General features: G+C 65.5%; 47 protein-coding genes. 29 read left to right on the forward strand and 18 right to left on the reverse strand.

Going from position 1 to position 57671, the window contains the following annotated elements; all coding sequences use genetic code 11:
* Positions 1-1269: Tn3 family transposase (locus tag EQ874_RS21390; RefSeq protein ID WP_165369309.1), on the forward strand; the 1269-nt coding region annotated here is incomplete at its 5' end.
* 23 nt (positions 1270-1292) lie between these two features.
* Here the strand turns inward: EQ874_RS21390 and EQ874_RS21395 are convergent.
* Positions 1293-1961, reverse strand: a complete 669-nt coding sequence (locus EQ874_RS21395) for a TetR/AcrR family transcriptional regulator (protein ID WP_006554624.1) — start codon at positions 1959-1961, stop codon at positions 1293-1295.
* Between the two features lie 128 nt (positions 1962-2089).
* On the opposite strand from EQ874_RS21395, the gene EQ874_RS21400 reads away from it, so the two are divergent.
* From EQ874_RS21400 to EQ874_RS21415, 4 genes are all read left to right on the forward strand, one after another.
* Complete coding sequence (locus EQ874_RS21400) at positions 2090-3661, forward strand: MFS transporter (RefSeq protein WP_039583601.1); 1572 nt, start codon at positions 2090-2092, stop codon at positions 3659-3661.
* Between the two features lie 12 nt (positions 3662-3673).
* Complete coding sequence (locus EQ874_RS21405; RefSeq protein ID WP_129978100.1) at positions 3674-4123, forward strand: universal stress protein; 450 nt, start codon at positions 3674-3676, stop codon at positions 4121-4123.
* Between the two features lie 22 nt (positions 4124-4145).
* Positions 4146-4682 carry a PaaI family thioesterase gene (locus tag EQ874_RS21410; RefSeq protein WP_129978101.1) on the forward strand — a complete coding sequence of 179 codons (537 nt, stop codon included), beginning with the start codon at positions 4146-4148 and terminating at the stop codon, positions 4680-4682.
* Positions 4683-4810: 128 nt separating this feature from the next.
* Positions 4811-5428, forward strand: coding sequence for a recombinase family protein (locus EQ874_RS21415; protein WP_006553200.1), 618 nt, complete (start codon positions 4811-4813; stop codon positions 5426-5428).
* A 302-nt stretch (positions 5429-5730) separates the two neighbouring features.
* On the opposite strand, the gene EQ874_RS23005 is transcribed toward EQ874_RS21415, so the two are convergent.
* The 5 genes from EQ874_RS23005 to EQ874_RS21440 all read right to left on the reverse strand — a co-directional run bounded on the left by EQ874_RS23005 (position 5731) and on the right by EQ874_RS21440 (position 8462).
* Positions 5731-6003 carry a hypothetical protein gene (locus EQ874_RS23005; RefSeq protein ID WP_165369310.1) on the reverse strand — a complete coding sequence of 91 codons (273 nt, stop codon included), beginning with the start codon at positions 6001-6003 and terminating at the stop codon, positions 5731-5733.
* A gap of 380 nt (positions 6004-6383) precedes the next feature.
* A complete protein-coding gene (locus tag EQ874_RS21425; protein ID WP_102799410.1) occupies positions 6384-6641 on the reverse strand; it encodes a hypothetical protein in 258 nt (85 codons plus the stop codon).
* Entirely contained in the window at positions 6638-6910 is a 273-nt protein-coding gene (locus tag EQ874_RS21430) for a hypothetical protein (RefSeq protein WP_129978103.1), read from the reverse strand. The genes EQ874_RS21425 and EQ874_RS21430 overlap by 4 nt, the downstream gene beginning before the upstream one ends.
* A 63-nt stretch (positions 6911-6973) precedes the next feature.
* Positions 6974-7939: a replication protein gene (locus EQ874_RS21435; protein WP_242496875.1), complete on the reverse strand. Its 966-nt coding sequence runs from the start codon at positions 7937-7939 to the stop codon at positions 6974-6976.
* Between the two features lie 370 nt (positions 7940-8309).
* Positions 8310-8462 (reverse strand): toxin-antitoxin system HicB family antitoxin, encoded by a 153-nt coding sequence (locus EQ874_RS21440; RefSeq protein ID WP_165369311.1) that lies wholly within the window; start codon positions 8460-8462, stop codon positions 8310-8312.
* Between the two features lie 219 nt (positions 8463-8681).
* Here EQ874_RS21440 and EQ874_RS21445 point away from each other — a divergent pair, with 219 nt between their 5' ends.
* Complete coding sequence (locus EQ874_RS21445) at positions 8682-10094, forward strand: cytochrome P450 (RefSeq protein WP_129978104.1); 1413 nt, start codon at positions 8682-8684, stop codon at positions 10092-10094.
* A 72-nt stretch (positions 10095-10166) separates the two neighbouring features.
* The gene (locus EQ874_RS21450; RefSeq protein WP_129978105.1) at positions 10167-11222 is read left to right on the forward strand and encodes a GAF domain-containing protein; all 1056 of its coding nucleotides are present in this window, start codon (positions 10167-10169) and stop codon (positions 11220-11222) included.
* A gap of 216 nt (positions 11223-11438) precedes the next feature.
* Here the strand turns inward: EQ874_RS21450 and EQ874_RS21455 are convergent, their stop codons facing one another.
* A complete protein-coding gene (locus EQ874_RS21455; RefSeq protein ID WP_029547308.1) occupies positions 11439-11885 on the reverse strand; it encodes a helix-turn-helix transcriptional regulator in 447 nt (148 codons plus the stop codon).
* Positions 11886-12420: 535 nt separating this feature from the next.
* Between EQ874_RS21455 and EQ874_RS21460 the strand changes: the two genes are divergently transcribed.
* From EQ874_RS21460 to EQ874_RS23400, 7 genes are all read left to right on the forward strand, one after another.
* The gene (locus tag EQ874_RS21460; protein ID WP_129978106.1) at positions 12421-13695 is read left to right on the forward strand and encodes an insoluble domain protein; all 1275 of its coding nucleotides are present in this window, start codon (positions 12421-12423) and stop codon (positions 13693-13695) included.
* A gap of 233 nt (positions 13696-13928) precedes the next feature.
* The gene (locus tag EQ874_RS21465) at positions 13929-14456 is read left to right on the forward strand and encodes a hypothetical protein (protein WP_242496876.1); all 528 of its coding nucleotides are present in this window, start codon (positions 13929-13931) and stop codon (positions 14454-14456) included.
* Between the two features lie 113 nt (positions 14457-14569).
* Positions 14570-16432: a cutinase family protein gene (locus EQ874_RS21470; RefSeq protein WP_242496877.1), complete on the forward strand. Its 1863-nt coding sequence runs from the start codon at positions 14570-14572 to the stop codon at positions 16430-16432.
* Between the two features lie 154 nt (positions 16433-16586).
* The gene (locus tag EQ874_RS21475; RefSeq protein ID WP_242496878.1) at positions 16587-18191 is read left to right on the forward strand and encodes a peptidoglycan DD-metalloendopeptidase family protein; all 1605 of its coding nucleotides are present in this window, start codon (positions 16587-16589) and stop codon (positions 18189-18191) included.
* 66 nt (positions 18192-18257) lie between these two features.
* Positions 18258-18902, forward strand: coding sequence for a hypothetical protein (locus EQ874_RS21480; protein WP_129978109.1), 645 nt, complete (start codon positions 18258-18260; stop codon positions 18900-18902).
* Positions 18899-19498 (forward strand): hypothetical protein, encoded by a 600-nt coding sequence (locus tag EQ874_RS21485; RefSeq protein WP_129978110.1) that lies wholly within the window; start codon positions 18899-18901, stop codon positions 19496-19498. Before EQ874_RS21480 ends, EQ874_RS21485 begins: the two co-directional genes overlap by 4 nt.
* A gap of 10 nt (positions 19499-19508) precedes the next feature.
* Complete coding sequence (locus EQ874_RS23400; RefSeq protein WP_129978111.1) at positions 19509-21023, forward strand: AAA family ATPase; 1515 nt, start codon at positions 19509-19511, stop codon at positions 21021-21023.
* Positions 21024-21055: 32 nt separating this feature from the next.
* Here EQ874_RS23400 and EQ874_RS21495 read toward each other — a convergent pair whose 3' ends face one another.
* Entirely contained in the window at positions 21056-22258 is a 1203-nt protein-coding gene (locus EQ874_RS21495; protein ID WP_059383537.1) for an IS110 family transposase, read from the reverse strand.
* A gap of 251 nt (positions 22259-22509) precedes the next feature.
* Between EQ874_RS21495 and EQ874_RS21500 the strand changes: the two genes are divergently transcribed.
* From EQ874_RS21500 to EQ874_RS21535, 8 genes are all read left to right on the forward strand, one after another.
* Complete coding sequence (locus tag EQ874_RS21500) at positions 22510-22908, forward strand: hypothetical protein (RefSeq protein WP_226949904.1); 399 nt, start codon at positions 22510-22512, stop codon at positions 22906-22908.
* 33 nt (positions 22909-22941) lie between these two features.
* Positions 22942-23694: a hypothetical protein gene (locus EQ874_RS21505; RefSeq protein ID WP_029547315.1), complete on the forward strand. Its 753-nt coding sequence runs from the start codon at positions 22942-22944 to the stop codon at positions 23692-23694.
* Positions 23695-23696: 2 nt separating this feature from the next.
* A complete protein-coding gene (locus EQ874_RS21510; RefSeq protein ID WP_129978112.1) occupies positions 23697-25826 on the forward strand; it encodes a hypothetical protein in 2130 nt (709 codons plus the stop codon).
* Positions 25826-27418: a hypothetical protein gene (locus EQ874_RS21515; protein WP_129978113.1), complete on the forward strand. Its 1593-nt coding sequence runs from the start codon at positions 25826-25828 to the stop codon at positions 27416-27418. The genes EQ874_RS21510 and EQ874_RS21515 overlap by 1 nt, the downstream gene beginning before the upstream one ends.
* Positions 27418-28917, forward strand: a complete 1500-nt coding sequence (locus EQ874_RS21520) for an ATP/GTP-binding protein (RefSeq protein ID WP_242496879.1) — start codon at positions 27418-27420, stop codon at positions 28915-28917. The genes EQ874_RS21515 and EQ874_RS21520 overlap by 1 nt, the downstream gene beginning before the upstream one ends.
* 32 nt (positions 28918-28949) lie before the next feature.
* Positions 28950-30725: a TraM recognition domain-containing protein gene (locus EQ874_RS21525; protein WP_242496880.1), complete on the forward strand. Its 1776-nt coding sequence runs from the start codon at positions 28950-28952 to the stop codon at positions 30723-30725.
* A complete protein-coding gene (locus EQ874_RS21530; RefSeq protein WP_129978115.1) occupies positions 30722-31342 on the forward strand; it encodes a hypothetical protein in 621 nt (206 codons plus the stop codon). The genes EQ874_RS21525 and EQ874_RS21530 overlap by 4 nt, the downstream gene beginning before the upstream one ends.
* 235 nt (positions 31343-31577) lie before the next feature.
* The gene (locus EQ874_RS21535) at positions 31578-32318 is read left to right on the forward strand and encodes a GAF domain-containing protein (RefSeq protein ID WP_129978116.1); all 741 of its coding nucleotides are present in this window, start codon (positions 31578-31580) and stop codon (positions 32316-32318) included.
* A 248-nt stretch (positions 32319-32566) separates the two neighbouring features.
* Here the strand turns inward: EQ874_RS21535 and mobF are convergent, their stop codons facing one another.
* A complete protein-coding gene (mobF, locus tag EQ874_RS21540; RefSeq protein ID WP_129978144.1) occupies positions 32567-36994 on the reverse strand; it encodes a MobF family relaxase in 4428 nt (1475 codons plus the stop codon).
* A 227-nt stretch (positions 36995-37221) separates the two neighbouring features.
* Here mobF and EQ874_RS21545 point away from each other — a divergent pair, with 227 nt between their 5' ends.
* Positions 37222-37677 (forward strand): hypothetical protein, encoded by a 456-nt coding sequence (locus tag EQ874_RS21545; RefSeq protein WP_242496881.1) that lies wholly within the window; start codon positions 37222-37224, stop codon positions 37675-37677.
* A gap of 113 nt (positions 37678-37790) precedes the next feature.
* Here the strand turns inward: EQ874_RS21545 and EQ874_RS23010 are convergent, their stop codons facing one another.
* Entirely contained in the window at positions 37791-38051 is a 261-nt protein-coding gene (locus EQ874_RS23010; RefSeq protein WP_165369312.1) for a hypothetical protein, read from the reverse strand.
* A gap of 212 nt (positions 38052-38263) precedes the next feature.
* On the opposite strand from EQ874_RS23010, the gene EQ874_RS23015 reads away from it, so the two are divergent.
* Positions 38264-38428 carry a hypothetical protein gene (locus EQ874_RS23015; RefSeq protein WP_157127009.1) on the forward strand — a complete coding sequence of 55 codons (165 nt, stop codon included), beginning with the start codon at positions 38264-38266 and terminating at the stop codon, positions 38426-38428.
* Positions 38429-38653: 225 nt separating this feature from the next.
* On the opposite strand, the gene EQ874_RS21555 is transcribed toward EQ874_RS23015, so the two are convergent.
* The gene (locus tag EQ874_RS21555) at positions 38654-39658 is read right to left on the reverse strand and encodes a DUF4192 family protein (RefSeq protein WP_129978117.1); all 1005 of its coding nucleotides are present in this window, start codon (positions 39656-39658) and stop codon (positions 38654-38656) included.
* 690 nt (positions 39659-40348) lie between these two features.
* On the opposite strand from EQ874_RS21555, the gene EQ874_RS21560 reads away from it, so the two are divergent.
* The gene (locus EQ874_RS21560) at positions 40349-41503 is read left to right on the forward strand and encodes a hypothetical protein (protein ID WP_129978118.1); all 1155 of its coding nucleotides are present in this window, start codon (positions 40349-40351) and stop codon (positions 41501-41503) included.
* 281 nt (positions 41504-41784) lie between these two features.
* On the opposite strand, the gene EQ874_RS21565 is transcribed toward EQ874_RS21560, so the two are convergent.
* A complete protein-coding gene (locus EQ874_RS21565) occupies positions 41785-42381 on the reverse strand; it encodes a recombinase family protein (RefSeq protein WP_129978119.1) in 597 nt (198 codons plus the stop codon).
* Between the two features lie 221 nt (positions 42382-42602).
* Between EQ874_RS21565 and EQ874_RS21570 the strand changes: the two genes are divergently transcribed.
* Positions 42603-42962, forward strand: a complete 360-nt coding sequence (locus tag EQ874_RS21570; RefSeq protein ID WP_129978120.1) for a hypothetical protein — start codon at positions 42603-42605, stop codon at positions 42960-42962.
* Positions 42963-43048: 86 nt separating this feature from the next.
* The gene (locus tag EQ874_RS21575; RefSeq protein ID WP_242496882.1) at positions 43049-43501 is read left to right on the forward strand and encodes a hypothetical protein; all 453 of its coding nucleotides are present in this window, start codon (positions 43049-43051) and stop codon (positions 43499-43501) included.
* Between the two features lie 238 nt (positions 43502-43739).
* Here the strand turns inward: EQ874_RS21575 and EQ874_RS21580 are convergent, their stop codons facing one another.
* The 3 genes from EQ874_RS21580 to EQ874_RS21590 all read right to left on the reverse strand — a co-directional run bounded on the left by EQ874_RS21580 (position 43740) and on the right by EQ874_RS21590 (position 53560).
* Positions 43740-47156, reverse strand: a complete 3417-nt coding sequence (locus EQ874_RS21580) for a Swt1 family HEPN domain-containing protein (protein WP_129978122.1) — start codon at positions 47154-47156, stop codon at positions 43740-43742.
* 13 nt (positions 47157-47169) lie between these two features.
* Positions 47170-49962, reverse strand: a complete 2793-nt coding sequence (locus EQ874_RS21585) for a DUF1156 domain-containing protein (RefSeq protein ID WP_129978123.1) — start codon at positions 49960-49962, stop codon at positions 47170-47172.
* A gap of 118 nt (positions 49963-50080) precedes the next feature.
* The gene (locus EQ874_RS21590) at positions 50081-53560 is read right to left on the reverse strand and encodes a helicase-related protein (RefSeq protein ID WP_242496884.1); all 3480 of its coding nucleotides are present in this window, start codon (positions 53558-53560) and stop codon (positions 50081-50083) included.
* 195 nt (positions 53561-53755) lie between these two features.
* Between EQ874_RS21590 and EQ874_RS21595 the strand changes: the two genes are divergently transcribed.
* A complete protein-coding gene (locus EQ874_RS21595; RefSeq protein ID WP_129978124.1) occupies positions 53756-54646 on the forward strand; it encodes a nucleotide-binding protein in 891 nt (296 codons plus the stop codon).
* Entirely contained in the window at positions 54643-55056 is a 414-nt protein-coding gene (locus EQ874_RS21600) for a hypothetical protein (RefSeq protein WP_129978125.1), read from the forward strand. The genes EQ874_RS21595 and EQ874_RS21600 overlap by 4 nt, the downstream gene beginning before the upstream one ends.
* Before the next feature lie 147 nt (positions 55057-55203).
* Here the strand turns inward: EQ874_RS21600 and EQ874_RS21605 are convergent, their stop codons facing one another.
* From EQ874_RS21605 to EQ874_RS21615, 3 genes are all read right to left on the reverse strand, one after another.
* Positions 55204-55872 carry a DUF6308 family protein gene (locus tag EQ874_RS21605; protein ID WP_129978126.1) on the reverse strand — a complete coding sequence of 223 codons (669 nt, stop codon included), beginning with the start codon at positions 55870-55872 and terminating at the stop codon, positions 55204-55206.
* A gap of 85 nt (positions 55873-55957) precedes the next feature.
* Positions 55958-56200 (reverse strand): hypothetical protein, encoded by a 243-nt coding sequence (locus EQ874_RS21610; RefSeq protein WP_129978127.1) that lies wholly within the window; start codon positions 56198-56200, stop codon positions 55958-55960.
* 446 nt (positions 56201-56646) lie between these two features.
* Positions 56647-57468: a hypothetical protein gene (locus EQ874_RS21615; RefSeq protein ID WP_129978128.1), complete on the reverse strand. Its 822-nt coding sequence runs from the start codon at positions 57466-57468 to the stop codon at positions 56647-56649.
* Positions 57469-57671: the final 203 nt, after the last annotated feature.

Genomic DNA, 57671 nt, shown 5'->3' on the forward strand with positions numbered 1-57671 from the left:
TTCGCGCCGATCGTGTCGCTGCTGATCGAGCTGGACAAACGCACCGGCTACCTGGACTGCTTCACCCACGCCGGCGGTCAGGCCACCCGGACGCCGGAGCTCAAACGCAACCTGATCGCGGTACTGCTGGCGCACTCGACGAACCTGGGGTTGACCCGGATGGCCGAGGCGTGCGGAATCACCTACGACATCCTGGCCTGGACCGACGAGTGGTATGTGCGCGAGGAGACCCTGCGCGCGGCCAACCTGGTACTGGTCGGCTACCACCAGCGGCTGCCGCTGACCGCGGTGTTCGGCGCCGGAACACTGTCGTCGAGCGACGGGCAGCGTTTCCCGACGCGCGGTAAGTCGACCACGGCGCGGCCGTTGAGCCGCTATTTCGCCAGCGAGGGCCTGTCGACCTACACCCATGTCAGCGACACCCACGCCACCTACGGCACCAAGGTCATCGTGGCGACCAAACGCGAAGCCCACTACGTGCTCGATGAGATCCTGGGCAACGCCACCGATCTGCCGATCACCGAGCACGCCACCGACACCCACGGGGTCACCCTGGTCAACTTCGGGTTGTTCGACCTGCTCGGGATGCAGCTCTCGCCACGGATCCGGGATCTGGGGCGGATCACCCTGTACCGGCCGGGCCCGCGCGCCGAGGCCGAGGCCCGGTTCCCGCACGCGGGCCCGCTGATGACCCGCAAGGCCAACCTGGGTTTGATCGCCGAGCACTGGGACGATCTGCTGCGGTTGGCCGGATCGCTGAAGTTCGGGCACGCCACCGCGTCGCTGTTGGTCGGCAAGCTGTCGGCGTCGGGGCGGCAGAACACCCTGGCCGCGGCGCTCAAGGAGTACGGGGCGCTGCGGCGCACCATTTACGCCGCGAGATACCTCTCCGATCCGGACTACCGGCGCAAGATCTCGCGGCAGCTCAACAAGGGCGAGTCGCTGCACGCGCTGCGCCGCGACCTGCTCTATGCCCATGAGGGGATGATCCGGGCGCGCCACCTCGAGGACCAGACCGAGCAGGCCTGGTGCCTGACCTTGACGACCAACGCTGTGATCGCCTGGACCACAGAGTATTACGGGTTCGCTGTCGAGCAGATGCGCCGGACCGGGCAGCGTATCGATGACGAGGTCCTGGCCCACATCAGCCCGGCCCACAGTGCCAACATCAACTTCTTCGGCGCGATCGAGGTCGACATCGACGCCGAGCTGGCCCAGCTGGGCCCGACCGGGTACCGGCCGCTGCGGGTGCGCGACACCTTGTTCTGACCGCGCGGAACCGGGGCCCGTGGTTACGGCGTGGCGATGTCGATAGCGGTGTCTGCTGGCGTGGGTGTTCGGTGGGCGGTGAGGAAGTTGTCGACGAGCCGGGTGCAGTCGTCGTGGTCGATGCTGCGTAATCCGGTGAGACGGGCGAACACGATCGGGCCGAGGAGTTCGATGATGGCGAAGGTGGTGTCGAGCTCGCCGAGCATCGCGCGGGCCTCGGGACTGGTGAGGATCTGGTCGAACGGGTGGCGGTACTGCTCGATGACGCGCGCGCGCAGCGAGGTGACCGCGGCCGGGTCGGGGTGGTCCTCGCCGATGGAACCCATCGCCAGCCAGGCCAGGGTGGTCATCTGCACCGGAGCCTGTTCGATGAGGTCGGCCTGGCTGGCGAGCAGCGCCAGGAGCCGCTCACGCACGGGCCCGGTGCCGGTCGGTGTGTCGACCTGGGGAAGTAGTCGTTCGAAAGTCGCCGCGAGCAGCTGGGTGGTGCTGCCGAAGTGCCGGTAGAGGGTGGCGCGGGCGACCTTCGACACGCGGGTGACCGCCTCGACGGTGACCGCCTCGACACCGCCGGTGGACAGCAGATGGGTGGCCGCGTCGAGCAACCGGTTGCGTGAGCGCGCCAGTCGCGGATCGGCCTGCTCGTCGTCCGCGGCGAGCGGGTCGGTCGCCGCCGGGCCTGGGTCGGTCATGGACGCGCCTTCCTCCGAATTCGTGTCGTTGAACTCTTGATATGGGTGAACTCTATCCCACCCCCAACCACTATGATACGAATGGTCTCGTACAGATACCGTTGGTCTTCAAAGTCGGGGAGGTGCCGGTGGCCACACCCGGAACGGACACCGTCGAGATCGCCCGCTGGACCAGGGCCCAGTGGTGGATGCTGGCGGTGTCGTGCCTGGCGGTGGCGCTGGTGGTCGCGGCGATGGCGGCGTTGTATTCGGCGTTGCCGCAGATCGCGCTTGCGACCGGGGCCACCCAAGCCCAGCTGACCTGGATCGTCGACGGCTACACGCTGGTGCTGGCGTGTCTGGTGCTGCCCGCCGGCGCCGTCGGTGACCGTTACGGGCGCCGCGTGGTGCTGGTGGTGGGGTTGGTGGTGTTCGCCGCCGCCTCGGCGCTGCCGCTGCTGCTGTCCGACCCGGCCTGGTTGATCGCGACGCGCGCGCTGGCCGGGGCAGGCGCCGCGCTGGTGATGCCCTCGACGCTGTCGATCCTCACTGCAGGGTTCGCCCCCGCTCATCGCGGCCGGGCGGTGGGGATATGGGCCGGGGTCGCCGGATCCGGGGCGATACTGGGGATTCTCGGTGCCGGGGTGCTGCTCGAACGATGGTCGTGGCTATCGGTGTTCGTAGGGTTGACCGTGGCCGGGGCGGTGCTGGCGGGGTTGGCGTGCACCATCGCCGAGTCCCGCCAGCGCGAGCATCCGCAGGTGGACTGGGTGGGCGCGGTGGCGGTGGCGGTCGCTGTCGCGGCGATCGTGTTCGCCGTGATCGAGTTCCCCGCGCGCGGCTGGGCCGACCCGCTCGTCGCCGCCGCCGCCGGGGTCGGCGTGGCCGCGACGGCGGCCTTCGTGGTCGTCGAGCTGCGCTCGGCGGCGCCGCTGCTGGATGTGCGGTTGTTCGCCCGCCGTGGTTTCGGTGCCGGGTCGCTGTCGGTGACCATCCAGTTCCTGGTCACCTTCGGGGTATTCCTGCTGCTTGTGCAGTACCTGCAGCTGGTCTTCGGTTACGGGCCGCTGGCCTCGGCGCTGGCGTTGGCGCCGATGGTGGTGCCGCTGGTCGTGATCTCGGTGATCGCGCCGTGGCTGTCGAGCCTGGTCGGGTTACGGGTGATGACCGTGGCCGGCCTGCTCACCATCGCCGCCGGGCTGGTGCTGGTGAGCCGGCTGACACTCGCCGCGCACTACCTCGACCTGCTGTGGCCGCTGCTGATCATGAGCGCGGGCCTGGGATTGTGCACCGCGCCGGCGACCTATGCCATCGTCGCCGACACCCCCGAGGCCAAACACGGGGTCGCCGCCGCGGTCAACGACGCCGCCCGCGAGATCGGCGCCGCGATCGGGATCGCCGTGGCCGGCAGCGTGCTGGCCGCCGGCTACACCCACCGCATCCAGCCCGCCCTGCCCCAGTTGCCCGAGCCCGCCCGCGGCCCGGTCGCCGATTCCCTGGCCGCGGCGCTGCAGGTCGCCGACCAGGCCGGACCGGTGGCCGCACCGCTGGCCGAGTTCGCCAAGGCCGCGTTCGTGCACGGCAGCGGCCAGGCCGCGCTCGCCCTGGCCGCCCTCACCACCGTCGGGGCGATCGTGCTGGCAGTACTGGCCCCCGGCCGCGCACCACGCCGCCGATACATCTCGACCATTTCCCCCGCAAAACACGCTCCCTTCTCGTGAAAGACGCCCGTCATGACGGCCTATCGCACGATCATCGTCGACACCGACGGATCCGACCGCTCCTACCGTGTGGTCGACCACGCCGCCGAACTCGCCCACGCCACCCACGCCCGGCTCCTGATCATCTGCGCCCGCCACCACATCGACGCACGTGAGCTCGGGGCGGACCTCGACCGGCTCGGACCCGACGCCTACCAGCTACGCGGCACCACTCCCACCGAGGCCATCCTGCGGACCGCCCACCAGCACGCCCTCGCCCACGGCGCCACCGACATCGAAACCCACATCCTGTCCGAACCCGCCCCGCACGCGCTGCTGCACCTGGCCGCCGCCACCGGCGCCGACCTCATTGTCACCGCCGATCCCCACCGGCCACCGCTGCTGGCCCGGCTGCTGACTGCCCCACCGATCGAGCTCGCCCGCAAAGCCCACTGCGACATCCTCTTCACCACCGCACGGTAGACACACCCCACAGAAAGCGCCCATGACCGAGAACACACCCAGCACCTATACACCCGAGCCCCGACAGGTCCCGGACTGGATTCCCGCCTTCCCTGTGCTCGCACCCGACTCCGCCGACCTGCCACCCCACCACGACCACTGCCTCGGCTGCGGACCGGCCAACCCCCACGGCCACCAGCTACGCGCCCGCCGCGACGCACACGGCGTCCACGCCCACCACCGCTTCGACTCTCGCCACGTCGGCGCCCCCGCGATCGCCCACGGCGGCGCGGTCGCCACCGTCCTCGACGAACTGTTCGGACTCTTGCTCTACACCGTCGGGGAACCCGCGGTCACCCGCCACCTTGCCATCGACTACCTCGCCCCGATCCTGCTCGACACCCCTTACACCCTCCGCGCCCACATCCACGCCCGCGACGGCCGCAAACTCCACCTGCAAGCCACCATCGAAAACGACCACGCCCACGTGATCACCACCGCCACCGCCCTGTTCCTCACCGTCGACGTCAACCACTTCCTCACCCACAACACACCCCCACACACCGATAACACCCCCTGACCTGTTCCGTAACCGGATCGGCCACCGGAACACCACGCAGAGCCAACGTCGGCCCAGCTCACCGGTGTTCCGTAGAGGTGTTCCGCTGACTGTGCCGGTCAACCCCCGCTATCTGGAACACTTTCGGCATGGGTGAGCCGTTCCGCGTCGGATACTGCCGCTGCTCCACCGACGAACAAGACGTCGAGATCCAAACCGAGCAGCTATTGGCGCTCGGAGTGCCGCGTGAGCGGATCTTCATCGACAAAGGGTTCTCCGGGACCACCCGCAAGAACCGGGCCGGGCTCGACAACGCACTCGCCGCCGTCACCTCCGCCGCGGCGGCCATCGACGGGCGACAGGTAGTGCTGACCACGCCGAAGTTCGACCGATTCGCACGCAACATGGCCGAAGCAGGCCAGACCCTGACCGAACTGCGCGAGCGCGAGGTGCTGTTCGGACTCGGGAGCTCGATCTACGACTGGAACGACCCGTTCGGCAAGCTCTTCCTGCAAACCTTGGCCATGGTCGCCGAATTCGAGGCCAACCTCAACCACCTACGCACCCGCGAGGGCATGGCCAAGGCCCGCGCGAAAGGCAGGCTCAAGGGCAAGCAGCCGAAACTTCCTCTCACGGCACGGAAAACAATCCACCGCCGCTACCACGACCCCGCCGACGACGCGAGCCTGGCGGACCTGGCCGAGGAATACAGCGTCGGCCGCTCCACCATCCACCGCATCGTCAGCAGTGCTGCACCACGAGCCTGAGAATTCACCAGCCTGTCGTCAGGATCCCGCTACTTTGCACTTCCTGACAACCTTGGGTTGCGGGCCCTTACGTCCCACACGAGTTCTGGCCCGAATCGGATCGTCGGCGAGCTGGGCGGATACGCCGCGCCCGCCAGGAGCCGGTGGCGAGACAGACGATCGTTTCGACCCAACAGGCCGAGCGGATCACCGACCGGGCACTACGCCATATCCGCCCGATTTTCGGCAAATGCTACGGCTACCCCGCCCCGTCCCAGTGGATCGACCCGCGACAGCTGCCAATACGGGTAGTTCAGGAAGGGTCAGTTCGCGGCGATCAGGCCGAAGACGCCGACGACGAATCCCATGAGGCCGCAGTAAAGGAAGAAGGCCGCTCCGAGCCTGTTCTTCTCTTGCCGTTCCCTCCTGCTCACGCTTTTTCTCCGCATGTACTCGCATGCTCCGAAGCAGATGAGCGCCGCGATGATCAGTAGCCACCACAGACCCGTGAGACCTCCGGCGAGGTTGCGGACGGGTTCGGGTGGGCCGTCGAAGCCGAGGTAGGTGGTTTGGGCGTAGAGGTGGGGTTCGTTCACGTCGGTGGCGGTCCTTGTCTCAGGCTCGGTCAGTCGGTGGTCGGCACTGTGTCACGCGGCACCGACTGATCTTGGTGCGTCGTGGTGCGCCCCGCCATCGGCTCGACGGTGAGAACGGCGACCGCTACGACGAGAACGACGACGGCAACTGTCATTCGGCTGGCTACCGGATGGGCGTTGTTTGTGCTGGTGGGAGCGTTATCGTCGCGGATTCTCGCGCACACTCGCATTGGTGCTCGAGGGTGCTCTGTACTGCTGCCTCATGGCAGGGATTCCATAGTAATAATGGGTTATATGAGGCGTGAGAATCCCACTGGGGAGTGAGAAGGGGTGGTTCTCATCGTGTCCTCAACGCATGAGGATGTGCGACTGAGAACCGGTCAGGTGCGATTCCAGCGGCCGACGCCGGTCTGGGCGGTGGACTTGACTTCCCCGGTGGCCGGGGCGTCCCAGCTGTGGCCGTTGTTGTGTTCGGCTTCGAGTCGTTCGATTGTCTCGAGGACGGCGGTCTCGAGGAATTCGCTGAAGGTGCTCGGCGGGAGGACTGCGCGGGTGCCGAGGTAGGCAGCGCGGATGCGTTCGGCCTGGTCGGTGTGGAACCCGAGTTTGGGGCGCGGTGTGCGTGACGCCTCGGTCATTGCTGGTCCTGTTCTCCTGGGCGGCCGGAGGCGTTGCGTCCGACGCCGGTCTGGGAGAGGGATTTGAGTTCACTGCGGCTGGGGGTGCGCCAGGGCCGGCCGTCGTTGTGTTCGGCTTCGAGACGTTCGGTGGCCTCGACCAGCAGGTCGGTGATGAACTCGCTGAGGGTGGCCGGGGGCAGGATGGCGCGGGTGCCGACGTAGGCGGCGCGAATCCGGTCGGCGTCGGCTTCGCTGATGTCGAAGGCCATGCGCTTCTTCCCGGTCATGGTTCTCATCGTAACTTTGGCAACTGCCGCAAAGCAGCGGCCTTGATGCTCGGATGGTGCTTGTTATCGAGCACGGCGGTTTGCGAGGACGCGACGGATCTCGGCGCGTGCAGCGGCGCGGGTGGCTTCGCTGGCGGGAGGGTTCGCGGCGCGTTCGGCGAGTTCGATTTCACGGGCTGCGGCGCGTTCGGCCTGGATCTGAGCGCGGCGTTCGGTGGGGGTGGGTCCGGCCCATACGTCGGCGAGGGCGCGGAGCTGCCAGCGCAGGAAGGCCGCCGGGGACGCTAGATGCGGCAGGGTGCGGTCGCGGCGGAACTCGGTGATCTGGTCGGCGATGGCGTCGCCGGTCCAGCGGGTGGTGTCGATCTCCGCGTCGAGCAGTGCGTCGGTGATGCTTCCGATGTGCTGGTGATCGGTATCGGGTACGTAGTGGCCGTGGCGGTCGACGCCTCGGTAGTCGGGCATGGCAGATGCCAGCCTGTCAGCCAGGCGCGCAGCGGCGATCTGAGCGTGCAGGGGTCGCGGGCTGTGGGCGGTCTTCGTCAAGGCCCTGGCGCGGCGCGGAGCGCGCGCGTTGGTGACTACTTGAGAACGAGAGATACCTGTAGAACCCAAGGGGTTCTCCGGTAGATCCGCATGATTCGGAAACTGTGGATAAACGGAAGCATCTCCGGTGAACTTGCTGCTCAGAGCCCACACGGAAGCTGCGCGGAGTTGCTTTCCGCCGTGGGTGAGGCTGGCTTCGATGCGTTCGGCGATGGTGAGGTAGCGGCCGCGGACGAGCTCGACGGCGGCTCCGATGCGGCGAAGGATCTGACGGGCACGGTCGAGCACGTCGGTGCTGATGCCGGCGTACTCGGCGAGAGTGTCGCGGGCGGCGGTGAGGCTGCGGCCGGTAGCTTCGTCGGCGTAAGCGGCGTGAGCGTTGGCGGCGGCAATGAACTTGTCCGGGGCGATGCGGTGCTCGTGGCAGACCTTGATGCCGGTCTCGCTGCGGGCGAAGGTGATGATCTGGCGCATCCAGCCCATGCGGGAGTCCCAGACGGGGATGGGGGAGTAGGCGCCATCGGAAACGCGCAGGTTATAGCTACCGCGACGTCGACCACGGCGGGTCTTGGGAGCAGCGCGGCCAGGGCCTCGACGGTTGTCGCGGGCGGTGTGTGCGCTCCGTTGAGGGCGACACGCGGAAGTGTGATTTAAGACGGAAGTTGAACCAAACGAGCTGCGCTCGCTAATATGCATAACGAAGACTTTCTGGTGAGAAAGTTCGAGTGCCCGAGAAGTTTGGCGACTGGCTCGGTCACATATTCGGTTTGGAAGACCCCTCGCTTGGCAGGCGGGGGGTTTTCTGCATCTGAGGGCGGGCTAGTTGGCGGCTAGCGGCCCTCTCTGGTGGCGTTTACACGGTCACCGCCTTGATCTCGCGGGCAAGGTCCGGTCGACCGGCTTGCAGGGCGAGCAGGTCGGCGACGTACTGGGACAGCGCGACCTTGGCGTCCTTGGCATCGTTGCGGAGCTGTTCGTGCAGCTCAGCTGGGATACGTAGAGTCATCGCAGCGCGGTCGCCTTTATGCGGCTGTGCCATGCGTAAACCCCCGTTCTTCAAGATCGGCCGTTGAATCTGACTCAGATTAGCGGCTGAGAGGGCGGATGTCAGTTACCCCCGTACATCGGCGTGGCGCGTGTCGACTAGTGGGACGACAGTCGGAGCCTCGGAGCGGGTGGGAGGCGGCGGTGTGTGTCTCACGGGCGGTGGGGCACACTCTCACGAATGGCGTCACCGCAGCTTTCGACGAGCAGCCCTGCGACCACCACCGATTCCCAGCCGATCCCGCAACCTCGATGGAGACTGCCTCTGTTGGGTGATCTGCTCAGCATCGATGTGGCCAAACCGGTTCAGCGTGAGATGCAGATGGCGCAGGAACTCGGTGGGATCTTCGAGCGCAAGATCCTCCAGCACCGGCTGATCGTGGTCTCCGGCGCCGATCTGGTGCGCGAGGTCAACGATGAGGAGAAGTGGGCGAAGTTCCTCGGCAAGCCGCTGCGCAAGCTTCGTGTCATCGCCGGCGACGGGCTGTTCACCGCGTTCAACTCCGAACCGAACTGGAGCAAAGCCCACAACATTCTCGGCCCGGGCTTCAGCCAGGCCGCGATGCGCGGCTATCACGACTCGATGCTCACGGTCGTCGACCGGCTGGTCGACAGCTGGGACACCGCCGCGACCGACGGCGAGTATGTGGACGTGCCGAAGAGCATGACGTCGCTGACCTTCGACGTCATCGGACGTTGCGGTTTCAGCTACGACTTCGACTCGTTCGGCCGCACCGAACCTGATCCGTTCATCGCGGCGATGAGCAGGGCACTCGAGTACATCAACCGCTCGTCGAACGACATCCCGATCCTGCGTGCTCTGTTCGGCCGCAATGCCCGTGAGCAGCACGAACGCGACATCGCGCTGATGCAGCAGACGGTCGATCGCATCGTCGAGGAGCGGATGCGCTCCGGTGAGCAGCACGGCGATCTGCTGGACTTGATGATGCACACCGTCGATCCCGACACCGGCGAGCAGCTCGACCGTGAATCGATCCGTAACCAGGTGCTGACCTTCCTGGTCGCGGGCAACGAGACCACCGCGGCTACCCTGGGGTTCGCGGTCCATTTCCTGAGCCGACATCCCGAGGTGGTGGCGAAGGCGCGGGCGGAGATCGCCGAGGTCGTCGGTGCCGACGGTCGGATCGGGTACGAGCAGGTCGCCAAGCTGCGGTATGTGCGGCGGGTGGTGGACGAGACGCTGCGGTTGTGGCCGGCCGCCCCGGGTTATTTCCGCAAGGTGCGTGGTGAGACCACCCTCGGCGGACGGACGCTGCCGAAGGGTTCGTGGGTGTTCGTGCTGCTGCCGCAGCTGCACCGCGACCCCCTGTGGGGCGACGATCCCGAGCGGTTCGACCCGGATCGGTTCGCGCCCGAGGCCGTACGGAAGCGTCCGGCGCACATCTTCAAACCGTGGGGGACCGGCATCCGGGCGTGTATCGGTCGGCAGTTCGCGTTGCACGAAGCGGTGCTCACGCTCGCATCGCTGATCCGGCGGTACGACTTCGCTCCGGAACCGGGCTACGAACTCGACGTGCACGAGGCGATCACTCTCAAGCCGCGGGGGTTGAAGGTCAAGCTCTCGCGTCGGTGACGAGGCGGCCGACAGGTAAGTTCCCCCTGGGCAGCCATACTGTGCCCACGGTTCGGGGGAGGTTATAAGTTAATGGTGATTCTCAACGAGTGGCATCTGGTCGAAACGTTGGTCGACGGCGAGATGTCCGTTGTCAGCTGCGGCGGCGTAGTCAAGGATTGGGCGTCGGTGACCCGGCATGTTCAGCCGGCCCCGGACCTTCCGGTCACGCCGATCATCGACGAGGTGATCCGCACTCGACGGCCGGTGACGCTCGATCTGCGCTCGCGTAAGGGGGCGCAGAAGGCGTTCCACATCGAGGCGCTGCCCGTTCTCGGCCCGAGCGCGGAGGCGCACGGCGTCCAGGTGTGGGTGGGTGAGCCCTGCCGGGTTCCTGCCCCGCCTCGGATCGCCGCTGGGATTGCGTGGAGTCTCGAGCGGATGGTGATCGGCCAGACGGTCGAAGCATCGATGATGTCCGGGGTGCTGCCCGCGGATCACGTGCCGGAGCGAACTCCTGCGGAGTACATCGCTAAGGCAGTGAAGTTCGACGATTCGGCGTCGTTGTTCGAGTTGGGCATCGATCCGGTGCACGGTCGCCGATGGGAGGCCCCCATGTCGGTGCTGCACGCCGACGGTCGGGTGATGCGCTGGTACTGCTGGGGCAAGGGTCGCACTGATCCGGGCAACGTGGGATTGCGGCTGCTGTGGCACGACGTCTCCGATACGACGTCACCGGAGTTGCCGACGTTGAGCGAGCTGGGAATGCAGGAGATGCTGCGGTCAGCGGGGGTCTACACCGGCGTCTTCGTCGCCGACCTCGCCGTTCTGACGATGTGGCTGCCGGATGCTCCACCGTGGGTGTCCTGGCGAAACGTCAAGGGCGGAAACGAGATCGTGCATCCCGACGACCGGCATGTGCTGGCCGATGCACTGGCAACGTTCCGTTCGGGGGATACCGCACCTCGGTGCGTCGATGCTCGTCTGCGTTCGGAATCAGGCTGGCGGGCAGCGAAATTGTCGATCAGCCCGTATCCCGGCCCTCTCAGCGACCGTCTCGTGCTCGTTCAGGTTTCAACGATTCCGGATGAATCCGATGCGGCCACAGAGGATTTGCAGGGATCCGATCGGGGGGTGCGAGGCGGGTAGGTTGGTCCCGGACTATCAGCTGTGATCTGGTAGTTTGTCTTCCGCGTCCCCGCCCGTGGGGATTTCCCGGGGCCTGTCCACTCGGCCCCGGATGTAGCACAGCCGGTTTCGGCCGCTTCCGCATGTCCGCGTGAGGCGGGCTGCTATCTCCGCGGGGGGAGCTCAGACGTGGTTATCCGTACTTGTCGTGCGTCGACACACAGCGTGTCGCGCGCGTCAGACGGGTGCGCCCGGCGGTCGGGTTCGAGCCCGTTCGTAGGCGGCGCGGACCTCGGCCGTATCCACCCCCAGGGCTCGGGCCAGCCGTTCGGCTACCGGCTCTCGCAGAGAGGTTTCCCCCAGCTCGAGGCTGCTGAGCGAGGCCGTGGAAATGCCTGCTTGCAGCGCCAGCTGGGGCTGGGTCAGGCCGGCCTGGACGCGCAGATCGCCCAGATACCGGTCGTGCGGGGATATCCGCACCAGCTCGGACATCGGAACGTCGAGGGCGGCAGCGACACGGGCCAGACGGTCCACCTGCGGGGTCGCCTGCCCGGATTCCCAGGCACGCACGGCCGCCACGCTCACTTCGGCGAACCTCGCCAGGTCACCACGGGTGTAACCCTTCTCCGTCCGCAGATCGATCAGCCTCTCCCGGTCGAATCCCCGAAGAGGCCGTCTCGTCATGCCCGAAACCTTTCCACGAGCCATAACACTGCCCTACAGGAATGGCTTGCGTCATCTTCCACTGGAATAGAATTTGCTGTAATGTTCCGGAATAGAGTTTCAATGAAGGGTTTTGTGGCGAAGGAGGTAACGATCGGCTGAGCCGAGGGAAGCGTCTGGCCCGGCAACCAGCGCGAGCCACGGTGAGGCCACCAGCAAAGGGAAAACCCCGGACACGTGTCAGTGATTGGCGTCGGTGTCACGTATCCGGGGTTGAACCACCTACGTACCAACCCGTCCGGGCTGACTACGCAAGCTCGGGCACCAGGTCACTGCGGACGAGAGCCCACTTCCTTGTCGGGCGCTGCTGTTCTGGCGTTACTCGACTGTGCGCGCCAGCGGCAGCGTTCCCGCACCTAGTCGGCGCTGCCGACACGTGCACAAGCGGACTACCTCCCTGTGGTGACCACCCGATCTTCTCGGCCCTGACGGATCTCCTTCTCGCTCAGGTCCTTCAGCATTCGGGACTCGATTCATTCGCAGAAAGGCGATGTACATGTCCGTATCCAACGAAGATCAGCTGGTTTCCGGTACCGGCAGACACCGGCGCCGCCGAACGACCAGTGCGGTGCTCAGCACCGCGACTCTGGCACCGGCGGCAGCCGGGTTGCTCATTGCCTTTGCGCCGACGGCAGCAGCCGCGCCCACCGGCGACTCCGGCGGTGGGCAGGCAGGGATCACCTCCCCGCCACAGTCCGGTGGTGGCCAGGCGGGCATCACCTCCACGCCCCCCTCAACTTCTGCTCCTGCACCCTCGACTCCTGATCCGCAGCCCGCCGAGAACTTCTGGGTAGCGCCTCCGGCCGAGTACAACCGCGGCACCCGCGCCTACAACCCGCAGACCGGCGGCGGTGTGTCGATGGCGCAGTACAACGGCTATTCGGGCGGCGACAACTCCGGCTACTCCGGCTACAGCGTTCCTGCTCCGCAGGCGCCGGTCGTGGTGGAAGGCCCGACCCTGCCGATCGAGGCTCCGGTCAACAAGATGCGTTTCGGCCGGGTGATCTTCGACCAGCCGAACTGGGTCTCGGACGTCGATGCCGACAAGACCAACCGCACGACCGCAGTGGTCGAGGCGATGGTCACCGACTACCACCGATCGACCGGTATGGAGACCGAAGAGGCCGAGAAGATCGCGTCTGCTCAGGTCGCGGGCACGGCAGTCGGCGCTGGTGCCGGGTTCGTCACCGGCTGCACCGCCGTCGGTATCCCGACGGCTTTGGTCGCGTCCACGGCTGCGGGTATCGCTGGAGCTGCTGCCGGCACGATGGTGCCCATCCCGATTCCGGGCGTGGCCCCGATTACCTCCGGTGTTGCCGCCACGGCCGCTGGTGCAGTGGGTGGCTTTGCAGCCGGATGCGCGGTCGGCGGCACGGTCGGCGCAGTCGGTGGTGGCCTGGCCGGGTACGGGGTCGGCACAGCTTACGGCGCGGGCGAGGATGCCACGCCGATCGAAACCGAGGTGCCCGACATCGAGGCCGAACAGGTCACCGAACAGGTCGACACCACGCTCGCGCAGTGGTCGGAGGATCCCATCGGTGCGGCTGCGGTCGACGCTGTGCAGACCTTCGCCACCGAGACCGCACCTGCGATCGATGAGCAGGTCCGCGACTTCGTTCAGACACAGCCCGGTGGCGAGCAGGTCATCGAGCAGGTCGACCAGGCACTCGACTCGTTCTTCACCGACGCGACGCCGGGACTGGCATCGCGCCTGGTCAGCGAGGCGGTCGGCCTGGGTCTCGGCGCGCCCGCTCCGGCAGTCGACGCCTGAGTCCAGTCGAAGAGGGAGACGAACCGATGAAGCGGAACGACCGAACGGGCTCACCTCGGGTGCTCGATGCGACCGCACCTCGCACCCGCATAGTTCGGGAGTCGGTGCCGGTGTCGGTACCGGCGGCCGAAGAGCGCTTTTCCTCCGGGAGAACCGCATCCGCCCGTGAGTCGGCGTCTCGAGTGGTCGCGGCGGCCGATGCCGGTCGCCGCGCCACTCACCCGACCACGCAGGTGACCACGCGCCGCCCTGTCGGGAAGGGACTGACCTACGCCGGTCTCGGCTTCGCGGTCGTGGCCGTCGTGGGACTGGCCGGCTGGGGCATCACCGCTCTCGTCGGCGGCGGTGACGACGACACGGACTTCGGTGGCCTGGTCCCGGACACCGCAACCGGTGCGCCGACCGCGGCAGCGGCAGATGATCCGTGCTCACCTGGCGAGGGTGACCAACTCTCCGGCGAAGGGGTGATCGCGGCGCTCGAACACCGCTATTACCTGCTGCGTTCGGGTGAGTCGGTGCGGGAGTTGATGGCCCCTGATGCGCCGTTGCCCGACGCGGCAATGATCCAGCAGGGCATCGACACCGTGCCGCTGGGGACCACGCACTGCCTCGAGGTCACGGCCATCGGGCCGAACACCTACAGCGCGCAGATCACCGAGGTCCGCCCGGATCGGCGCAACGAGTTCAAACAGCGCATCACAACGACCACGGCCGAGGACGGCCGAGTGATGATCCGCTCCATCGAAGAGGTCGGGTCATGAGGAAAGCAAGTCTCGCTCTGGCAGCGGCAGCAGTAACCACCGCGGCCGCGGTAAGCACACCGACAGTTGCTCATGCAGCGGAAACGAACGGGTGTGCGCGCACGATCGCGCTGATGATTCCCGGCACGACGGAAACGTCCGCTCATGCTGATCCGACCGTGCCGACGGGCATGCTCGCGGCGGTCGGTGACGCACTCGAGCAACGGTTCGGCAAGAACCTCGACGTGGTGTACGTGCCGTATCCGGGTGAGGCGTTCTTCAACGGCACGTCCTATGCCGAATCGAAGTCGCGGGGCGACAAAGCGGCAGCGGAGTTGATGGAGCGGTGCCCGTCGTCGAAGTATCTCATCGCCGGGTACAGCCAGGGCGCGCAGATCGGCAACGATCTGGCCGTCAACATCGGCCACGGTCTCGGTCCCGTCACTCCGCAGCAGGTCAAGGCGGTAATTCTGCTTGCTAATCCGAAGCGGGGCACCGAGGGCGCAACGTTGATCGGCCCGCCCCTGAGCGGTCAGGGCATCGCTGGGCCTGCCCCGGAAGGGTTCGGCAAGCTCGCGGGCAAGGTGTTCGACATCTGCCACCCGGACGATGCGTACTGCAACACCGATGGTCAGTCGACGCCGTTCCTGGCGTCTCTGGGCCGGATCATCGCCAATCCGCCGGGAGCGGTCGATGTCTCTGCCGAACTCGCCTCGACTGCATCACCCCAGACTCCGACGATCACCGGCACGTCGACAGTGGCGCAATCCTCCCTGGTCGATGAGCTGTCCTCGCCGGGGACCTGGCGCAACGCGGATCTGTCGGCGGTGTTCGGGGCAGCCTCGCAGCTGGCCGAGTCGGTGTCTTCGCTCGATGCCGCTGGTCCGACGTCGACCACCTCGGCAGCGAACATCGCCCGCATGACGCAGCAGGCGCGGCTGGTGTCGGAGACTTTGACGCCGGTCGACCAGGCGCGACAGTGGATCGACAGCAATCCGGGCGCGCGTGAGACGTTCACCTCGGCTCCCGAGGGATCGCCGGAGGCGACGACGGCGGGTGTGCTCGACATGCTCGAGCAGGTCGATGTCCCGGCAGTGTTGTCGGCCGCCGAAGCGGTGACCGGGGTGAGCACGGCCTTGCTCAAGTCACGGGCCTCGGGGGAGTCGGTCGATGTGTCGACACTGGCAGGGTCGGCAGATGCGCTGGTCACGGGTCTGTCGCCGTTGGCGGCCTCGGGTCCGGTGGAGTTGCGGACAGCAACGCAGGTGCTTTCGGTAGCCAAGCCGACGACGATCATCAATCAACTGCTGGGCGTCGTCTCCGGCGTGACCTCGGTCGACTATCCGGCGGTGGCGGCCGGGTTGCAGCAGCTTCCGATCAAGATTGCCACCGGCGATGTGCACGGGGCGCACGCGGTCGCGGGGGATCTGAACAATCAGCTCTCCCCGCTGGTGAAGATGGCTGCCGGGGTGGATTTCAAGACACTCTCACGGCTGGTGGCGATGGTTCCGGACCCGTCCGGCACGGCCGCAATCGCCGCGCTGGTGCTTGATCTGCTCGGCAACGTCGATGTGATCCGCTTGGCCCGCAATGTCGGCGAGATTCAGGAAATCGCCTGGTCGGTGGCCGAAAGCGGGAACGTGCTCGAGCTGTCTCGGCTGATGCCGGTGGCGGTGGATCTGGCGCAGGTGGCTCTCGGCGTGCTCACCCCGGGCCAGAAGATGAGTCCCGATCAACTGCACGATCCGGGCGATCCGATCGGCTCGCTGATGTCGGTGCAGGCACAGGACAGTGATCTGGCCGGCCTGGGCCAGTCGGTGATGACGCTGGCGAGCAGTGACAGTGCGGCCGAGCTGGGGCAGCTGGTGGCCGAAGGATTCACCGCGGCGAGTTTCTACGCCTCGAATTCGCACATTGCGTATCCGAGCTGGTCCCCGGATGGGAGGGACAACGCGATCGACACGATGGTGAAGGTTTTCGCCAAGGCGATCGGCTGACGCCGGTCGGTCCTGGTCAGCGGGTGGTGCCGCTGCCAGGACCGGGAGCCTTCCACTAACGCGGCATCCGACCTCGGGCGGCCGGATGCGAAGTCACTCACGTGCATGGCCTGGGCGGGCTAGCGACAAGCACTCATGCAAAGGGGGTGAGAACGTGGCTTCTTCGACGACGAAAATTACGCTGGCAGCCAGCGTCGTGGCCCTGATGGGTGCGCTGGTGATGTGCGGCAGCGACAATCCCGATCCGGACAACTGCCTGCCGACGCAGGGACCGTCCCGGTCACCGAACAGCCTGCGTGCTGCCACCGGCAAGAAGGTGCAGCCGATGGTCACCGGCACCTACACGTTCACCTCCGGTTTCGGCCCGCGCTGGGGTACCTCGCACAACGGCATCGACCTGGCGGCGCCGATCGGTACGCCCTTCTATGCACCGATCGACGGAATCGTTGTTGCAGCAGGAGATTCCGGCGCGAGCGATGAGAACGGTTTCGACAACTGGATCATCGTCGACTCGGCCACCGCGGACGGGTCGACCATCTCGACGGTCTACGGGCACATGTTCCCGGACGGTGTTCTCGTCTCCGTCGGTGACGAGGTGCGCGCCGGGGATCTGATCGGCCTGGTCGGCAACGCCGGAGGTTCGACCGGACCGCACCTGCATTTCGAGGTCTGGCCCGGCGGCCGACTAGACGGCGGATCTCCGATCGACCCGATGCCGTGGCTGGCCGATGCGTCTGAACTCGACGCCCCGCAACAGCGTCCGACCTCGCCGAATGTGCAGCTGGTCGCGGCCGAGACTCCGCTCGGTGCCGGTTGCACCGGCCTGACGCGCCCCGGCGGACGCTCCCTCGCGCCGGGATCGGTCCCCGAGGAGTTCCGGGAGTGGATCGTCAAGGCGGCTCAGACCTGCGAGGCGATCGACGCTCCTTTGCTGGCCTCCCAGCTCTACGCCGAGAACCAGTTCCGCTACGGTCCCTCCTCGCCGGTGTCTCCGGCGGGGGCACGCGGGCCGGGGCAGTTCATGCCCGCAACCTGGGCCTCGATCGGCCAGGACTACGACGGTGACGGCGTGGCCGACGTGAATTCCATCGGTGATTCGGTGATGGCGATGGCCGCCTACGACTGCCAGATGTGGGAGCAGACGCAGCAGTGGCTCCGCGAGGGAAAAGTTTCAGGTGACGGCACCGAGTTGATGCTCTCGGCCTACAACTGCGGGCCGGGCAACACACTCGCTTCCGGCGGGGTGTGCGGCAACGCGGAGACCACGAGCTACGTCCGCAATATCCTGGCCGGCCGCGCTGACTTCGCCGGTGTCGACCAGCCTCGGCTGCCGTCGGTGAGTGGTTCGCGGGTGGTCGATGCAGCACTTGGATGGCTGGGCACCGATTACGCCTGGGGCGGCGGGGATGCCACCGGCCCGACTCGCGGCATCGCCGATGGCGGTGTCGCCGATGAGCACGGCGACCATAACAAGGTCGGCTTCGACTGCTCGGGCCTGGTCGTGTACGCGGTGGCGCAGGCGACGGACGGAAGAATCGTTCTGCCACACCAGGACTCCGCTCAGGTCAACGATCCTCGGGGGACGCCTGTAACCGAGGCGGCGGACTTGCAACCCGGAGACATCGTGCAGCCCTACCCCGGCCACGTGTGGATCTGGATGGGGGACAACAAAGTTGTCGAAGCGCCCCAGTCCGGAGAGAAGGTCCGGATCACCGAATGGACGCCCCCGAAACATGTCAGAGCCATCCGATTTAATTGATGCACAACGGATTTCATACGCCAGAACATCGGAAACGATGACACACCAGGAAGGGAACATCACACCGTGAGTGAAGAGTGGGACAAGGCGGAATCGGCCGTCCGCACCCTCGGATCGACCCGGACAGTCCAGGCGATGACGGCCTCGGACCTGCGGGCTTGGGCTGCGGAGAACAACCTGATGACGCGCACTCAGTGGCCGAAGATCAAGCGTGAGCTCTACAAGCAGTTCGATGTGGACTACGACGCCCTGCGAGAACGCGAGCAGCGTGAACGGGCCGAAAAGCTGGCCGCGGCCGCCACATCGGCTCCGGTGGTGTCTTTGGCCTCGGCCGGCGACGAACGTGGCTCGTTCGCCGTCGTCGGCGATGCCGACACCAGCGATGTCGCCTGGTACGGATCGTTCCACAAGGACGATCGGATCTTCCGGCCCGGCGATCAGGACTCGGCGGATGAGGCCAGCGCCGGTAAAGCCGTGTTCCTCGCTGCGAAAGTCCGCGACCACCTCAAGGTCGAGGCGGTTCGGTTGCGTCTGCGGGTGAGCAGTGAACGCATCGACGGGGTAAAACTGGCCGATCTCGCAGCAAAAAAGCAGGTCATCCTCGATCTTGAGGTGACGCCGACCGGCAATCCGGCCGAGCAGTGGTGCCTCGAACCGGGCTACGGCGAATGGCGGGCGATCCGCCTGTCGGATCTGGTGGTGGCCGAATGATCCGCCGACTGGCACTGATCGGTGTCCTCGCCGGAGCCCTAACGGTGGCCGGATGCAGCTCCGAGACCGACCAGGACCAGAGCACTACGAACTCGTCGGCACAGCCGTCGTCGACGGAGGCATGGCCTCCCACCGAACCGGCTGCACCCACCGAGCAGTCCACCCCCACTCCGGCGGCACTGAGTGTGGACACCTCCGATCCGGGCGAGCTCGGCCGCACGGTCGTCGAGACCTGGTTCTCCTATGACACCCGTACCGACACCAATCGCAACGACGCGCCGGTGCGGGCCGCCGATCTGGGCGTGCTGACCGGCGAACTCGACGCGCAGGTCCGCGCCGATGTCCAGATCCCGGTCAAGGCCAGCGGTGAGTGGGCACAGTGGGCGTCGCAGGGCGCGACGGTCACCGCCGTGGCGGTAGAGGTCCCCAACCAGGGACAGGCCAATACCGCGACGAAGTATCACGGCATGTACGAGGTGACCAGCACGGTCACCGATTCCAGCGGCACCGAGATCGGCACAGACGTGCAGTACGTCGCCGTGGTGCTGACCGACAACGGCGACGGATGGCGCGTTTCGTCCGTCACCACCCTGTGAGGTGAGCGTGATGGCTGACATCGCTGACTACAACCACGAACCGACCATCGACCCGCGTCGGCTGCGGCTACGCCCGAACCGTCCCGCTGTCGAACCCGAACCGGCCCCGGCTCCTGAGCCTGTAACCGAGGACATCGCCGATCCGTACGGGGTCGGAGTAGATGCTCTCGCGGCCGTCGACGAGCCGATCGCGCCGACAGCAATGCCGTCCACCGGGCACGGCGCACTGTTCGACGAGGCCGCCTCACCGGCACTTTCTCAGCCTGCTCAGTGGGGTTGGCGGGGTCGGATCAATGCAGCTCTGGGAACGAAACTGGCCCCGAAGGCGGCATCGGCAGAGACCGGCCACCGGGCGGCGGTCGAAGCGATCCAGCGAACGCTGCCGGGTTCGGGCACGGTCGCTGTGGTCAACACCAAGGGCGGAGCCGGCAAAACTCCGACGTCGATTGCGCTGGCAGCGATGCTCGGTAAGCATCGCGGCCGCGGGGTCGTGGCAGTGGATATGAGCGAGGCGGGCGGCACCCTCGGCATTCGCGCAGCGCGCACCGCACCCATCGAACGCACGGTGTGGGATGTCCTCGACAACGCATCGCGGCTGATGTCGGCCGACGTCGAGGCGGGGGAGCTGGCGGCGTATCTGCGGCTCCAGCCCACCCACGACGAGATCCTGGCCGGGGACACCGATTCTTCCTACGACGACATGCTCGGCGAGGACGAGTGCGCGGCGTTGGGCGCGGTGCTTCGTCGCCATCGCGACCTGCTAATTATCGACACAGCCACCACTCCGCAGGCCGGGGCATGGCAGTGGGCGGTGCGCCACGCCGACGTGCTGGTGGTGCCGCTGCCGATGCGCCGGGACATGGCGCAGCACGCCTACGCGATGCTCGACGGCCTCCGTAAGCGGGGGTTCGAGCATCTGGTGCGCTCTGCGATCGTGCTGCTGTGCGCGACGCCGGGGTCCGATCCGAACCTCGAAACTGCGATTGTCGACGAGTTCGACTCTCTCGGTGTGCAGACCTACGTTCGGGTTCCATTCGAGCCGGTCTTCGCCACCGGTGAGCGGATCACGCTCGAGGCGTTGTCGCAGAGTTCGATCATCGCGTGGACGAATGTCGCGGCGATGGTGACCGATGCGCTGGCCGAGGCCATCGTCGAGCGGCAGGCCGGACTCCGGCAGCAGGGGGTACCGGCTCCGGCGGTCGTCCCGGAACCGGCTCCGCCGACGTTCGCGGCGGACGTTCCGAGCTTCGTAGCGCCCCAGCCGGCCCCGGCTCCCGATTCGGTTCCCGCAGCTGAGCCGCCCCCGGCCCCGGTAGTGGAACCCGCTGCCGTTCCTGCTGTCCGGGTGCCTGAGACGGACCCGGCCAGGGACCTGCCCCTGGACTACCGGCCCACCGCCGAGGCGGCGGAAGCGGCCCCCGAACCGGACGCCTCGAGCGAATCCGCTGCTGAGGTGCACCAACCGCCGGCCCCGGCCCGACGGCCGCAACCACCGAAGCCGTCGAGCTTCGATCCCTACGCCTGACCTTCTGTGTGAAAGGACTCTCAATGATCCTGTCAAGCCGCCACCGCGGTAACCGGCACAGTCGGTTGCCAGGTGCGGTGGTCGCGGAGCAGCGCGTAGAGAACATCCACGCGCCGCCGAGCCAGGCAGATCGTGGCCTGGACGGGACGCTTACCTTCGGCACGTTTGCGCTGATAGTAGACGCCAGAGGCGGGATCGCAACGGACCGCGGTCAACGCCGACATGTACATCACCCGGCGCAGGCGCCTGCTGTAGCGCTGAGGGGTGTGCAGACGCCCGGTGCGTTTACCCGAATCCCTGGGTCGCGGCGCCAACCCGGTCCAGGCAGCGAGCTGATCGGCCGACCCGATCAGGGCGGGGTCACCTACTGCGGCAAGGAATTCGGCGCCGAGCCGGAATCCCATACCCGGCAAGCTCAGGATCACCTCGGCCAGAGGGTGCCGGCGAAATCGGGCCTCGATCTCCGCGTCCACGGCCCTGATACGTGCGTCGAGATCGATCACCGCCTGCGCCAATTCGGCGACCAGCTCGGCAGCGACATCCTCCCCCGGCAACCGCACGGTCTGCGCCTTCGCAGCGGTGACCGCGGCCCGGGCGATCGATTCGGCGTGGCGCACCCCGGCCCCGGTGAGCATCGCGGCCAGCCGGGCCGCACCGACGCGGCGGATCGCTTTCGGTCTCTGGTAGCGAGCCAGCAGCACCACCCAGCCCCGGTCCGAGGAGATCTGCGCGACGCGTTCGAGCCCGGGGCAGATCGCGACGAGTTGTTGACGCAGCCGGTTGATGGTCCGGGTACGGTCGGCGACCAGATCGGTGCGGTGGCCGGTGAGCATCTGCAGCTCACGGATCAACTCGTCGTCGGGACGCAGAACGGGCAGGTCCGAACGCATCCGGGACTGATCGGCGATCACCCGGGCGTCGCGGGCATCGGTCTTGGCTTCGCCGCCGCGGTAGACCGACGATGCCTGCCACACCGAACGTCCGGACAGGTAGCGCACCGGTTTCCCGGCGTCGGCCAGCACAGTCAGCAACAAGGTGACGTAGGCGGTGGTCAGATCCACCGTCCACGACACCGTCTCGCCGAGTGCGTCGATCTCGGTGATCACCGCACGGATCGTTGCTTCGTCGTTGTCGCATCGCCGCGACAGCACCACCGTCCCGGAAGCGTCGAGCACGCATATCCAGTGGTGTTCTTTGCCGACGTCGACTCCTGCCCACAGTTGCGAACCGGTCATCGGATTTCCTCGTTTTCGCTTGTGTTCCGGCCTGGCCCCGATGGACGCCTCCGCCGGCATTTCCTTAAACAAGCGATCATTCGCAGATCTCAATCAGCGGTCCGAGGTGTCCAAGCGGGTCGGGTGGCCAGTCCTTTCAAGCCCCCCTCGAGAGTGGGCAAACCTTATGCAGCCTCGCCCGGCCCGCCCGGGTTACAGCTCAACGTAACTCTCACGAAGTAACTGCACCTACGAACTTAAGGACCCCTGTGATGTCTCGCAATACCTCGATGCGGTCGCTACCTCGTAGCGTGGCCCGTGCTGCGTCCCTGCTGTCGGCCACGATCGGCACGGTGTTGCTCACCGCCGGTACCGCCTCGGCTCAGACCGACAATCCACTCGACGGAATCTCCCCTGATCTGGGGGTGTTCGGTCCTACGTTCCAGAGCACCTGGTCGCGGATTGCGGGCGGTATCTGGGGTGCGGTCCTGGCGGTATCCGCAGTCAACCTGATCATTTCGCTCTACAAGATCCGTAAGGCTCGCGCCGGGGGCTACCAGAGCGAATTGAGCGATTCGATGGATTCGGCCAAGACCGCTGGTGTGGCGTTCGGTTGCGTGGCCGGAGCCGGGATCATCGTCGGCGCCATCTTGTTCGTCGTCAACGGCTGATAGCCGATCTACCAGCACTGTTAGGAGAATCAGATGGCACCCGATTTCAGCTCGATCAAGCCGGGCTCCCAGCAATCGCCCTCGGCAACAGCAGCACCGACGCCGACATCCTCGGCGAAGACGGCAGAGACCAAAGGATGGAAGGCAGCGTTCGACAGACTGCCCTCATGGTTCAAGTACGGCCTGGTGATCCTGCTCGTGGTGACGATCCTCGGGATCATTCTCGCGGGGCTGGACGGCGGTAGCTCGGAGTCCGACACGGTGCGGACCGGGCACGGTCCCAACTCGATCACCAACGGGATTCCGCATGGTTATGACCGCACCGAAGCCGGAGCACAGACCTCAGCAACGAACTTCGTGCAGGCCGCAAACCAGGTCTCTCTCGGTCGAATCTCTGCCGAGGAAGCTAAATCGGCCCTCGTCGGTAGCAATGCCAGCGATGCGCTGCTGGCAGTCCTTGACGAGAGCGTGACTCAGGCCGAGGGCACGGTGATGAACGTCCTTCCCGCCCTGGTCAACGTCACGGACTACTCGGATGACCGTGCGGTGGTGTCGGTGTGGGCAGTCTCGGCGAGCCAGAACGATCTGAGCGGCACGGGCAAGGTCAGCGTCCTTACTGTCTGGTCCACGACCACGGTGACCTTGGAGTGGGAGAACGGGGATTGGAAGGCCGTGGATTGGACGTTCCGGTCCGGTCCCGAGCCCGAAGAGGTCTCGTTCCCCGAAGGGGATTCCACTCTCGCCGAGTTCGGCGCGAACGGCCTCTACACCTTCTTCGTGGAGTAATCATGCGATCCCTTGTCCGTACTTTGCTTGCGGTGCTGCTGGCGGTGCTCGCGTTGGCCTCGAGTGCGACGCCTGCGTGGGCGCAGCCGCTCAGTGGCGCTGCCGAAGGGTGGCCTGCTGGGATGCCAGACGAGCTCAAGGAGTTCTTTCCCGGTCACCCGGAGTTCGAGGCGGCCGGGTGGTCGACCGATCCGGCGTGTGCGGACAAGGGTGGCGACTTCGGGCAGTACCTCGCGCAGTACCTCCGCTTCGACCAGCAAATTCTCTACTGGGCGTCCCCTGTGACGCAGCGCATCGCGCAGTACGCCGAACTGATGGGTGTTTCAGAGGATGAAGCGAAGCAAGCGGTGCTCGATGGCAAGGCTCCGACCACCTGGCCGGCATCCTTCCCCGGTGGCGACCCGGAGTTCTCGCCCTCGGCCAAGGTGTGCGCTGCGGATCTGGCGAAGTGGTCGGAGCCGAGCGGGAACCACTGGGGATTTACCTGGGCGGCAGCACCCGACGCCGGTTCGATCGCAGTGATGAAGCAACAGAAGTGGGTCGATAACCTGCCGGAGGACATTTTCGAGAATCCGTGCAGCGATCACGAGATGCTTTGCAACAGGGCTTATTTCCTCGACTGCGACAAGGGCACCAACATCAGCGAGATCAACCAGTGCCGGGGCTGGAACGCACAGGTCGGAGCGATGTTCGGCGGTATCTGGAACTGGAAAGAGCAGAACACCGACTTCGCTGACCGGTTCCTCGATCTCGCCAGAGTCGGTGGTGTGGTCCTCAAGGCCGCCACGCCGCTTCAGATCCAGCTCGGCGTCGGCCTCGGTATGGCGGCCGTCGACAAGGCCGGTGATGTGGTCGCGTTCATCGCTGATCCGGGCAGCGTGATCGACGACTGGGCCAACAGCACCAAGGAAAGCGCGGTATCGCTGACCACCTCGGTCCTTGAGGGCTTGGCGAACATCCACGAGTTCAACCCGCGGGATGAAGGTTTCCTGCGGTGGTACGCGGTCAGTTGCGGAATCGGGGTGTTCGTCATGTCGATCACCGCACTGTTCACGATCTACCGAACCTCCGCACAGAAATCGACACGAATGGAACTGGCGCACAGCCTGATCGGATACGCCCCGCTGGGTGTGCTGTCGATGATGTTCGCCCCGGCCGCCGCCGAAATGCTGGTCCAGCTCTCGCACGCGCTGACCACCTCCCTGTCCGGACTGCTCAAGCAGGACTTGGAGCAGGCGGTGGTGTCAGTATCGGCAATGCTCGGAGGCATCACGAGCGACACCGTCGTCGGTGGCTCTCTGACCGGCATCGTGTTCTTCGGGTTGTTGTTTCTCGGGTCGCTGGCGTTGTTCTTCGGCATGTTGATGCACGCCGCTGCCTTACCGATCCTCGCCGGCCTGACAGGTGTCGCGTTCGGATTGTGGGTGCATCCGAACCTGCGGAAGAAGGCGATGCGCCCGATCTTCGTATTCATCTCGATCGTGTTTTCCAAGCCGGTGATCTTCCTCGGTCTGGGGTTCTTAGCCACGGTGCTGATCGACAGCAGCGCCGGGGCTTACGTCGACGGTGACCTCGCATCGCTTGGCGCCTTGGCGATGTCGGCGGTGTGCATCGGACTGGTCGGACTCGCTCCGTGGTCGCTGCTCAAGTACGCCCCGTTCATGCCGTCCAGTGAAGATTCGGAAGGCTTCGGCGATACCGGATCGGCGACCGGACAAGGGCTGGGCGGCACTTTGCAGACCGCGCAGATGGCAATGATGGCCCGCGGCGGTGGTGGCGGGGGTGAGGTCGCTGCGGCCCGCTCCGCAGGGGCGGCACACTCCCATCCTGTCGGCGGCGGGGGCGTTGGTGGGGGAGTGGCCTCCACCTCGAACGGGTCGACGTCCCATAGTTCCGCCGGGTCGACCTCCCACCAGCACTCGGGCGTTACCGCAGGTCATAGCGGTGGCGGGCACGGTGGGGCGAGCACTCGCAAGCTCATGGGGGCAGCCAAGGGCATCTCCGGAACGGCCGCCTCTGCCGGGGTTGGTGCGGTGGTAGTAGCCGGGACGGTCGGCGGTGCAGCACTGAACAAGGCGGCGCAGGCAGCGCAGAGCGCTCCCGAGCGAGCCGACAACATGGGAGATCAGTGATGAGTGACAGTGAGCAGCGCACCTCGATCCTCGGCTCGGAAATCGCTCGCCGAGGACTGATCCCCGTTCCCGAACCGGTGCTGTTTGCCTATGCAGCGGCGCTGATGGTCTCGATGTTCCTGTTCGTCTTCTTCGGATCGACGATCTGGACACTGGCCGGTGTCCTTGTGGTGGTGGGCGGCACGCTGTGGGCGACGACCGATATCAACGGTCGCCGGTCTTGGGCGGGGGAGAAGCTGCACCGGATCCGGGATCGGCGGCGGCGAAAGCACGGTGAACACGTCTACCGGGCGCCCGGTGATGAGTTGTACGGGGTGCTCGGAGCCGATCCGGGCTGGGAGTTCCCGGTGCCGCTCGGAGATGTCGCTCCGCTGGATCTGACCGATACAGGTCTCGACGACATGTTCATCCTCGAGCACCGGACGCCTGGTGACAACAACTACTACTCGGTGGTGCTGTCGATTCAAGGGCTCGCCGAAGGACTCCGCGGCGCGGAGGAATGGGCGGTGACCTCGCAGGCGTTCTCGCGCACGCTGGCCTCGTTCGCGCGCCGATCCTCGCTGCTTCGAGGGCTGGAGATGGTGCACCGCTCGGTGCCGGCCGATCTGACTCCGCACGTGGCGTGGATGGAATCGGTGGTGCGTGCGAATCCTCATGCACACCGGGTGATGCCTGCGGTCGAGTCCTACGGCCAGCTCATCGACGGTCTGGCCCCGGAGTCGGAAGAGCATCGTTGCTACGCCACGCTGATCTTCCCGAAGTCGGTCGAGTTGCTGTCGGCGGCCGGAGCGGTCGCCAAGCGTAAGGGCGTAGAGACGAAGGCCGGTATCGGCCAGGTCATCGTCGAGGAGACCATGCGGGCGGTCGGCGCGCTGACCTCGGCCCGGCTCGGGCAGGTGCAGGTGCTCGGCCAACAGCGTGCCTGTGCGGTGTTCCGCTCGATGCTCGATCCGTCCTACGCACTCGATGCCCACCGGGGCGCGAACTGGGGCAACTGCTGGCCGTCGTATGTCGGCGGAGACCTGTCGACACGGGTGTCCGACCGATGGGATACCCGAGTCGGGTTGATCCGACCCGGTTCGATCGAACCGATCCCGCTGCACGCTGAATGGCTCTCGCCGCTGTTGACCGGCGTCGACCCGGACCCCGGCGATCCTGTTGAGGGGCTTCCGGCCCAGCCAACAATCCGCACGGTGAAGGTGCGGATGGATTTCGTCGATGCAGTCAAAGCGCGCCAGGTGGCACGCAAGGACGCGACCGAGGATGCAGCACGCCAGTACAAGGAGCGAAAGAAGGGCCAGGTCACCGACGGTGCATCGGAGGTCATGGCGTCGGCGTCGCTGCGTCGCCGCGAAGACCTCAAGCCGGGATCGGGACACCACGGGGTGATCTGGTCGATGGCAGTGTCGGTCACCGCACCGGATGAGGATGCGGTGATGCGGGCGTGTGCGCGGCTCGAGCAGGCCGCCGACCAAGCCGCCATCAAAGAGTTCACCTGGTTCGACGACAGCCACGATGTCGCGCAATTCCTCACTCTGCCGCTCGGCCGTGGACTCGCGGCCACCAAGTACACCCGGGCCAAGGGGGTCTGATGCCGTCACTACTGAACCGCAAAAAGGGCGCTGCGCCTGCGCCGACCGCTCCGGAGGTAGATCAGGCGGACACGCCGGTGGTTCCTCGTCGGCGTCCGCCGAAGCGCAACAAGTGGCTCGACCGGTGGGGATGGTACGAACCGCGCCCGGAAGGGGTGTGGTCGACGACTCGCCAGGCCGAAGCGCTGAATCTGGCGACCACCCGCAAGAACGTGCGGCACGAAGGTCTCGTGTCGGGGCGGAACCTGATGTCGAATGCGCTGGTCATTACCGATCCGTTCGCGTTGTACGGAAGTGAGATCGAGAACATCAACGTCGCGGTGGTCGGTGACATCGGCAAGGCGAAGTCCTCACTGATCAAGACCACCCTGGGACTGCGGCAGATCGCGGCCGGCCGTCAGGTCGTGGTGATCGACAAGAAGCGTCAGGGTGATCGCGGTGGTGAGTACACCGAGCTCGCCAAGTCGCTGGGGGTGCCGTCGATCAGGTTCAAGACCGGCGGTGACGGTGCGCGGTTGAACATCATGGACCCGGCGATTTCGTCGTCGGTGACCACTTCTGGTGGCATCGTGCCGGCCGGTCAAGAAGTGCTGATTGCCGCGGTACTCGAGGACACCATGCAGCGGACGTTGGGGCAGACGGAGATCGCGGCGCTGAACCTGGCGCTGAGACTGGTCAACGAACGTGCCCGCAGCGAGGGCACCGAGCCGATCCTGCGTGATGTCGCCGATCTGCTGCTATCCACGCCGGAGGAAGCGACAGTCACCTTCGGCGAGGTGTGGGAGAAGGAAGCGTGCCGGTGGGGTCGTGATCCGGGCCTGGCGCTGCGGCAGCTCTGCGAAGGAGATCTGCGAGGGTTGGTCGATCAGCCGACCTCGGCCGATGTCCGTCATGCGCTCGACCATCCGCTCGTGCACTTCGACGTGTCCGAACTGCCCAACAAGGGACCGGCGCTGCGGGTGGTGATGACGGTCATCAATACGTGGCTGTCGAATGTTCTCGCCGCTCGCGCATCCGAGCACAAGCAGACCATTCTCATCGTCGAGGAAGGCTGGCACATCGCGGAAGGCTCGACCGGGCGGGTTTTCCGCGACAATATGAAGCTCTCTCGCGGCCTGGGCCTGTCCACGGTCTCAGCGTTCCATCACATCGCCGATCTACCTGCGGATTCTCCGGCTCGAGCGTTGATGCAGGAAGCCGGGATCGTGTTCCTGTACGGACAGGATCGGGTGGACGATGCCGAGCAGACGGTTCGCATGTACCACCTGCCCGAATACTGCGTCGATCTGCTGATGTCGATGCACAAGGGGCAGTGTCTCGTGGTGATGGGCAAGTCCGATCCGGTGCTGATGAAGCACGAGCGGTCCCCGCTCGAGATCACCCTCACCGACACCGATGAGGTCATTCGGGGTGAGGCGAGCACGCTGGTCGGGCAGACCCGGCTCCCGGACACTCTCGATGCCGAGGAATTGGCCGAGCTGGTGGGGGCGGTGCAGTGAACGAGCGGGGTCAGCAGCGGCCGACACAGCCGGTGATCCCGGTCGGTACTGGCCTGGTGGTCGTGGTGATCGGCGGGGTCCTGTGGACGGTGTACGCCGGGGGCGCGGTTGCCGGCCTGGTGACCGGGGCGGGTCCGGTGTTCCCGGAAGGGCTGTACGGCACGTTGTCGGTGTTGCGGGCGTTGGTGCTCACGCCGGGTGACCCGACGGTGGGCTGGCCCGAGGACTCGCGGCCGGGTTCGGCGGTTGCGGTGTGGGTGTGCCTGATCGCAGCGATGCTGGTCTATATCGCCGTCGTGCTCGTGATCGACGGGAAGGTTTCGGCACGTCAGCGCGCTAAGCGCACGCGCCAGGAAGGGTTTGCGGACCGGGCGGAGCTGCGGCAGCGCGGCCTCGATCGCAAGAGCGCAGTGAGAGCCGCGAAGACGAATCGGGCGAGCCTGGGTGATACTCCGGCCCGCAAGATCGACGCGCACCAGGTGGCGACCCGGATCGGCACGCTCTACGGCGAGCATGGCAAAGATGCCGAGGTCTTCGTTCAGTATCGGGACGGCACGCTGGTCGAGGGTCCGACCGGATCAGGCAAGAGCTGGCGGTTGGCTTGGCAGCGGATCGTCGAGTCGGTCGGGTTCGTGCTGGCCACGACCACCAAACCTGATCTGCTGTGGTCGACGGTGGGGCAACGCTTGGCCTCCGGCCCGGTCGAGGTGTTCGACCCCGAGGGCATCACGCGGTGGCCGACGCCGATGCGGTGGTCCCTGCTGGCCGGCTGCGATGACCCGGATACGGCGATCCGGCGTGCCGATGCGCTGGTTCAGGCTGTTCCCCTCGGGGATACCAAGAACGGTGGGTACTTCTCGACGAACGCAGCGAAGTACCTGCGGTGCTGTCTGTATGCGGCCGCGGTGTCCGGTGGGGATGTGACCACCTTCTATCGCTGGGCGATGCAGCGACAGGTGCCGAAGGTCAAGGAGATTCTGGACCGGGACCTGCCGACGTGGAGCGTGGAGTATTCGCAGCTCGGCGGCTCGGGATCGGATTCGGTCGACGATGTGATGTCGACGGTCTCGACGCTGCTCGATCCCCTCGCCTCACCGAAGCTGATGGCGGCAGTCAATGTCACCGCCGATGAGTCGGTGAACCTCGCGCAGCTCATCCGCGACGGAGGGACGCTGTATCTGATCTCCGAAGGCTCCTACGGCTCAAGCGCACCGATCGTCACGGCGTTGGCGGCGGAGGCGTATTACCTGGCCAAAGAGATTTCGCGGGAGTACCCGGAGGAGAGAATCGACCCTCCGGTGCGGTTCGTTCTCGATGAGGTCAACAATGTCGCGCCCATCCCGGATCTGCCCGACAAGGTATCCGACAGCGCCGGGCGAGGAATCTCGATCTGGGCGTTCTGCCACGGTCAGGAGCAGAACATCCGGCGATGGGGTCCGAGCGCGGGGAAGATGTTCACGACGAACTCGCCGGTGCGGATCATCCTGCCCGGCCTCGGTGATGTGAACGAGCTCGAGCAGATCTCCCGATTGACCGGTGAGCGTGAAGAGTGGTGGTCTCCGACGCAGGCACCTCGGCAGACGAAGGTGATGACTGCCCCGGAGATTCGCGGAATGCCTGCTGACCAGGCGTTGATGATCTACCGGGGTGCGGCTCCGGCGCGGGTTCATCTCCCGCTGGTGTGGGACATTCCGCACTGGAAAAAGCGGGTGCTCGACTCTCAAGAGGTCTACAACTGGGTCTGTGAGACGGGGGAGCTGCCCGATTGGGCCTGGTCCCGCACGGGCGGGGAAGTGGTGCTCGGATGAGCGGGTACACGCCGGGCCGGCTGTCGTGGCGGCATCTCGACCAGGAACAAGCACAACAGTTGTGGGACGAGTTGATCGAGTGGGTGGAGTGGTTTCGCGGCTGCTACCGGCTCACCGATCGGATCAAGGGTTGCTGGTATCGGCACCCGAAGATGGTCGAGGAACTGACGGCGGCGATGTCGGCGCACAAGGTTGCCTACGAACAGCTCGGCGACGGTCAGGTGCATTCATGGTCGCCGGGAAGTTGGCACTACCAGGTCTATCAACCGCTTCTGCAACGGCTGGCGGCCAACTCCGACGAGTTCGGCGACTGTATCGACGGTCGCTGCGAACCGCCGACCGTGCAGGTCAAGCTGCTCGACGGGGCGCGGGAGTGGATCGCGGCCGACATCGCGGCGCGGCCGACCCCGATCGTGGCAGCGATTGCCGCGACCGGATCGCTCCCGGACTCGAGCAATGGAGCGGGGCCGACGGTGATCGACGCTGCGCGGATGGTCGACCTGATCGACTCGGGTGATGCCGAACCTGTCGATCCTGACGACGAGTTCGGGCCGGTCTCATATGACGGTCACGTTTGGGAGTGGTCCGACGATACGGAGGGGTACGTGCAGACCTAGAGACTGCCGGGGAACACCACCAGGCCGGACTCACCACCCCGCCTGTTCCTCGGCGTGGCGGCCGGCTGCGGAAGTGCCCGCCCAGGCGCCGCGGCTGGCCGCCACAACGCTGTTTCTGCCGTCGAGCATGTTGTTGCCACGAAGCCTCTGATATGACATCTGAATGGCTCGCTGCGTCGAGCTCCTTAACGCAAGCGCTGTGCCCCTATCCATGCCGTGACCCGACGGAGAAGTAGTGAGTAACAAGCACAAACCGCCCCTCCTTGCACGCGGGCCTTGGTGGATTGTCCCCCTCCTAGGGTTGCTCGCAGCAGTGGCGGGCGGGGTCACGGCATTGGTTCCCGGTTGGTGGAAGGCGATACCGATAGGTCTCTCCGCTAGCTTCCTCATACTCAACTTCCTGGTGCAACTGAGTCGGAAGAACCATGAAGATGACGTCGAGGCGACGATGGCTCGGTACATCGATTCCCAGCTGTCGCCCCTGATGCAGAAGGTAGCCGGGACCGTAGCCGAAACAGACCCACAGAGACGGCGGGAACATTTTTCCTCAGTCCTGCAATCCGTCGTGAATGCTGCTTCCGAAATGATCGGCCCTCGACCTGTTCGAGCGAGCGTCTTCCAGTACACAGAAGGAGCAGGCAGGATGGTCGCCCACCCTACGGCTTTTGCAGGGCGACGAGACAAGTCGGAACGTGTCTATACGACCGAGTCCCCCACCCTTCACCAAGCACTTATCGGTAAACCACGCTTCGTGGAGGACGCGAAGAACGAGAACCTGGCCTACAAGACGTATATGACTCACCCCATCATGGCTGGGGGCAAGCTCTACGGAGTCCTATCCATCGACTCCCCAAACTCGAAAGACATATCTCCCGACGACGAATACCTCCTTCAGTTCCTATCCGTTGTCGCTGCCATTCCTTACGCTCTTGAGCAGGCGCCTTCGCAACCGGTGAACCACCGCTTCGAGCCCTAGCGAACCGAGGAGCACCCATGACGAACACCAGGAAGCTCACCACCACTAAAACGACCAAAAGGTCGCCTAGCAGCGGGAAGGCTCCTTCCCGAAGCGAGACGAAAGAGAACTACTCCGAGCTACGGCGAGGACTACGGGAAATCAGGCGGACAGGGCACATGCCTGAGTCTGTCCGGAGGGGGACATCCAGCGAGAGCTAAGGTTCCCCCCTGCCGCTGCTGGTCGCCTCTACTGGTCGCGGCGATTCACTACAGCCGTGGTCGCTTCTGCTCAAGGTTCTTAATCTCGGGCCGGTGAGCCTGGTGCTCAATCTCCCGAGCGTGTGCCTGCTCCCGCCAAACCCTCAGTTTCTGCAGCTCGGCGCGTTCACGCTCGACGTGCGTCCAATCGAGCGTGGCACGACGGTCCTTCGGCTGGCCTCCCGCGAGGGTGTCCTCGTCGGTGATGTAGTGGGTGCTTCGGTAGGCCGCCGCGTCTGCGATGGTGGCTCGCCACAGGGCAGCGTGTTCGGGATCGCTGGGGCAGGCGCCGAGGCTCGCGTGTGCCCAGATCGGTGCGGTGTCGTCGGTGAGCTGGTCGCGGTAGTTGCGGTGGAGCTCGGCGATGGTCTGGTAGTCCTCGCGGATTGTGGCGGCGAGTTCGGGGTCGATGGTGTCGGCATCGGACACGGGTGCGGCAACCCATTCGGGTGCGTCGGGGTTTGTGAGGTCTCGGCCCTCGGCGGCGATGCGGTCGAGTTCGGCGAGCAGTACAGTCGCCGGGGCTGTGGCTCCGGCCCGCTCTGCCAGATCGGCCACGACCTCCTCAATGCTCGTTCCGATGAGGCGGTGGAGATGTTCGATGCGTCCGGCGATGGCCTGGGCGCGTTCGTCGTCGGTCTGCAACGCGAGCGTGGGCAGGTGCTCGGCGATGGTCTCTTCATGCTCGGTGAGCCATGCGGTGTGGCGGCGGGCGATCAACTCGGTTAGGGGCTTGGCCATGTCGGAGCGCAGCGCGGCCGCGGTGGTGTCGACGCCGTTTTCGACCAGGCGTTCGTGGTGCCAGGTGAGCAGGTTGATCGGGTCGACGCCGGCTTGGGTGGCGCGGTGGAGCTGGCGTGCGAGCAGTCGTGCGGAGGATTCTTCGGCGATGCGGGCACCGAGTTCTTCTCCGAGTGCAGCGGCGGCGAAGGTGCGAACTCTCTGCGTTTCGAGCAGTGCGGAGGTGTCGCGGTAGCGGCGGATGATCTCGCCGATGCCGGTGTCTGCGGCCGCGGCGCGGTCGGTGGCCTCGGTATAGCGGCGGGCACATTCGACCGCGAAGTCGTGCATGTCCGCGTCGGTGTGGAGCGGGTCGCGGATCGGTAGCGGCGGCAATGTCGGGTGTTGGGTGACCTGGCCGACGATGGCGCGGGTGCGGTGGGCGAGGACCGCTCCGATGTCTTTCGCTCCGGCGAGGGGGCCTTCGGCGAGGGCGTGTCCGAGGAGTGTGCGGGTGCTGTGGCCGTGGTCGTGGGCGTCGGCGAGGACCTGGCGGAGCTGTGCCCATCCTTCGGTGCCTTCGATGGTGGCGGCGATGTGTTCGGGGAGGGTGCGGCGCATCTCGGTCTCGAGTGCGTCGTCGCGGAGGCGGCGTTGGGCGGCCAGATATGCCTCGCGCAGCCGTTCCGGGTCGGTGGCGTGGGCGGCTTGTTCGGCGAGTTCTTCGGTGGCGGTGCGGTGGCCGTTGTCGGTGGCGACGACGGTTTCGAGGATCATCCGGCCGGTGGAGACGCTCTTGTCTTCGAGGTGCGGACGCTCGGTGTCGAGGTTGACGGGCACGTCGACCGGGACGTAGATCCGGTTGTCGGTGCGGGCGCGGGTGACGGCCACATACAGCCCGGAGCGGTCCATGTCGGGGGTGATGATGGCGTGGGCGGTGTCGACGGTGACGCCCTGGGCGCGATGCACGGTGGAGGCGTAGCCGAGTTGCAGGTGGGTGCTGATGTAGTCGGCCGGCAGGGTGATGACGCCGCCGTGTTCGAGGTGCCGGACGGTCAGTGCGCCGCGTTCGGAGACGACATCGAGCACTTCCCACAGGTCGCCGTTTCGCACGAACGCTCCGGCTTTCTTTCCGCCGGAGGGGTTCAGATCGCGGCGGTTGCTGCGGGTGAGCACGATGTCGCCGCGGCCTGCGGTGAGTTCGTCGGCGAGGGCGACGGTGGTGGATTCGTCGCTGGTTCCGTCGTGGCGGCGCACGGCCTGGACTTGGATGTTCGCTGCCGTGACGTCCTCGCGGGTGGGCAGCATGACGATGGATTCTTTGCCGTCGGCGAGGTCGTGGAGGTAGTTCTCGACGGCCTGGCCGATCATTTCTTCGCGCGTTCCTTCGCGCACGAGGTCGCGTTCGTAGATCAGGTCCAGGCCGGTGGAGTCACCGGATCGCAGCAGCATCGAGTTTTCGGCTTGGGCGGTGTCGTTGCCGAATCGGACCACGGTGTCGAGTTCGGGCGCGTCGGTGTTCTGCGCCAGATAGCGCAGCATTCCGCCGGTTTCCACAGCGTCGAGCTGGGCCGGGTCACCGAGCAGGCGGACGACTGCGCCACGTTCCTTGGCGATCTCGACGACGGCGGCGAGGTCGAGGGTGGAGGCAAGGGATGCTTCGTCGACGAGCAGCATCGTGCCCGGTGCGATGTCGATGCCGGCCGGAAGTGTGCCGGGGCGACTGCCGCCGAGACCACGCCAGGGGTAGGTCAGGGAGGCCAGGGTCAGGCCGGTGACGCCGACTTCTTCGCCGAGTGTTTCGGCGGCGACTGCGGAGGGAGCGAGGGCTACGACGCTCCGGCCTTCGTTCTGCCATGCCTGCACGACGGCTTTCATACTGGTGGTCTTGCCGGTTCCTGCGGGTCCGACACCGACGGCCAGCAGTGCCCCGGATTGCAGGAAGTGCTCGGTCAAGGTGCGCTGGCCGGCGTTGAGGTTGCGCCCGGTTTCGGCGCGCATCGTCTCGTACACCTCGTGGATCGAGGCGGTGCGAGCGGTGAAGACGGTGGGTTCGCTGGTGGCCGATACCAGCATCGTTTCGGCGTCGAGGATGCGCTGGGAGCTGTGTTTGTGGCTGCCGTGGTGGGACAGAACGAAGTCGCCGTTACGTCGGCGCAGACGCCTCGGGATCGCGGGCAGCTCGACGCGTGGAGTGGTGACCGACAACTCCACGACCCGGCTGGTGAGTCGATCGACTGCCGTCCGGTAGCTGTCGAGGTCGGGGAACGTCTCACCGCCGAGGTGGGCCTGGACTGCGGAGACGATGTGTGGCAGTTGCCAGCGCGAGCGCTTGGATTCGAGCTTGGTGATCACGGCTCGGGCGTCGTCGTCGAGGCTGCGGCGCTGTGGCCTCGGGGCGCGATCGACGGCGAAGGCGTCGCGGACGAGCTGGTCGACGGCCTCGTTGCCGCCGAGGATTTCGGCGGCCTTCTCGCGCCATTCTGCGCGCATCTCGGCGAGTGATTTCGCGTCGGGCTTGCCTTCGCGGGTGTCGAGCGTTGCTTGTTGATAGAGCTGATACATCGTCTTGGCGTCGGGCATCCGCTGGTACTTGGCGCGGTACTCGGCCACGAGTTCGTCGCGGCGGGCCTCGATTGCGCTGCGGCGGGAGCTGAACATCTCAAGCATGTCGCGGGGAATGGCGGCCAGTTCGACGACGGGTTGCTTGCCCTGCTCGATCTCGCGGTGGGTCAGCTCGAGGTCGAGTTCGGTGCTCAGGCGCTGCATCACTTCGGCGTTGAATCGCTGCGAGGCGGCGACGGCGAAGCGGAACATGGTCGATCCGTCGACGGCTCGCCACTTGCCGTCTTCGGCGGCCTGGGTCTTGATCGACACGACGGCGTGGGTGTGCAGATTGGGGTCCCCGCAGCGGGAATCGAAATGCTTGTAGAGGGTCGCGACGAAACCGTTGGTGTCGATCTGTTCCTCGCCGTTGCGGCCAACGCGAGTGAAGCAGGCGTTCTCTTCGAGCCACCGGAGGGTGTCCTTCACCGTGGCATCGACGATGCGCTCGATCTTGATGCGCGTCTCGTTCGGTGCCAGCGCCCACAGGCTCGACACACTCTTGGGCGGTGTGAAAACCAGGTCGTGGCCTGCTACCGGGTGGCGGACTTTGCCCTTCTCGTGGGCGATCCAGTTCCGCAATTCGGCCTCGTTCGCGACCGGACGGCCGTGCTTGTCCTGGAACATTCCTCCGGCGATGCGGTCGAGGATCGCAGCGGATTCCCCCGAACTCGGGGCGTGTCCGTGGGTATCGGTGTACTCGGCGATTTCGGCCGCGTGTCGGTCGAACAGCTCGACGTTGTTCTTGAAGGTCGGGAACTTCCGGCCGAGTCGGGCGAGCCGGATTGCGTCCTCCGAGGGGACGCCTCGATCGATGAGTTCGGCGATCAGGGCGTCGGCATTCGGATGGAGACCTTCGCCGAACAATGCCTTCATTTGCGCCTCGGTGACAACATCTCCGACCGAGATTCGGTCGGCGTTCTCGACGTGGATTTCGTCGAGAAGGTCGTTCAAACCGTCGACGCCCGAGCCGAACCATTCGCCGGGCGGTGTGCCGTGCGCGGTGTAGTAATCGGTCAGTTCTGCTCCGCGTTCACGCTCGCGGTCGGCTGTGGCGACCTGACGTGTCAGGTACTCATAGCCGTCCGCTGCGTGCAGGACGTGGAGGGTCATCACGGGCTCGATCTTAGCGGTACGAACGTGCAGGTTGGGAGCGGGATTCCCGAATGTCAGTAAAACTGCAAGAGGTGTGTCCCCTTTCTTCTGTTGCTGGTGCCCGGATACGGTGCGGGTAGATCGGTGTAGCCGCCGGTCGCAGACCGCTCCGGCGAAGCGACGGGTTTGGTCGGGCCGCTGGTTTAGACTCGGCGTGAGTTGTTGTAGACGGGAAGGGTGTCGCAGTGAGTGTTTCGGGGGATGCGGTGCACAACGAGACGAAGGTGATCTCGGCGCGCAGTCAGGCACGGTCGAAGCTGTCGGAACGGCGCGCTGAATTGCTCAAGCGGATCAGCGACAACCAGCGCGACCTCGAGCGCGCATTGGCGTCGCTGGAGAAGGTGGACAAGGCCGCTGTTCGTCGTGATGCGGCGATCGCCAAGGCGAACAAGGAGTTCGAGAAGAAGAAGGCTGCGGCCGAACTCGCGGCGGGCAGGTCGCTGGCGCAGGTTGCCGGACGGGGCGAGACCGCGACCTCGATCTCCGAACTCGTCGATCTGGACGTGGCGACGGTGCGCCGGTTGGTGAAGCTGGCCGAAGAGAACAACGACTCGACGCCTCCCGCACAAGGATCGAGCGAGGGCGGCAGTGAGGCGAAGGAACCGACGCCCGACGTGCCTGTAGCTGCTTCCGGCTCCTGATCGGGGGCAGCAAGCAACGGCGCGAGGTCAGAGACGGAGCCACTGTGCGGTGGGAGCCAGGAGACGAGATCGAACGGACTCGCTTCTTCCAACGCGTGGTGTACGGACCGGACTTAGATTCCTGTCACCTCTGGGTCGGTGCGCTCGGTGACGACGGCTACGGACGGTTCTGGATAGATCGAGACGGTCATCAGATCGTGGTCCGACCGCACCGTTACGCGCTCGCTGTGGAGCTGGAACGTGGCCTCGACGACAACGAAGTGGCGATGCACCGGCGTTGTGACAACCCGCTGTGCGTCAACACCGGCGACGGTGATGCCTTCGCTGCCCATGTGGTGCTCGCGCCGACCGTGCCGAACGTGCTCGACGCTCACGAGCGGTGCACCAGGCGGTCTTGCGATATGGCTGGGATCAGCACGCGATCGAGACAGCCCTGTACGACGGGGCGTAAGGAACGCTGTGGTAGTTAGCAGGCGATCGTCATCTGATGTGTCGAGGCGGTTGGTTCGGCCACGGTGGATATTCGATGATGAGAGTTGACCGTTGCACGCGAGTCGGGGCGGTTTCGGAGACGTTAGGGGATCTTATGCAGCGCAGTGAAGCGGAAGTGGCCTTGCTCGGTGCCGTGCTCGAGGTGATGCCGATTTCGGACCTGGCCCTCGATGCGGCGGTCGCCGGCATACCGGTGTTGGACGTACCCCGCACTCGCGGCATCGACATCTGCTTCTCGGATAAGCCAGACATTCTCTGACGGCTCGCCTGAATCGCACCATGACGATGCACGGTCGTCGCACTGCGGTTGGGTGTCGTCCCGGCACGGTGGCGCGGATCCGTGCGCGGGCTGCGGGAGAAGCCGGACGAAGGGGCTCGATGCCCTGAGCTCGGCCCTGCGCGCTGCGAAGGTGCGGGCGGGTTCGTTAGTGAGTTGGAGATAGGGCGAGGCCCCGCACCGGGGCGGGGCCTCGTGGTGTGTTTGTCAGTCCTCGGGGCTGAATCCGAATTCGAGGAGGACGTTTCGACCGGCCTCGAGGACTTCTTGCACTCCCTTCGCGTGCAAGCCGTGGTCGACGACTTGGCGGATGAGAAGCGCGAGCTTGGGGATTTGGGTCTCGTGGGCTACTCCGTTCTCGATGGCGTCGAGGGCGACGGCGGCGCGGACTCCGTAGCCGTGTGCGTAGGCGACGGCGGCGAGGACGGACAGGATCGTAAAGCGGGCGTAGCCGGAGGTCTTGCGGGCGGCGTCGGTCAGGATGGCGACGGCGGCGGCGTTGCGGGAGAAGTACAGGGCCACGTCGCGGGCGCGGGGGTTGTCGGTGAGGGTGATCGCGACGGCGACGGCTTCGGGATAGGTCAGCTCGCGGGGTGCTTCGATGGCGTCGCGCAGCGTCTCGAGGTTCGCGGCGTCGGTGATTTCGGGAGCCTGGGCGCGGGCCTGGCGCGCGTCCCACTGGCGCTCGAACAACACTCCGAGGTCTTCGGCGGGTGCGAGTTCGGCGGCGAGGGCGTCGCGGCTGGGGGCAATGGGTGCGCGGCCGTCGATGACTCCGAGGACAGCAACGGTGCTCGCGAGGATGTCGCCGAGTTCTCCGGATTCGGCGCTGGGGAAGTTGAAGAAGGTCTCACCGGCGGTGTACTCGGGCAGGACGGCGGCGATGGGCACGGCCAGACCGAGTGTGTAGGCGTGGCGGGTGGCGGCGAGAAGGGTTTCCTCTGCGGTGTCGCCGTTGGGGTGGATGCTGACGAGCGCGGCGATGGTGGCGTTGAAGTCGGCGGATTCGGCGGCGGCCATGAGCTTGTCGAGAGCGACAACGGCGGTGGCGTTGTCGTGGTCGAGGCGGGCGAAGGGGCCGGTCGTTCCCTGGGGATCGATCAGTGCGATGACGAGGGATTCGTTCGGGACCATGCCGAGGAAGGCGGGGATGCCTTCGATGAACTGGGCGGTGTTGAGGCGGGTAACGGGGGCGTTCTCGTTGTTGTTCATGCCTCTAGTTTACATCTGTTTTGATGCTTTTTCGATGTTTTGTTGGTGCTTATCCGGTGCTTTTCTGGTGATGCTGGTCACACGTTTATAGGCTCTGACCTGCGGTTTTGCGGGTGTATCGGGGTGGTTCGGTGGCGGTGGTGGAGCGGATACCTCGGTCGGTCGGTGCTGCCCTGGTGAACCGGGCGCGGTGACTGCCGGGCAAGGGCGGGTTTTCCCTTGCCCGGTGGTCGGCGGGTCCGGTAGGGCCGTGTGCGGCGACCGGGCGCGGTGCACGCGGAGCAGCGGGAACCTTGGGAGGGAGGGACAGGGGTCCGGGGGCGGAGCCCCCGGGGATCGGTAGAGCCGACACACCGCAGACGAGCCGGGGCACACACCTAGCCAGGGCGAGGGGGCACCGTCCGCCGGCCGCGGGAGCATACGTTTACCGACCCCGAGACCAACGAGGCAAAGATCCGACTGCCACACCCGACCACGAACACACTGCTCGTCGACACCCGAGACGACCCGAAGGGGGTCCAGGGGGCGGACCGCCCCCGAGAAGTAGGCAGGCCGATACACACTTCAGCGTCCAATTCATGAGAACACGTAGCTGCAAGCGTCTGCGATCGCGTGCACGAGGTCGTTTACGCTCCTCGAGATCTACTGAATCCTGGGTAGGAGAGATTCCAGTTGAAGAGACACTCCCGCGTGAAGGTCGGCCACGCGAAGCTGCCCGAAGAGCGGCAATTCCAGCGCGTACTCAAAACTGTCGTCATTGCCGTCGCGGTGTTTATGCTCGCCTTCCTTGTGCTGACTGGGGTCAAAGCCGCGCGAAGTCCGCAGGACATCACTTCGAACTGGTTTGTGGCATGGGGTACCTGGGCGGGAGGACTGAGCACCGCGGCAGCTTTCTTGATCGCCGCATTCAGCATCTTGGTCGCCAGTGCACACTCGCGATTCGATCGCCGCCAGGAAGCAGAGATTCGCGAGAACAATGACATGGCGCAAGCGCGGCTGTTGATCATCTACAAAGTCGAGGATGAAGGCTCGCTCTCGTCGTTGCCCACCTACCGGATTGAGAATCGAAGCAAGGACTGGTTCTTCGACGTCACCGTGCCCTTCGTCGATTCACCTAATGGCGCCTACGGCATCGAGCGCAGGACCGCTGCACTCGTCGCGAAGGACAACCGGCTCCACGAGTTCATTCCATCAGGAGAACAGCTCACTCCGTACCGAGACCTTACTGATGACGAAGCGTGGTTCACGCTGGTTACTGTCCATACGACTGATGCGAGCGGCATCAAGTTCACTGTCGAGTACACCGATGCTCATGGGCGGCGGTGGTGTCAGGACCTCGGTGGAGAGATCAATCGGGTCCATACGACTAGGGCTATTCCTGTCCGGCCACCAGACAGGTTCCAACCTCCGCAACAGATCCGGCGACTGTCGAAAGTGGAGGCATGGCAGACAGGGTTTACCGACGGACTCTCTCCCTTGGAGACTGACGAAGAATTTCTGGAAGTTCTTGGAGCAGACAATGCGGTGCAGTGGACCCCTATCCAGCGCTTTGGGGAAGTCGAGGTAGAGCCACGAGATGATCCACACGATGGCTTGGAAGTCTCCGTGACGTACATCCCGAAGTCCCCTCCCTTCTGGCACTCCTACTTTCGCGAGAAGCTGGCCGAGTCCGGACTGCGTTATACCGGGGGTCACACTCGGTACGAACGGACCGACCGGTTCCTGTGCCCATCCGATGTCGACGTAGCGGACCTCGATCATGTCTTCGACGCCGCTATCCGGTATGCCAACGATCGCTTCGAGGAGAAGGAACTCGCGGCGGCGCGCAGGGCTCTGGAGTCCTAAAAGTCGCACGGTCTCATTTACCTGATCTTGCAAGAATTCGCTGTTCAGAACAGGTGGAGAACCTGGGAGCCACAACTGCGGCCCATGTTGATCTATGTGGTGCAATGGGCGGTCGGGTTCCTTGGTGTGTGGAAGTGGTCAAGACAACGGTCCGGATCGTCAGGGCCGCGGTGAGAGACGATGCGCCGGACGCCGGCAATCGGTGAGATCGGCTCGCGGGCTGAGCTCCCTCGGCCCGCGAGTAGTGCTGTGTCGGCTTGCGGGCCCGTCGTCCTGGGCGATCAGGTGCGGGAGAGTGCGGCTTCTTCTCGGGCTCGGCGCAGGGTTGCGTACATCGCGGAACGGGAGAGTCCGCTGATTTCGCAGAGCTGGGCGGCGGTGTATTCGCCGGATTCGTAGTCGGCGAGCAGGCGTTTGCGCTGCAAGGCGGACAGCTTCGGTTGCTTGCCTTTGAGTCGGCCGGCCTTTCTCGCTTCGGCCATGCCTTCGCGGGTGCGGGCTCGGATGAGGTCGGATTCGAACTCGGCCATCAGCGACAACATGCCGAAGAAGAGTTTGCCGGTGGGATCAGTCGGGTCGTGGACGGAGCCGCCGATGTTCAGTCGGGTGCCTTTGGCTTCGAGTTCGTCGGCGATTGCCCGGAGGTCGACGGCGGAGCGGCCGAGGCGGTCGAGTTTGGTGACGACGAGGGTGTCGCCTTCGCGGCAGGCGGCGAGTGCTTCGCGCAGACCGGGCCGGTGTCGGTTGCGGCCGGTGTAGCCCTTGTCGGTGTAGATCCGGTCGTTGGGGACTCCGAGGCGTTTGAGGGCTGTGCGTTGCGCTCGCAGATCTTGGCCCGCGGTGCTGCATCGGGCATAGCCGATCAGGATTCCGTCCATGAGGCGACGATAGTGCTGTTTGGGTCAGCTATACGAGACCGACATGCAGGACGGTTAAACAGGACGGTCGGACGGCCATCCTCCGCAGGACATGATCGAGTGCCGGACCGTTTCGAGGTGTGCTGTTTGAGGATCGTCAAACAGCACACCCCTCCCGTCCCCGCCAACTTCCGCTATCATGAGATTAGTTGAGATTGTTGTTTAATCATTAGGACTAAATCATGGACAGTTATAGCGAGTTGCGAGCGGCGGTAGTGGACGCCGGCGTCTACACCACCACGATGGAAACGCTGAAGCGGATCCAGGACGCGGGACGACTGGGGATCCACGTCCGGTCCGCCATCAGCCGAGCCCTGGCCTCCCACGGGATCGGGCACCTTCCTGCCGAGTTGCCACCCAATCAGGACGACGAAGTCCGCCTGTACCTGCTCGGCACCCCCATCGCCGATGTGGTGAGCGCCGTCCTGACTCCCAGCGAACGTGGGGATGCGATGCTGCGTTCCGTGGGCTCGTCCGACGCTCAGGAAAAACTCGCGGTCATCCGCGACATCGTGTGCGGTTCCTCCCCAGAAGGAGCCTGACGTGCTCGTACCTGACAGGCATCGGGGGGCGGACCGTGCACGCTTTCATTGACGAGTCGAAGCGCGGGGAGTACATCCTGTGCGCGGTGACGGTCCTGCCGGCGGGCGTGGACGAGATGCGAAAGCGGATGAGGGACCTGTGCCCCAAGGGGAGCAGCCGGATTCACATGAAGTCGGCGGGGAAGGCCGCGTCGAAGATCGTGACCGAGGTCGCGAAGTTGGACGCCGAAAGTCGCCTGTACGTGGTCAAGTCGCCGAAACTTACCGAGCGTGAAGCACGGGATCTCACGCTCGAGGCCGCCGCTCACGACTTGGTGGAACTGTCGGCAAGTCGCGTCGTCATCGAATCATGCGACCAGGACAGGGAAGATAATCGGGTGATCCGGAAGGTGGTAGGCCCTCACGCTCCGTTCGAGTACCTTCACGATCGCCCCAGCAATCCGTTGCTGTGGCTTCCGGACGTTCACGCGTGGGCATGGGGCCGGGGCGGGTCCATGCGCCACAAGATCGAGCATCGCATCGAAGTCGTGACGCTTTGAGATGCGCGAAGGTCCCCTCCGGATGGAGGGGACCTTCTACGTGTGATGGGCACGCAAGGCTGGAAACCACCTGGTGGAGCTGCCCCGAGGGGTACTTACGCTCCGGAGACCTCCTACACGAACCACTTCCCTCGACTACTGTCTCGGGCACCACATACTGTACCACTTTTGTACCGTTCCAGTACTACTCCTGTACTAGTTCAGCGCTACCTCGACAGGCATCGCCGTAGGCGATTGATCAGTCAGTTTCGAACCCGGCCTGGTCGAATTTGAGGACGGTGGCGTTCTCACTGACCGTGCGGATTTTGTTCTCGTCGAATCCGTTCGGCGTGGTGGCGGTGATTTCGATCCGGACTTCGAGGTGAACACCGTCTGCAGCGGCGAGGTGTTGGATGATCTCGTTGGTGATCTTGTTGAAGTCGCGGGCGTAGAAGTCCGGGTGCAGGGCGGTGGACCCGAAGAATCGGGTTTTCGCCACCGGAGTGGTACCTCCCGTTTCATTGCCGCTACCCGTGCGTGTGGACGTGGTGGTCTGGACCGTCGCACCGGCGGCCGGTGCGTCCTCTTCGTCGCCCGCGGGCGAGTCACTTTCGTGCTGAGAGTCGCTCTCGCCCTGGGTTGCCTTGTATTCGGCGAGTTCGCGTTCGCGTTGCGCTTCGGCCCGCTCAGGCTGGACCAACAGCAGCGCATCGGTAATCTGCGGCACGGTTACCTGATCGGACGGCAGGACAAGTCCGACATAGTTCTGTCCGTCCCAGTCCGTAGCCAGGGCAAATCCGGTCTGCTGCCAGAACATCTCGCGAGATACCGACTGCACCCCGTCCTCGAGGACGGTGCGATCGCGCAGCCTCGCCAGGTACGGGTAGGTGGTGTAGTAGTCCCACAACTGACCGAACCTGATGTGTCCCTCCCGGTCCCAGGCGGCCTTGAGGGTGCCGGACAGGTCGTGGCGGATCAGGCCGGCGCTGCGCTGCAGGGTCAGCAGCGATTCGTTGCGTAACTTCGCTGCGGCGCGGGCAGCCAGATCGGTGGTGGTGCCGTCGGCCTTGAACGCTTCGATCTCGAGAGGCTTGGTTGCCTCACGCTGGGTAGGAGCGAGCACCCAGTGATAGGTCTGCAGCAACCGGTCGGCAACGGCCTGACTATGGGTTGAGACCCGGTCGATAGCCTGCTGGCGTTGCGCAGCCGTCAGGTTCAGGTCCTTGTCGGCGTTGTCGCGGATGTAGGACCAGGCCAGAAAGTCCCGGACCGCGCTGTCGAGTTCGGCCCAGCGGGCGTCGTCGGCAGCGAGGAAGGCGACCATGTTGCGGTGGGTGCGGGCAGCGCTGCCGCGGTGTTCGGTGACGTCTTTGGCCCAGATCGCCGCCGGGGAGTCGGCCTTGGCTTTGCGGTTGTGTAGATGCGCGGGCGGCACGATCACCAATCGCACCTCTGGTACGTCCGGTACGTCCGCCGACGAGTCGGGGGCGACGTGTACGCCGGCGAATCCGTCCGAGGCGGTCTTGCGGTGCTCTTGCAGTCGGCGCACGACTTCGGCCCAGACGTCCTCCTTGTGGAGGCGTTCGGCGTGGTCGCGGGCGGTGCGGGTGGTGTTGGCCTGGGTGTCGTACCAGTACAGCGACCCGGAGTTGTAGAAGTAGGTGGCGGTATTGGCCAGGTGGTTCAGCGCCGAATGGAAGTTGCCCGGCACATCCCCGGGCAGGGCGGTGCCGAGGAAGATCCGTTGCTTGTCCAGACCCTTGTGCGCGGAGGTCAAGGTCGGGGTCGCGCCCATAAACACGGTGCGGGCCAGACGTTGGGTGGTCAGGCGTTGACCGAGCAGCTGGTTGGTGTTGTCGACCTGGGCGGGAGCGGAGTTCGGTCCGTCGACGTCGGTGTCGATCAGGGCCTTCCATTGGTCGTCGAGGTACTGGGTCAGTTCGGTGACGACCTTGTCGGCGCGTAGCGGGATCGAGCCGGGCATGATCAGCGGGGCGGTGTCGTTCTCGCGCCAGAGCTGACCGACGATGACGTTCATCAGCCGCAGGACACCGCGGGTGCGCTGGAATCGTTCGAGGGTGGACCAGTCTTGGTAGAGGCGGTCGAACAGCTCCGGGTGGATCGGATAGGAGCGGCGGATGCGTTCTTCGTAGTCGAGTTCGCGGACCTCGCGGGGAAAGTCGCTGCTGTTCTTGACGTAGAACGCCACCATGGCCTTGGCGGTGGCGTTGATCTTTGCCAGGGCGGTGCTGTCCGGGGTTTCGAACAACCGGCGCCGGACGATGTGGAAGCTTTCCTCGGCGTTGGCGGCGCGCCACTGCTCGGCGACACGGCCGACGGCCTTGCGCAGCATCTTCAATGCTTCGCGGCCGTTCTGCCCCCCGACTTCTTCCTCGTCACCGACGTACTCGCCGTCCTTCATCTCCGCCGAAGCCGGAATGGAGATCAGCACCAACGTGCCGGGCACGGCCTTGGCCGCTTCGGTCAATGCTTGGGCGAAGGTGAACTGGGCATCGAAGGTGCCGTCGGGCAGCTCCTCGTGGCCGAACAACAGGCGGGCGTAGGCGACCCATTCGTCGATGAGGATCACCGACGGGCCGAACCGCAAGAACAGCTCGCGCAGCGCTTCGCCGCTGGGATTGAGCCGGTTGGTGTCGGATTCGGCGACCATCGCATAGCCTTCGGCGCCGCCGAGGTGCCAGGCCAGCAGACCGCCGATGGTGTTGATGCGGGTGCCGTCGGGCATCACCTTCACCGCACCGGCCTTGATCTGGGTGCCCACCAGCGCCACCCGCCGGGCAGTGGGAAGCTCGGTGCCGGCGAGGAGATCTTGGACTTCCTGCGGATAGTCCACCAACGGCCGACCTGACGCCAAGTGCCACACCGCCAGCATGGAGTGGGTCTTGCCGCCACCGAAGTTGGTTTGCAGGTTGATGATCGGCGCGGCGTTCGGATCGCCAGCCAGACGCCGCATCGCAGGGACGAGCAGATCCTTCAAACCTTCGGTCAGGTAGGTGCGAGCGAAAAACTCCACCGCATCGGTGTATTCGGGATCGCCTTCGCCACGGGAGACCATCGCCAGGTCCGCGGCGAACTCGGCGGCGTGAAAGTTACCGCTCTGCACATCCTGATGAGGGCTGAGCACCAGCCGCCACGGCTCGAGACCATCGGCGCCAATCTCCGCTGCCGCGGAGGTCTTGACCACCTTACGGTCCTGCTTTTCGGAGCTCAGACGCATGAGCTCGATCCGTGAGCGTCGGGCCTCATCAGCCTGATCCGGAGCCCCGATGGCCCGCAGGAACCGCTCTGCGGTATCGAGGGCTCGGTAGGCATCGTCGGCGGTGAACGATCCGTTGTGCGCCCACGTGTTGCGCACATCCCTGAGCTCCGTGGCCCAGGATTGCTCGGTGCGGGAGAGGTGATCGGTGAACGGATACCAGCCCTTCTGGATCTGATTGGGGATCTGCTCGGTGATCATCCGCAGGCCGTTCTGCGGATCGGTGCGCACATAAGTCTTCGACGCACCGGCACCCTTGGCCTTGTCCCGCGCCGCCAACAGCGCCGTCCAGTCCCCACCCTCCAGCTTCTTCGCCAGCACGTAGGTGTGGAACTCGTCCAGCGCGGGACCGAGAAGCTCGAAGATCCGACCGATCCGGTCGCGGTTGCTCACAGCCATGACAAGGTTCCTTCTAGGTGTCCAGCGTCAGCTGGGTCGACGCGGTGCGGGACTCGGCGACGATGTCGTTCCATGCCGTACCGAGAGAGTTGAACTCGATCGCGATCTGGGTGCGCTTGGCGTCCTCGGCGATGGTGAACAGCAGGAACGCCAGCTCCTTGCACAAGTCTCGATCGATCGACTCCGGTACCCGGGACAACAACGCCGCAGCGGCCGGTACACCCTTCTCCGTTAGAGCTCGGGACAGGTGCATCACCACTTCCCACGTGCTGATGTGCGGGTCGGTGGCCGGGTCGTACCCGGTGTCCGAGTAGAGAGTCCTCAACGCCTCGGGGGAGAGCAGCGCGACCTTCCCGGCGCGGCTGGTGAGGATGCCGGACCGCTCCAGATGCTCGAGAGACGCATTGCGTGCGCGCGCCATATTGTCGGCATCACCGAACGTGCCTGCGTCGAACCCATGCTGACGGAACCAGGCGATTGCGAACCGAGTGTCGGAGTCGAAGTCACCTTCTTGCTCCGCAAGTACCTCGTCGAGAATCTCGTTGATCCGAGCCAGTGCCGCCCGCACTGTCATCTTGGAACCGTCATCAGTCAACACGCCTGCAAAACGTGAAAATACCGCCATTCCGGGCCCGATCGCTGCCTGGGGCAGATCCACCGGGGCGATAGCGCCTTGCTGTAGCTCACGCAAGGCATCAGGCAACTCATCCTTGAGTGCGTTGATAAATCCCCGACGATCGAGCGTGGTCGCGTTCTCGGGGCGGGGCCGCAGCGCCAGGACGATGGAAGAAGCGAGGGCATTTGTGCCCTGCGACAACATGCGGTTACCGAGCTCGCTTCGCATCGGCCACGTAGCAGTAATGGCCCAGCCGGAACTGATCATGCCTTCTAGGAGGGTCTCCCAGCCAGTTGAGGCTTCCCCCCTATCGTCGGAGTCCTGTTGCTTGAACGCGTAGTACACAGTGATCGGATAATCCGGTAGTGCGGACTCTCGTGCTCGGCGGAAGACCTCACGGAAACCGTCTTCAAAGAACTTGTGCGCCCCCTCCTTTCCATTATGGCGGTAGGGATTTGCAACTAATTCCTCGGATTTCGGAACGAGCATCGTTCCTAACAGATTTGAGTGAATCGGACGTAGTGAACGACGCAGCCAGACATAGAAAAAGTCGGACAAATCCGAGTAACCAATATTGTCATAGTAGGGCGGATCGGTAGAAATGACCCGATTCGCAAAAGAGCGATTTGTCGCAGATACCTGCTCGGCCGATGCAACAGTCGCCGCAGGGCGGAGATATTCGAGACTCTTGGGAATGAATTTGAAAGCGGGATTCCAACCACCAGCTGAGTTGCTAAAGCAGTTAGCTTCCGCAAAATCCCACACCATTGGGATCGCTTGGCGGGCGAAAAGATGACCAACCTGCTCTTTTCCCGCATCTGGACGCCACTGGCAGAGAGCATTCATAAAATTCGAATACCGGCTCACTCCCATTCCCAGGTACGTCACTACTGCATCCGCGTAGGCTGTTGCACCAGTGCCACCCGTTTCAAGTCTATCGCCTTCGACCATGCCAGATGCAAGCGCGTCCGATAAAATGCGTTCTCGAATTTCCGTAACGAGGTCACTGAAAGTCGTGAGTGCAGCAAGCTGACGGGGAGTAAATAGGTCAGCGAACGTCGTCATCCCATAATTAGGTGTCTTAAAGTCCCGCGGATTGTTCGCCAAGTCGCCGTCTGGCACGTCCTCTGGACGGTCAACGTGCGCTGCCGCTTCATGCTCCGGTGTGGGCTCCAGGTAGATCCGAGTGCGCTTTCCTTCAGCCGCGGTAGCCATGAGCTGTGCACCCATCCGCCCAGCCCGACCCTCTGCGCGTACGTACTTCAGATCGACTGCAGCACCGCAGCCAACACATATCGCGCCGGTGCGTCCAACGGTCCCATCGGTGTCCTTCGTCGGCGCCTTCTTTGGATCGTGGCCGATAGTGAATTTTACTTTCCCGTTCGCCACCGTCGGGACGACGTAGGCTTCCTTGCCTTTTTTCTTGCCGAGCCACCACGACCGGACGAGAGGCATGGCGATGCCGCAGGCAGGGTTGGGACAGGTGATGGTGCGGGCCCAGATCCATGCGATGACGGTGGCCTCTGATCCGTCCGGCAACTGCGCCTTCGGATACAGGTGCCCGATACGTTTTTCGGCTTCGTCGCGCATCCATTGCCCGTATCGGCGGACATCCTCGGCCAGTCCAGTAGCCCGCGACCAGGTAGTGATCTGCGCATCCGCAGCCCCGGGGAACACGGGGGGCCTTCCGGCAAACTTCGGAGGGATCTCGATCAGGGCTTTGTTGATGAGCACTGCGACCGGGTTGAGGTCGGAAGCGTGAGCTTCGAGGCCGAGACGTTGGGCCTCCAAGGGGATGGTGCCGCCACCGGCGAAGGGGTCGAGGATCGGCGGCGGGTTGCCATCGGTGGAGGCCAGGATCTCTTCGCGGGCCCGACGCAGTAGGTTTTCATCGCCGGCGTTTTCCCACACCACAAGCTGTTCGATGATCTCGTGCAGACGTTTGCGTTCCTTCGCGACGGCCTCGTCGGTGGGAAACCGGTCAGGAAACGAGGACGGGTCATCGACAAGCTGGGCGAACAGCACCGCGCGGGCGGCGGCGAGGGGGCGGCGGGCCCACCACAGATGCAGTGTGGAGGGGTGGCCGTGGCGAATGGACTTCTCACGCGCGGATTCGGCGTTGATCTTCTCCAGCGGCAGCGCGACCTCGATGAGTTTGCGACGGGGAACAGCGGTGGTGTCGGCGGTCACGAGGCGGGGTCCTTCTCTACGTACATCGGTGCTGCAAGAGCGTGGTTACGGGAAACAGTAGTGGCAGGTCGTGCTGGGATTCGGCAGCGGTGCCCGATCGGGTGAGACGACAAGGCTGCTAGGAGGGTGGTCCGCCTTTCGCCCAGGTCTTGGCCCAGTGCAGGCGCACCTCGGTGGCAGCAAGATCGCCCAGGTCGATGCGTCGGAACGGCTCATGCACATACCGCAATTGGTCGTGGTCGGGTCCGCGGTCGCTGACCGAGACCATGGCCAGGCGGTGCCGGTCGGGGACGTTCTTGCCGTAGAGGACTTCGTTGAAGGTGACGGTGAAGTCCTCGGCGCCTTCGATGCGGCCTTTGACCTCGATGAACACGTAGTGCCCGTCCTGCGGGTCGAGGGAGCGTATGTCATAGCCCTTGTTGTTGTGCGGCATCTCCTCCGGAATGCGTCCCAAGGCGTGTTCCGCAGCGAGGACCTTGTCGACGGCGCGGCGTTCGATCCGGGCGGTGTCCTTCGCGTGCTGGGCGGGGGCGCCAGGCAGCATGCCAGCAGGGATGACCAGCACCGCGCCGGCGATCTGCGGGGGTTTGGCGGCCAGGCGGGACTGCAGGTCGAGTTCGGCGGTGCGGGCCGTAAGGCGAACTTCGAGGTCGCGAGCGCGGGCCTCGAGGCGGTCGGGACTGTGCCGCGGTTTGGCGTGCCGGCCCTGGGTGCGGGTGGCCAGGACATCGCGCAGGCGGGCGGCTTCGCTGTCGAGATAGTTGATCTGCTGAGTGAGGCGTTTGTGCACCGCAGCGCGGGTCTTGTCCAGCAGCGGCAGGACGCGGTCTTTGACCTGGGCGAGATGTTCGGGTTGAGCTTCGGTGATGGCCCAGGTGGCGGCAAGTTGCTCGACCCCACCGGCGAGCCAGCTGCGGCCAAGGACCTCGTCGGCGATGGTGCGTGCCTCGGCGGGCAGGGGCTGGAGGTCCAGATAGGGCGCCGGCCCGCACAAGGTGGCGGTGCCGTCGGGGGTGAGGGTGATGAAGTCGAAGCGCTTGGACACCACCACGCCGGTGCCGTCGCTGATCTCACCGGTCACGGCCACGATCAGCCGGGGGTGTTCGGCCGGGTCGTGCGGGTCGAACAGCACGGTGCCGGTCCCCAGCGCCCGCTGATGGGTTTCGATGGTGGCATCGAGAACCGTGTCGAGCAGCGGGTGGCCGGGGGCGAGGAGTTCGGCGCGCGGTGCGGTGGGCTCACCCAGGTCGATACGGTCGGGATCGAAGGTGACCCGCTGATAGCGCGAGACGATCGGCACCGCCGCACCTGGGCGTTGCCGAGCCCGCAACGTTGCGGGGACGTGGGTGATCTCGAACCGTCCTGCTTCCCGGCGAGGCAGGCGGCCTCCGAGACGGGGGAACGCGTCGTGGAAGAACGCGGCGATGTAGTGCGGTTGCAGCCGGCGGGCGCGGGCTTCGTCCATCTCGCGGCGGAGCCGGTCGAGTTCGTGCGGGGCCAGGGCTTCGTGGGCCAGGGCGCGTTCTTCGAGCAGGGTGTCCAGGCCGCGGGAGACTTCGGCGTCGACGACCTGGTCGAGGGCAGCCAGGCGGGCCGGGTCATCGCCGTAGCGGATCGCGTCGAGCAGCAACGTGCGCAGCGGGCGGTCGGTGAAGGCGTCGCCGAGGACGTCGAACAGCCGTCCCCCGTAGGCGCGGCGCTGGGTTTCCATCTTCTCGAGCAGCCGGGTGAACACATGCCCTTCGCGGGTGCCGTCGGCGACGAGATTCCACAGTCGGCAGGTGTGGCGTTGGCCGATGCGGTGGATCCGGCCGAAGCGCTGCTCGAGCCGGTTGGGGTTCCACGGCAGGTCGTAGTTGATCATCAGGTGGGCGGCCTGCAGGTTCAGCCCTTCCCCGGCGGCATCGGTGGCGATGAGCACCTGGGTATCGGGGTTGTGGGTGAACTGTTCGCGGATGGCACGGCGGTCCTCGCGGCGGGTGCCGCCGTGGATGGTGACCACCGCATCTTCGCGGCCGAGGATGTTGCGGATCTGGGCGGTCAGATAGTCCAGGGTGTCGCGGTGTTCGGTGAACACGATCAGTTTGCGCGGTGCACCCTGGGTATCGCGCAGCAGATTTCGATCCAGCAGCAGCGAGCGTAGTTCGGCCCATTTGCGGTCCTCACCGGAGTCGCGGACCTGCTCGGCGAGGGCAACGAGCACCCCGAGGCGGGCGATTTCGATGTCGAGTTCGGCGACGGTCTGCGCCGCGGTGGCGGCGTCGACCACCTGCTCTTCCATCTCTTCACGCTCGCCGGCGTCGTACTCGTCCGGATCGTCGAAGTCGATCCCGGTCAGGGCGAAGTCGTCGGCCCGGCTCGTCGGGGTGGGGGTAAGCAGGTCGCGGCGTTTGGTGCCGAGGCGTTCGCGGCGGCGTTGCAGCGACCGGACGATCGCGTGTGGGGAGGACGCCAGGCGTCGTTGCAGCACGGTCAGGGCGAAGCCGACGGTGCGGGCGCGGGGGTTGTCGGCGCCGAGACGGTCGGCGCGGTTCATCTCCTCGCGGACGTAGCGTGTGACCTCGTCGTAGAGCTGGCGTTCGCCGTCGGAGAGGGTGTACGGCACGGTCTCGGCGATGCGCTCGGGGAACAGCGGGGTGCCGTCGAAGGTGAGCAGCTCTTCTTTGACCATGCGGCGCATCAGCCCGGAGGTGTCGGTGGTGTGGGCCCCGGAGCGGTATTCGCCTTCGAATCGGTCGGGATCGAGCAGCGCCATGAACGCCTGGAAGCTGGTTTCGTTGCCGTTGTGCGGGGTGGCGGTCATCAGCAGTAGGTGCCGGGTGATCTGCCCGAGGCGCTGGCCGAGCTGGTAGCGGCGGGTGACGTCGAGTTCGCCGCCGTACCAGGTCGCCGACATGCGGTGTGCCTCGTCGACGACCACCAGATCCCACTCGCTGGTGTCGAGCAAGGCAAGCAGGTCGTCGTTGCGGGCGAGCTGGTCCATCCGGGCGATCAGCAGCGGATAGCGTTCGAACGGGTTCGCGTCCGGGCTCGAGGCGATCATCTCGCGCGAAAGCAACTGCGCGTCGATGCCGAACTTGGTGGCCAGCTCGTCCTGCCACTGCTCGACCAGCGAACCGGGTGCGACGATCAACATGCGGGTCAGGTCCCCGCGCAGCATCAGTTCTTTCGCGTAGAGCCCGGCCATGATCGTCTTGCCGGCGCCGGGGTCGTCGGCGAGGACGAACCGTAGCGGGGTGCGGGGCAGCAGTTCGCCGTACACGGCCCGGATCTGGTGCGGCAACGGATCGACCGCGCTGGAGGAGACCGCCACCATCGGGTCATGCAGGCCGGCCATGCGGATGCGCAGTGCTTCGGCGGCGAGGCGGAACTCGGCCGGATCGGCATCGAACGACCACCGGGCCTGCGGTGTCTCGATCCGCAGGCGCTCCTCATCGGTTCGGTACAGCAACTGCTGACCCAAATCGCCAGCGGTGTCCTTGAACGTCACCGTCACCGCGTCCGGGCCGTGCCGGTCGACATCGACGAGAGTCACAGGTCCTGAGTGCACACCACGAAGCACCTGGCCGCGGTCGAGATCCTCGAGCCGCACCGGCATCCCTGCCGGTGATGAAGCCGCCACCGTCCTATCACTCTCCCCTGCGTTGTCGCCTTACAGATATGATCGTTCGCCGGGCGAAGAATGTCACACATCACCCATATCGTTCTGCGCTTGAGTGCCTCCATGCATCCGCGCAACCGCGTATGGAGCTCGAGCTGAAGAGGTGTCGGCCCTCGTCACTATGATCAATTTGTGACTACGCCTTCTCCAGATCCTCGCAAGGTATTCGTCATCCACGGGCGCAACGGCACCGCCCGAAACCAGATTTTCGCTTTCCTTCGTGCCTTGGGCTTGTCGCCAATCGAATGGGATCAGGCGGTCCATGAGACAGGTGAGGGAGCGCCCTACATCGGCCAGGTACTCGACAAGGCATTCGAGATTGCTCAGGCCATCGTCGTGCTTGAAACTCCCGACGACGTCGCATACCTGCGGACTGACCTGGCCGACGATGACGACCCTGAAACGTCTCCGCAGGCACAGCCCCGCCCGAACGTTCTCTTCGAGGCCGGCATGGCCATGGGACGAAACCCGAAGCGGACCATCATCGTCGAGTTCGGCAGGATCAAGCAGTTCAGCGACATCCACGGTCGCCACACCATCCGACTGGATGGCAGCCCTGAAAAACGCCACACGTTCCGAAGTCGCTTGTCCACGGCAGGTTGCGCCGTCGACCAGGCCGGAACGGACTGGCTCAGCTCGGAACTGACACCTCCCGGCGCACCAGGCGGCGGTGTCCCGCTCGGAAGAAGAGTCCCGACGTCTGAGCGGCCTACCCGCCCGAGATTCACTGCCACCCATTTCCGCCGTGGCGGCAACAAACTCGACTACGTCGAGATCACCAATATCGGTCCGGGTGATGCTCTCGATGTCGACGTCGAGGAGCTCGGCGCAACCGGGCGCGGACTTCTCCGTGACGACGAACCACTTCCTGTTCCGAAGCTTCCGGCAGGTAAATCGTTCCGCCTCGACTACATGGGCAACATCGCGATGGGCGACAACAAGCGGTACTTCACCTTGCTCATCAAGGGACGTACCGCAGACGGCGATCCCTTCAACTACGAAGAATTTGTGAGCATGACATGAACGTGTCCATCCCTCCCGACGACGACAACTTTCTTCGTCGGGAATGCCCCACTTGCGAGCAACAATTCAAGTGGCACCTCGGTCCGATCAACGACGAAGCTGCCGCCGAACCGACCCCGGACGCCTACTACTGCCCGCTGTGTGGTGTTCCCGCAGGAACGGACCAGTGGTGGACCAAAGAGCAGCTCGAGTACGCCCGGGCACGCGCTGTGCCCGATGTCCTCGCCCAGCTGTCGAACGAGACGGGGCTACACATCGATTCGACCTTCGATGTTCCCGAAGCGATGGTCGAGCCCAACGACATGGAGATCGTGCAATCACCGTGCCATCCGTACGAACCGATCAAGGTTCCGACAGGTCACGGGCAGCCGATCCATTGCCTGGTGTGCGGGTCTGTGTTCGCAGTCTGAACCGAGGTGTGCACCGCGCCGTAGGCCCGGGCACGGGACGCTCAGCCTTGGTGCTTGAAGTCCCAGACAACTACAGCGCAAGGGAATAGGTGCCGAGTGGGTTGGGACGTCCCGAAGTCGCGTCACGGGTGATGTTGGCGCCGGACTTCACGCGACAGCCCACGTCAGCAGGTCGAGCAGACGCACATCGGGCAGGCGCGCGATCCGGCGGACCTGCTCGGTCTCGGACTGCGCCAGGCGGCGGCGGAACAGCGGGAGAGCACCACTGTCGAGGTTGGCGCACACGTCGTCGCGGATGGCCGCCCAGAACATCGCGCGCCTGCCGCGGTGGGGATAGCGGGCAGCGGCGGCACGCGCATGAAGCCGGTAGAACGCCATGACCTTCGAGTCGAGGATGGGGAACAAACCGGGGCGTTTGAGGTGGAGCACCTTACTGATCTTGGCTACCCCCACCTGCCGGGGCGCGGCGGTGCGGAAATGGTCGTAGAGAGCTTCGGCCCGGTCGTAGAGTCCGCCGCTGACGTTCGGGTCGGCGTCGACCAGCTGTGCCTCGATCGGCACCGCCGCCCACGGGGCGTCGACGGCGGTACGGATGAACCAGTCGCGTTGAGCGTGACTGATCCGGGAGCTCACCTTGTGGGTGCGGGCGATCTCGTCGACGGTGATCACCGCGGCGGGTCCGGGTCCGGGCAGGTCGTAGCGGGACACGGTCACCGCCGGATAGGCATGCGCCTTGGCGACCGCGGTGTCGATGTCGATGCTGCGGCCGGCGATCACCAACACCGTGGTCCCGGCCTCACTGCCGGCGCGATTCATCGCTTCTGCTGCCCGGCCGGGCCCGGGTCGGTGTCGCTGTTTCCCGGATCGAGGCGTGAAGTCGCGGCGGACGTGCCTGCCGTCGTCACAGGGGGATTTCCGTCGGGTCCGGCCGGCTCGCGGTGCGGATCGTACGAGCGAGCGCCCGCAGATCCTGGAGCGATCGGATTCCGTCCGGGACGCTGTCGTCGCCGGGTGGCCGTCCACCGCGGTGGCAGGCGCGGAAGTCCTCGGTGCCGGTCTCGTTCATCGCATCGTTGAGGTCTTGCGCTGCGGCGATGTATTCGGCGCGGCCTTGTTCGGTGAGCGAGCCGAGGTAGTTGTCCAAGGTCTCGATCCGAGCCTGGACGTGGATGTGCGCTGCCGCGTCGGTCGTCGTCTGCGCGGGTGTGCCGCTCCGGTGTGATGCGGTGGTCAGTGCGTCGGCTGTGGTCGATCGTGTGCGGAATCAGCCCGCGTAGTGCGGTGAACATCGTTCCCCTCGGTGCGTGTTCGGTGGCCTCTCATCATGCACGCCACCCGAGACGATTCGACCACGCACCGGCTCGGACGGATGCGATCACGCAGGGCTCGAGCTCAGGTGGGGTAGACGAAACCGAGGCTGTCTACGACGTCGCCGCTCTGGGCGGCGATGAGTGAGTGCCTGACCGCAGAACCCATCCCCGCCGCAAGGGGTACGGCGGGGATGGCCGAATCCAGTATGACAGGTCGACCCCGTCGAACCTCGGAGGTCCGCAGCTCTCGTAGCCGGCAGGCATGGAGCTGGCTGGGGGTTCACGGGCCGGCCGGGGGCGTGCGCAGGTCCTGGAGTTCGGCGCGCAGTTCGGCAACACGTTCGCGGGCGGCTTCGGCTTGCGCGTGTGCGGCGGCGGCGTCGGCGCGGGCGGTCTCGGCGCGGTCGCGTTCGGCTGCCGCCGCGGTGCGGGCGGCGGTGAGTTCGGCTTCGAGCCGCCGGGTGTGTTCGGCTGCAGTGGCCGCCGCGGCGTCTTTCTCGGCGATCGCTCGGGTCAGCCGCTCGCGGTGCTCGTCGAGCTGCCCGGTGAGCAGCTCGATCCGGTGCTCGAGGCCAACGATCTGCTCGCGGTGGGTCGAGGCGGCCTGATCGAGCTGCTGCTGCCAGCGGTCCTGTGCCGCGGCGTAGTCGGCCCGGGCTGCGGTGAGCTGGGCGAGGGCCTCGGTGGCCTCGGCGTCGGCGGCCGTGGCGGCGGCATCGGCGTCGGCGCGTTCGGTGCGAGCGGTGTCGAGTTCGTCCCGCAGTGCCGCGATCTCGGCTGCGGCGTCGGCCCGGACCTTGTCGGCCTCGGCCTGCACGCGCCGCAGCTGTGCATCGATCGCCGCCGGATCGGCGAGCAGATCGGTCGCGGTGGTGATCGACGACGCAATCGTCGTCAGCGTCTCGAGCATCGCCTGGGCTTCGCGGCGCAGCAGTGGTACCGCCTCGGCGAGGGTGCCGATCGCCTCGACCGGATCGGTCGGCAGCGCATCCTGTTGTTGCTGGGCGCGGGCCTTGTCTTTCTGGCGCTGCCGCCAGGCCCGTACCCGCTCGGCGTCGGTGGCGTATTCGCGGCGCCGTCCCCCTCTGGCTTCCTCGGCCATGACCCCCGCCCTCCCGACCCGATGACGTTCCGTATCCAGCATCGTAACACCATTCGTAACGTACGTATCATGATACGTACGTTACGAATGGTAGAAATCGATGCTCCGACCAGGCGATCGGCCCCTGCCGTCGGCGTACCTCCCGGAGGCTTCCGCGCCCCGGTCACCTCGTCGGCTGCACCCTCCGCCATGGACGGGGGCCG

The sequence above is a fragment of the Rhodococcus sp. Q1 genome (genome assembly GCF_004153645.1).
In the GTDB taxonomy this organism is placed as follows: domain Bacteria; phylum Actinomycetota; class Actinomycetes; order Mycobacteriales; family Mycobacteriaceae; genus Rhodococcus; species Rhodococcus gordoniae.

Bases quoted from the DNA above. Each gene is read 5' to 3' on its own strand.
- EQ874_RS21395 (WP_006554624.1), bottom strand. From the start codon at position 1,961: ATGACCGACCCAGGCCCGGCGGCGACCGACCCGCTCGCCGCGGACGAC.
- EQ874_RS21405 (WP_129978100.1), top strand. From the start codon at position 3,674: ATGACGGCCTATCGCACGATCATCGTCGACACCGACGGATCCGACCGC.
- EQ874_RS21410 (WP_129978101.1), top strand. From the start codon at position 4,146: ATGACCGAGAACACACCCAGCACCTATACACCCGAGCCCCGACAGGTC.
- EQ874_RS21415 (WP_006553200.1), top strand. From the start codon at position 4,811: ATGGGTGAGCCGTTCCGCGTCGGATACTGCCGCTGCTCCACCGACGAA.
- EQ874_RS21425 (WP_102799410.1), bottom strand. From the start codon at position 6,641: ATGACCGAGGCGTCACGCACACCGCGCCCCAAACTCGGGTTCCACACC.
- EQ874_RS21430 (WP_129978103.1), bottom strand. From the start codon at position 6,910: ATGACCGGGAAGAAGCGCATGGCCTTCGACATCAGCGAAGCCGACGCC.
- EQ874_RS21435 (WP_242496875.1), bottom strand. From the start codon at position 7,939: ATGGGCTGGATGCGCCAGATCATCACCTTCGCCCGCAGCGAGACCGGC.
- EQ874_RS21440 (WP_165369311.1), bottom strand. From the start codon at position 8,462: ATGACTCTACGTATCCCAGCTGAGCTGCACGAACAGCTCCGCAACGAT.
- EQ874_RS21445 (WP_129978104.1), top strand. From the start codon at position 8,682: ATGGCGTCACCGCAGCTTTCGACGAGCAGCCCTGCGACCACCACCGAT.
- EQ874_RS21450 (WP_129978105.1), top strand. From the start codon at position 10,167: ATGGTGATTCTCAACGAGTGGCATCTGGTCGAAACGTTGGTCGACGGC.
- EQ874_RS21455 (WP_029547308.1), bottom strand. From the start codon at position 11,885: ATGACGAGACGGCCTCTTCGGGGATTCGACCGGGAGAGGCTGATCGAT.
- EQ874_RS21460 (WP_129978106.1), top strand. From the start codon at position 12,421: ATGTCCGTATCCAACGAAGATCAGCTGGTTTCCGGTACCGGCAGACAC.
- EQ874_RS21470 (WP_242496877.1), top strand. From the start codon at position 14,570: ATGATTCCCGGCACGACGGAAACGTCCGCTCATGCTGATCCGACCGTG.
- EQ874_RS21485 (WP_129978110.1), top strand. From the start codon at position 18,899: ATGATCCGCCGACTGGCACTGATCGGTGTCCTCGCCGGAGCCCTAACG.
- EQ874_RS23400 (WP_129978111.1), top strand. From the start codon at position 19,509: ATGGCTGACATCGCTGACTACAACCACGAACCGACCATCGACCCGCGT.
- EQ874_RS21495 (WP_059383537.1), bottom strand. From the start codon at position 22,258: ATGACCGGTTCGCAACTGTGGGCAGGAGTCGACGTCGGCAAAGAACAC.
- EQ874_RS21500 (WP_226949904.1), top strand. From the start codon at position 22,510: ATGTCTCGCAATACCTCGATGCGGTCGCTACCTCGTAGCGTGGCCCGT.
- EQ874_RS21505 (WP_029547315.1), top strand. From the start codon at position 22,942: ATGGCACCCGATTTCAGCTCGATCAAGCCGGGCTCCCAGCAATCGCCC.
- EQ874_RS21510 (WP_129978112.1), top strand. From the start codon at position 23,697: ATGCGATCCCTTGTCCGTACTTTGCTTGCGGTGCTGCTGGCGGTGCTC.
- EQ874_RS21515 (WP_129978113.1), top strand. From the start codon at position 25,826: ATGAGTGACAGTGAGCAGCGCACCTCGATCCTCGGCTCGGAAATCGCT.
- EQ874_RS21520 (WP_242496879.1), top strand. From the start codon at position 27,418: ATGCCGTCACTACTGAACCGCAAAAAGGGCGCTGCGCCTGCGCCGACC.
- EQ874_RS21530 (WP_129978115.1), top strand. From the start codon at position 30,722: ATGAGCGGGTACACGCCGGGCCGGCTGTCGTGGCGGCATCTCGACCAG.
- mobF (WP_129978144.1), bottom strand. From the start codon at position 36,994: ATGACCCTCCACGTCCTGCACGCAGCGGACGGCTATGAGTACCTGACA.
- EQ874_RS23015 (WP_157127009.1), top strand. From the start codon at position 38,264: ATGCAGCGCAGTGAAGCGGAAGTGGCCTTGCTCGGTGCCGTGCTCGAG.
- EQ874_RS21555 (WP_129978117.1), bottom strand. From the start codon at position 39,658: ATGAACAACAACGAGAACGCCCCCGTTACCCGCCTCAACACCGCCCAG.
- EQ874_RS21565 (WP_129978119.1), bottom strand. From the start codon at position 42,381: ATGGACGGAATCCTGATCGGCTATGCCCGATGCAGCACCGCGGGCCAA.
- EQ874_RS21570 (WP_129978120.1), top strand. From the start codon at position 42,603: ATGGACAGTTATAGCGAGTTGCGAGCGGCGGTAGTGGACGCCGGCGTC.
- EQ874_RS21580 (WP_129978122.1), bottom strand. From the start codon at position 47,156: ATGGCTGTGAGCAACCGCGACCGGATCGGTCGGATCTTCGAGCTTCTC.
- EQ874_RS21590 (WP_242496884.1), bottom strand. From the start codon at position 53,560: ATGCCGGTGCGGCTCGAGGATCTCGACCGCGGCCAGGTGCTTCGTGGT.
- EQ874_RS21600 (WP_129978125.1), top strand. From the start codon at position 54,643: ATGAACGTGTCCATCCCTCCCGACGACGACAACTTTCTTCGTCGGGAA.
- EQ874_RS21605 (WP_129978126.1), bottom strand. From the start codon at position 55,872: ATGAATCGCGCCGGCAGTGAGGCCGGGACCACGGTGTTGGTGATCGCC.
- EQ874_RS21615 (WP_129978128.1), bottom strand. From the start codon at position 57,468: ATGGCCGAGGAAGCCAGAGGGGGACGGCGCCGCGAATACGCCACCGAC.